Source organism: Xanthomonas sp. WHRI 1810A (assembly GCF_040202885.1).
In the GTDB taxonomy this organism is placed as follows: Bacteria; Pseudomonadota; Gammaproteobacteria; order Pseudomonadales; family Pseudomonadaceae; genus Aquipseudomonas.
In genome coordinates this window covers 57,672-113,569 of sequence record NZ_JBEGED010000017.1, presented here as the reverse complement: position 1 = coordinate 113,569, position 55,898 = coordinate 57,672, and the positions used below count along the sequence as shown (strand labels likewise).

Annotated in this window: 55 protein-coding genes, 1 other RNA gene and 1 pseudogene (2 of these 57 cut by a window edge); 28 read left to right on the top strand and 29 right to left on the bottom strand. The window is 59.1% G+C overall.

Annotated elements, in window-relative coordinates; all coding sequences use genetic code 11:
• Positions 1-245, top strand: the 3' portion of a protein-coding gene (locus ABQX22_RS22120) for a YMGG-like glycine zipper-containing protein (protein WP_349801998.1). The gene continues 232 nt to the left of window position 1, outside the view; only the last 245 of its 477 coding nucleotides appear in the window; its start codon lies off the left edge, out of view; the stop codon is at positions 243-245.
• 148 nt (positions 246-393) lie between these two features.
• Here the strand turns inward: ABQX22_RS22120 and ABQX22_RS22115 are convergent, their stop codons facing one another.
• Positions 394-2,322 (bottom strand): RecQ family ATP-dependent DNA helicase, encoded by a 1,929-nt coding sequence (locus tag ABQX22_RS22115; RefSeq protein ID WP_349801997.1) that lies wholly within the window; start codon positions 2,320-2,322, stop codon positions 394-396.
• 158 nt (positions 2,323-2,480) lie between these two features.
• Here ABQX22_RS22115 and ABQX22_RS22110 point away from each other — a divergent pair, with 158 nt between their 5' ends.
• Positions 2,481-3,608, top strand: coding sequence for a hypothetical protein (locus tag ABQX22_RS22110; RefSeq protein WP_349801996.1), 1,128 nt, complete (start codon positions 2,481-2,483; stop codon positions 3,606-3,608).
• Positions 3,609-3,736: 128 nt separating this feature from the next.
• Here the strand turns inward: ABQX22_RS22110 and ABQX22_RS22105 are convergent, their stop codons facing one another.
• From ABQX22_RS22105 to hslO, 8 genes are all read right to left on the bottom strand, one after another.
• Positions 3,737-4,075 carry a hypothetical protein gene (locus tag ABQX22_RS22105; protein ID WP_349801995.1) on the bottom strand — a complete coding sequence of 113 codons (339 nt, stop codon included), beginning with the start codon at positions 4,073-4,075 and terminating at the stop codon, positions 3,737-3,739.
• Positions 4,076-4,132: 57 nt separating this feature from the next.
• Positions 4,133-4,405, bottom strand: a complete 273-nt coding sequence (locus ABQX22_RS22100; RefSeq protein ID WP_349801994.1) for an RNase A-like domain-containing protein — start codon at positions 4,403-4,405, stop codon at positions 4,133-4,135.
• Between the two features lie 89 nt (positions 4,406-4,494).
• A complete protein-coding gene (locus ABQX22_RS22095; RefSeq protein WP_349801993.1) occupies positions 4,495-4,845 on the bottom strand; it encodes a hypothetical protein in 351 nt (116 codons plus the stop codon).
• A gap of 152 nt (positions 4,846-4,997) precedes the next feature.
• The gene (locus tag ABQX22_RS22090) at positions 4,998-5,336 is read right to left on the bottom strand and encodes a hypothetical protein (protein ID WP_349801992.1); all 339 of its coding nucleotides are present in this window, start codon (positions 5,334-5,336) and stop codon (positions 4,998-5,000) included.
• Positions 5,337-5,421: 85 nt separating this feature from the next.
• Positions 5,422-5,772: a hypothetical protein gene (locus ABQX22_RS22085; RefSeq protein ID WP_349801991.1), complete on the bottom strand. Its 351-nt coding sequence runs from the start codon at positions 5,770-5,772 to the stop codon at positions 5,422-5,424.
• Between the two features lie 10 nt (positions 5,773-5,782).
• Positions 5,783-6,619, bottom strand: a complete 837-nt coding sequence (locus ABQX22_RS22080) for an RNase A-like domain-containing protein (RefSeq protein WP_349801990.1) — start codon at positions 6,617-6,619, stop codon at positions 5,783-5,785.
• Positions 6,620-6,830: 211 nt separating this feature from the next.
• On the bottom strand, positions 6,831-8,372 hold the full coding sequence (locus ABQX22_RS22075; protein ID WP_349801989.1) for a phosphoenolpyruvate carboxykinase: 1,542 nt from the start codon (positions 8,370-8,372) through the stop codon (positions 6,831-6,833).
• 193 nt (positions 8,373-8,565) lie between these two features.
• On the bottom strand, positions 8,566-9,468 hold the full coding sequence (hslO, locus tag ABQX22_RS22070) for an Hsp33 family molecular chaperone HslO (RefSeq protein WP_349801988.1): 903 nt from the start codon (positions 9,466-9,468) through the stop codon (positions 8,566-8,568).
• 97 nt (positions 9,469-9,565) lie between these two features.
• Here hslO and ABQX22_RS22065 point away from each other — a divergent pair, with 97 nt between their 5' ends.
• Complete coding sequence (locus ABQX22_RS22065) at positions 9,566-10,372, top strand: phosphatase PAP2 family protein (RefSeq protein WP_349801987.1); 807 nt, start codon at positions 9,566-9,568, stop codon at positions 10,370-10,372.
• Between the two features lie 22 nt (positions 10,373-10,394).
• Here the strand turns inward: ABQX22_RS22065 and ABQX22_RS22060 are convergent, their stop codons facing one another.
• The gene (locus ABQX22_RS22060; RefSeq protein WP_349801986.1) at positions 10,395-10,796 is read right to left on the bottom strand and encodes an RNA-binding S4 domain-containing protein; all 402 of its coding nucleotides are present in this window, start codon (positions 10,794-10,796) and stop codon (positions 10,395-10,397) included.
• 142 nt (positions 10,797-10,938) lie between these two features.
• On the opposite strand from ABQX22_RS22060, the gene rimA reads away from it, so the two are divergent.
• The 3 genes from rimA to rimK are packed head-to-tail and all read left to right on the top strand — an operon-like array spanning position 10,939 to position 13,098.
• Positions 10,939-11,697 carry a S6 modification regulatory phosphodiesterase RimA gene (gene rimA, locus ABQX22_RS22055; RefSeq protein WP_441005317.1) on the top strand — a complete coding sequence of 253 codons (759 nt, stop codon included), beginning with the start codon at positions 10,939-10,941 and terminating at the stop codon, positions 11,695-11,697.
• Between the two features lie 16 nt (positions 11,698-11,713).
• Entirely contained in the window at positions 11,714-12,196 is a 483-nt protein-coding gene (rimB, locus tag ABQX22_RS22050; protein WP_349801985.1) for a retropepsin-like aspartic endopeptidase RimB, read from the top strand.
• The gene (gene rimK / locus ABQX22_RS22045) at positions 12,193-13,098 is read left to right on the top strand and encodes a 30S ribosomal protein S6--L-glutamate ligase (RefSeq protein ID WP_268798963.1); all 906 of its coding nucleotides are present in this window, start codon (positions 12,193-12,195) and stop codon (positions 13,096-13,098) included. Before rimB ends, rimK begins: the two co-directional genes overlap by 4 nt.
• Positions 13,099-13,205: 107 nt before the next feature.
• Here the strand turns inward: rimK and ABQX22_RS22040 are convergent, their stop codons facing one another.
• Positions 13,206-14,519 (bottom strand): ATP-binding protein, encoded by a 1,314-nt coding sequence (locus tag ABQX22_RS22040; RefSeq protein ID WP_349801984.1) that lies wholly within the window; start codon positions 14,517-14,519, stop codon positions 13,206-13,208.
• A 170-nt stretch (positions 14,520-14,689) separates the two neighbouring features.
• Positions 14,690-15,442, bottom strand: coding sequence for an osmolarity response regulator transcription factor OmpR (ompR, locus tag ABQX22_RS22035; protein ID WP_349801983.1), 753 nt, complete (start codon positions 15,440-15,442; stop codon positions 14,690-14,692).
• A gap of 282 nt (positions 15,443-15,724) precedes the next feature.
• Between ompR and ABQX22_RS22030 the strand changes: the two genes are divergently transcribed.
• From ABQX22_RS22030 to gshA, 3 genes are all read left to right on the top strand, one after another.
• Positions 15,725-18,049 carry a Tex family protein gene (locus ABQX22_RS22030; protein ID WP_349801982.1) on the top strand — a complete coding sequence of 775 codons (2,325 nt, stop codon included), beginning with the start codon at positions 15,725-15,727 and terminating at the stop codon, positions 18,047-18,049.
• Positions 18,049-18,432, top strand: coding sequence for a PaaI family thioesterase (locus tag ABQX22_RS22025; RefSeq protein ID WP_349801981.1), 384 nt, complete (start codon positions 18,049-18,051; stop codon positions 18,430-18,432). Before ABQX22_RS22030 ends, ABQX22_RS22025 begins: the two co-directional genes overlap by 1 nt.
• Before the next feature lie 199 nt (positions 18,433-18,631).
• The gene (gshA, locus tag ABQX22_RS22020; RefSeq protein ID WP_349801980.1) at positions 18,632-20,218 is read left to right on the top strand and encodes a glutamate--cysteine ligase; all 1,587 of its coding nucleotides are present in this window, start codon (positions 18,632-18,634) and stop codon (positions 20,216-20,218) included.
• Positions 20,219-20,355: 137 nt separating this feature from the next.
• Here the strand turns inward: gshA and argA are convergent, their stop codons facing one another.
• Together argA and argE are read right to left on the bottom strand one after the other, a co-directional pair.
• Positions 20,356-21,654 (bottom strand): amino-acid N-acetyltransferase, encoded by a 1,299-nt coding sequence (gene argA / locus ABQX22_RS22015; RefSeq protein ID WP_349801979.1) that lies wholly within the window; start codon positions 21,652-21,654, stop codon positions 20,356-20,358.
• Between the two features lie 134 nt (positions 21,655-21,788).
• Complete coding sequence (gene argE, locus ABQX22_RS22010) at positions 21,789-22,940, bottom strand: acetylornithine deacetylase (RefSeq protein ID WP_349801978.1); 1,152 nt, start codon at positions 22,938-22,940, stop codon at positions 21,789-21,791.
• Positions 22,941-23,106: 166 nt separating this feature from the next.
• Between argE and ABQX22_RS22005 the strand changes: the two genes are divergently transcribed.
• Positions 23,107-24,474, top strand: coding sequence for a CYTH domain-containing protein (locus ABQX22_RS22005; RefSeq protein ID WP_349801977.1), 1,368 nt, complete (start codon positions 23,107-23,109; stop codon positions 24,472-24,474).
• Between the two features lie 145 nt (positions 24,475-24,619).
• Here the strand turns inward: ABQX22_RS22005 and ABQX22_RS22000 are convergent, their stop codons facing one another.
• Positions 24,620-25,090: an Lrp/AsnC family transcriptional regulator gene (locus ABQX22_RS22000; RefSeq protein ID WP_349801976.1), complete on the bottom strand. Its 471-nt coding sequence runs from the start codon at positions 25,088-25,090 to the stop codon at positions 24,620-24,622.
• Between the two features lie 154 nt (positions 25,091-25,244).
• Between ABQX22_RS22000 and ABQX22_RS21995 the strand changes: the two genes are divergently transcribed.
• From ABQX22_RS21995 to ABQX22_RS21980, 4 genes are all read left to right on the top strand, one after another.
• Positions 25,245-25,592 (top strand): hypothetical protein, encoded by a 348-nt coding sequence (locus tag ABQX22_RS21995; RefSeq protein ID WP_349801975.1) that lies wholly within the window; start codon positions 25,245-25,247, stop codon positions 25,590-25,592.
• A 122-nt stretch (positions 25,593-25,714) separates the two neighbouring features.
• The gene (locus ABQX22_RS21990) at positions 25,715-27,499 is read left to right on the top strand and encodes a GspE/PulE family protein (RefSeq protein ID WP_349801974.1); all 1,785 of its coding nucleotides are present in this window, start codon (positions 25,715-25,717) and stop codon (positions 27,497-27,499) included.
• A gap of 213 nt (positions 27,500-27,712) precedes the next feature.
• Positions 27,713-28,651: an SPFH domain-containing protein gene (locus ABQX22_RS21985; protein WP_349801973.1), complete on the top strand. Its 939-nt coding sequence runs from the start codon at positions 27,713-27,715 to the stop codon at positions 28,649-28,651.
• A gap of 10 nt (positions 28,652-28,661) precedes the next feature.
• Positions 28,662-29,108, top strand: coding sequence for an NfeD family protein (locus ABQX22_RS21980; RefSeq protein ID WP_349801972.1), 447 nt, complete (start codon positions 28,662-28,664; stop codon positions 29,106-29,108).
• A 21-nt stretch (positions 29,109-29,129) separates the two neighbouring features.
• Here ABQX22_RS21980 and elbB read toward each other — a convergent pair whose 3' ends face one another.
• Together elbB and ABQX22_RS21970 are read right to left on the bottom strand one after the other, a co-directional pair.
• Positions 29,130-29,798 (bottom strand): isoprenoid biosynthesis glyoxalase ElbB, encoded by a 669-nt coding sequence (gene elbB, locus ABQX22_RS21975; protein ID WP_349801971.1) that lies wholly within the window; start codon positions 29,796-29,798, stop codon positions 29,130-29,132.
• Between the two features lie 100 nt (positions 29,799-29,898).
• Complete coding sequence (locus ABQX22_RS21970) at positions 29,899-30,513, bottom strand: DedA family protein (protein ID WP_349801970.1); 615 nt, start codon at positions 30,511-30,513, stop codon at positions 29,899-29,901.
• Between the two features lie 534 nt (positions 30,514-31,047).
• Here ABQX22_RS21970 and ppk1 point away from each other — a divergent pair.
• A complete protein-coding gene (ppk1, locus tag ABQX22_RS21965; RefSeq protein WP_349801969.1) occupies positions 31,048-33,258 on the top strand; it encodes a polyphosphate kinase 1 in 2,211 nt (736 codons plus the stop codon).
• On the opposite strand, the gene ppx is transcribed toward ppk1, so the two are convergent.
• The 5 genes from ppx to ABQX22_RS21940 form a co-directional block, all read right to left on the bottom strand.
• Complete coding sequence (gene ppx / locus ABQX22_RS21960) at positions 33,245-34,747, bottom strand: exopolyphosphatase (RefSeq protein ID WP_349801968.1); 1,503 nt, start codon at positions 34,745-34,747, stop codon at positions 33,245-33,247. The genes ppk1 and ppx overlap by 14 nt on opposite strands.
• Positions 34,748-35,002: 255 nt before the next feature.
• On the bottom strand, positions 35,003-35,734 hold the full coding sequence (locus ABQX22_RS21955; RefSeq protein WP_349801967.1) for an amino acid ABC transporter ATP-binding protein: 732 nt from the start codon (positions 35,732-35,734) through the stop codon (positions 35,003-35,005).
• Positions 35,721-36,371, bottom strand: a complete 651-nt coding sequence (locus ABQX22_RS21950; protein WP_349801966.1) for an amino acid ABC transporter permease — start codon at positions 36,369-36,371, stop codon at positions 35,721-35,723. The genes ABQX22_RS21955 and ABQX22_RS21950 overlap by 14 nt, the downstream gene beginning before the upstream one ends.
• Entirely contained in the window at positions 36,371-37,036 is a 666-nt protein-coding gene (locus ABQX22_RS21945; protein ID WP_349801965.1) for an amino acid ABC transporter permease, read from the bottom strand. Before ABQX22_RS21945 ends, ABQX22_RS21950 begins: the two co-directional genes overlap by 1 nt.
• 39 nt (positions 37,037-37,075) lie before the next feature.
• Positions 37,076-37,861 (bottom strand): transporter substrate-binding domain-containing protein, encoded by a 786-nt coding sequence (locus ABQX22_RS21940; protein ID WP_349801964.1) that lies wholly within the window; start codon positions 37,859-37,861, stop codon positions 37,076-37,078.
• Between the two features lie 383 nt (positions 37,862-38,244).
• Here ABQX22_RS21940 and trxA point away from each other — a divergent pair, with 383 nt between their 5' ends.
• The 6 genes and pseudogenes from trxA to ABQX22_RS21910 all read left to right on the top strand — a co-directional run bounded on the left by trxA (position 38,245) and on the right by ABQX22_RS21910 (position 45,496).
• Positions 38,245-38,574: a thioredoxin TrxA gene (trxA, locus tag ABQX22_RS21935; RefSeq protein ID WP_349801963.1), complete on the top strand. Its 330-nt coding sequence runs from the start codon at positions 38,245-38,247 to the stop codon at positions 38,572-38,574.
• A gap of 232 nt (positions 38,575-38,806) precedes the next feature.
• Positions 38,807-40,063: pseudogene (gene rho, locus ABQX22_RS21930) on the top strand (transcription termination factor Rho); the annotation flags it as partial.
• 102 nt (positions 40,064-40,165) lie between these two features.
• A complete protein-coding gene (locus tag ABQX22_RS21925) occupies positions 40,166-42,121 on the top strand; it encodes an acyltransferase family protein (RefSeq protein WP_349801962.1) in 1,956 nt (651 codons plus the stop codon).
• 82 nt (positions 42,122-42,203) lie between these two features.
• Positions 42,204-43,670: a 4-hydroxy-3-polyprenylbenzoate decarboxylase gene (ubiD, locus tag ABQX22_RS21920; RefSeq protein WP_349801961.1), complete on the top strand. Its 1,467-nt coding sequence runs from the start codon at positions 42,204-42,206 to the stop codon at positions 43,668-43,670.
• On the top strand, positions 43,670-44,638 hold the full coding sequence (locus ABQX22_RS21915; protein ID WP_349801960.1) for a CDP-6-deoxy-delta-3,4-glucoseen reductase: 969 nt from the start codon (positions 43,670-43,672) through the stop codon (positions 44,636-44,638). Before ubiD ends, ABQX22_RS21915 begins: the two co-directional genes overlap by 1 nt.
• 183 nt (positions 44,639-44,821) lie before the next feature.
• Entirely contained in the window at positions 44,822-45,496 is a 675-nt protein-coding gene (locus ABQX22_RS21910) for a gamma-glutamylcyclotransferase (protein WP_349801959.1), read from the top strand.
• A gap of 87 nt (positions 45,497-45,583) precedes the next feature.
• Here the strand turns inward: ABQX22_RS21910 and glpT are convergent, their stop codons facing one another.
• Positions 45,584-46,933 carry a glycerol-3-phosphate transporter gene (gene glpT / locus ABQX22_RS21905; protein ID WP_349801958.1) on the bottom strand — a complete coding sequence of 450 codons (1,350 nt, stop codon included), beginning with the start codon at positions 46,931-46,933 and terminating at the stop codon, positions 45,584-45,586.
• Positions 46,934-47,199: 266 nt separating this feature from the next.
• Between glpT and ABQX22_RS21900 the strand changes: the two genes are divergently transcribed.
• A complete protein-coding gene (locus ABQX22_RS21900; protein ID WP_349801957.1) occupies positions 47,200-47,844 on the top strand; it encodes an energy transducer TonB in 645 nt (214 codons plus the stop codon).
• Positions 47,845-47,911: 67 nt separating this feature from the next.
• Here the strand turns inward: ABQX22_RS21900 and ABQX22_RS21895 are convergent, their stop codons facing one another.
• Positions 47,912-48,892, bottom strand: a complete 981-nt coding sequence (locus ABQX22_RS21895; RefSeq protein WP_349801956.1) for an NADPH:quinone oxidoreductase family protein — start codon at positions 48,890-48,892, stop codon at positions 47,912-47,914.
• Positions 48,893-49,026: 134 nt separating this feature from the next.
• Here ABQX22_RS21895 and ABQX22_RS21890 point away from each other — a divergent pair, with 134 nt between their 5' ends.
• Complete coding sequence (locus ABQX22_RS21890; protein ID WP_349801955.1) at positions 49,027-49,437, top strand: flagellar basal body-associated protein FliL; 411 nt, start codon at positions 49,027-49,029, stop codon at positions 49,435-49,437.
• Positions 49,438-49,463: 26 nt separating this feature from the next.
• Here ABQX22_RS21890 and ABQX22_RS21885 read toward each other — a convergent pair whose 3' ends face one another.
• Positions 49,464-49,913: an EVE domain-containing protein gene (locus tag ABQX22_RS21885; RefSeq protein WP_349801954.1), complete on the bottom strand. Its 450-nt coding sequence runs from the start codon at positions 49,911-49,913 to the stop codon at positions 49,464-49,466.
• A gap of 192 nt (positions 49,914-50,105) precedes the next feature.
• On the opposite strand from ABQX22_RS21885, the gene ABQX22_RS21880 reads away from it, so the two are divergent.
• A complete protein-coding gene (locus tag ABQX22_RS21880) occupies positions 50,106-50,255 on the top strand; it encodes a hypothetical protein (protein ID WP_349801953.1) in 150 nt (49 codons plus the stop codon).
• 21 nt (positions 50,256-50,276) lie between these two features.
• Here ABQX22_RS21880 and ABQX22_RS21875 read toward each other — a convergent pair whose 3' ends face one another.
• The 4 genes from ABQX22_RS21875 to ABQX22_RS21860 form a co-directional block, all read right to left on the bottom strand.
• On the bottom strand, positions 50,277-50,924 hold the full coding sequence (locus tag ABQX22_RS21875; RefSeq protein ID WP_349801952.1) for a 5-formyltetrahydrofolate cyclo-ligase: 648 nt from the start codon (positions 50,922-50,924) through the stop codon (positions 50,277-50,279).
• Positions 50,925-51,036: 112 nt separating this feature from the next.
• A non-coding RNA gene (gene ssrS / locus ABQX22_RS21870) (6S RNA) lies at positions 51,037-51,215 on the bottom strand.
• Between the two features lie 31 nt (positions 51,216-51,246).
• Positions 51,247-51,564 carry a cell division protein ZapA gene (locus ABQX22_RS21865; protein ID WP_349801951.1) on the bottom strand — a complete coding sequence of 106 codons (318 nt, stop codon included), beginning with the start codon at positions 51,562-51,564 and terminating at the stop codon, positions 51,247-51,249.
• Complete coding sequence (locus ABQX22_RS21860; protein WP_331186251.1) at positions 51,561-51,770, bottom strand: TIGR02449 family protein; 210 nt, start codon at positions 51,768-51,770, stop codon at positions 51,561-51,563. Before ABQX22_RS21860 ends, ABQX22_RS21865 begins: the two co-directional genes overlap by 4 nt.
• 162 nt (positions 51,771-51,932) lie before the next feature.
• Between ABQX22_RS21860 and ABQX22_RS21855 the strand changes: the two genes are divergently transcribed.
• The 4 genes from ABQX22_RS21855 to ABQX22_RS21840 all read left to right on the top strand — a co-directional run.
• Positions 51,933-52,487 carry a YecA/YgfB family protein gene (locus ABQX22_RS21855; RefSeq protein ID WP_349801950.1) on the top strand — a complete coding sequence of 185 codons (555 nt, stop codon included), beginning with the start codon at positions 51,933-51,935 and terminating at the stop codon, positions 52,485-52,487.
• Positions 52,488-52,569: 82 nt separating this feature from the next.
• Entirely contained in the window at positions 52,570-53,904 is a 1,335-nt protein-coding gene (pepP, locus tag ABQX22_RS21850; RefSeq protein WP_349802007.1) for a Xaa-Pro aminopeptidase, read from the top strand.
• Positions 53,901-55,088, top strand: coding sequence for a 2-octaprenyl-6-methoxyphenyl hydroxylase (ubiH, locus tag ABQX22_RS21845; protein ID WP_349801949.1), 1,188 nt, complete (start codon positions 53,901-53,903; stop codon positions 55,086-55,088). Before pepP ends, ubiH begins: the two co-directional genes overlap by 4 nt.
• Positions 55,089-55,128: 40 nt before the next feature.
• On the top strand, positions 55,129-55,898 hold the 5' portion of the coding sequence (locus ABQX22_RS21840; protein WP_349801948.1) for a 2-octaprenyl-3-methyl-6-methoxy-1,4-benzoquinol hydroxylase. Its footprint extends 451 nt past the window's final position; 770 of the gene's 1,221 nt are visible here — the first part of the coding sequence; it begins with the start codon at positions 55,129-55,131; its stop codon lies beyond the right edge, outside the window.

Here is a 55,898-nt window from a genome sequence, read left to right as displayed (position 1 = left end):
GCGGCTTGGGCGCCGCAGGCGGTAACGTCATTGGCCGCAGCGTTGGCGGCAACACCGGCAGCCTGATTGGTGCTGCAGCCGGTGGTGGTGCGGGCGGTGCCTTGGGCAACTATATGGGCAACGAAAGCCGCCGCGACGACGATCGCAGCTACCGTGGCGACCGTCGTGACTACCGTAATGGCCATGGTCCACGCGGTCACGCCTACGGTCATCGCAAAAACGAACGCCATTGGCGCCATCGTTAATACCTGACGCTAAAATCATCAAGATGGACGCTGTCCTGCAGGAGCTGACGAGCCCGAGCGAGGCTGCGATGCGGTACACCTGACACACCGCCATCGCAACCTCGCCCCGGGCTCGTCAGGTCCTACAAAAGCGACCCATCGGTTGACGTCAAATCTGCCCCTGCACCCACTCCCGCACAGACGCATATGGATAATCCTCGAGCGCAGCAAAGCCCGGAAGACTCCGCGCCTTTAGCTTGGTGAACAGCGGCACGCTGATCCCGCACAGAAACCGGGTCAGGCATTCGGCACTTGGCTCAAAGCCCTTGGCGGCGCCATGTGTAGCGATGAACCCGGCGCACAGGCCTTGAAAGTTCTGGGCGTCCAATGGGGCCAGTGTTGGCGGATCCGGCAATCGGGCCACGCGTCCTTCGCACACCGAACAATGACCGCAATGCTCTGGCGCTTTCTCATCGCCAAAATACTGTGCAAGCCGGTGGCTCAGGCATTGCTCGCTGCTGAACACCTCCAGCATTGCGTGGATACGCGCGACCTCCGTTGTCTCGTGGTGGGCGAAATAGTCGTGCAGCTCGCTGCTGAGTGCGTCCAGATCAAAGTCCGTATCGAGCAGGCTGTACACCTCGGTCATCTGCTTGCTTTCCAGCTCGATCCAGCCCTTCTCCTGAAAATAATCCAGCGCCGTGACCACGCGTCCGCGATCTGCGTTGTACTGCTGAAACATCGCATCGAAATTCACTGTCGCCCAGGTTCGCGCCTTGCTGGAGGTTTCCATCAGCGCCTGCACAAATTGCCGACGCTCGCCTTCAAAGCGCTGAACGATCTGGTCCGCCGTGAGCAGGAACTTGAAGCGATACTCGGCGAAATAGGAATAGCGCGGCGCGATGATCCCGCGAAGTTCAAGTTGCACCAGCAGCGTCTTCAGCGGCAGCTGGCGGATGTTGCTCATGTCCGACAAGGGCATCAGCAGGAACTCCCACTGCCCGTCGCCCCGCGCGTTGAGCACGTCCTCGAGCACGCGTCGGATGCCCTCGCGCTCCGGCGTGTCGCCGTACACGAAGTTTTCGAGCACGTTCAGGCTGTCTCGGTTGGCCAGGACCAGGCATTCGGAGGGCGCACCGTCGCGCCCTGCACGTCCGATTTCCTGGCTGTAGTTTTCGATGGATTTGGGCAGATCAAAATGCACGACGTTGCGGATATCGCTCTTGTCGATGCCCATGCCGAACGCGATGGTTGCCACGATGCAATTGAGCTTGCCGCCCATGAACTGCCGCTGAATGGACTCGCGCTTATCGTGGACCAGGCCTGCGTGATAGGCATAAGCAGGAATGCCGTTTTCAGAAAGATGCGCCGCAACAAACTCGGCAGTCTTTTGCAACGTCACGTAAACAATGGTCGGCTGATGGGCACGCTCGCCGAGCCACTGCACCAGCCGCCGACGCTTGTCGCGCCCCGGCACTGGCTCAACCAGCAGCGTGAGGTTCGATCGATAGAAGCCCGTGGTCACCACGTCATCCGGCGCGATGGCGAATTTGCTCTCCATGTCAGCGATAACGCCTGGCGTGGCGGTAGCCGTCAGCAGCAAAGCTTGTGGGATGTTGAACTCGCGCTGGTAGTCCGGCAGCTTGAGGTAATCGGGACGGAAGTTATGCCCCCACTCGGAAATGCAGTGGGCTTCGTCTACTACCAGTAACGAAATGGGGATCTGTGCGATGAAATGCCGGAAGCGTTCGTTCTTCAGGCGCTCGACGGAAATCATCAGAATCTTCAGCTCCCCCGAGCGGGCTCGGGACATAACGTCGGCGACCTCATCGCGACTCTGTGCCGAATCGATGCTGGCCGCGGCGATACCGTGACGCTGAAGGAAGGCCAACTGGTCCTGAATCAACGCCAGCAACGGCGACACCACCAGCGTCAGGTGCGGCAATAGCAAGGCAGGCAGTTGATAGCACAGCGACTTGCCTGAACCGGTCGGGAATATGGCCGCTGCCGATCGCCCCGCCAGCACTGCCCCAATCGCGGCCTCTTGTCCTGCGCGGAACTGCTGATAACCGAATACCCGCTCAAGGGTTTGATGCATGGGTGCCACTCCATCGACTGTTGGAAAGGGTTCGCACCTTAAGACATTAACAGGTCAACAAACAAGTTATTCACATTACGTAACAGCATCTAAACGGCAAACTAAGAATAACGTCCTAATCTCTGTTTATTCATTCACCACAACAATGAGATTGCAGTATGAGTACGTTCACTATTTTCTTTTGCGGTACGGGTTCAACACGATACGATACAATTAACCATAATTACTGGAACGGCGAATTAGTTGCCACGCTGGCAAATAATATGCAAAACCGAGAGTTCGCTGACTGGATAGCCATCGATGGACCGGGCAGCGGCAACCTGCAAGCGGATGATCTGTTCACTGAATCCAAGGGGTATGGCTGGACTGGCACCGCCTTTGGCAAAGGCTGGGAAGAAAACGTAAAACATGCCCTGAACATGATCAAAGGCAAAACCAGTTGGCAACGCAAGAAACTGACCGAAGCCGAATACAACCGGCTGAAAGCGGCCGGGCTGCCGATTCACGACGTAGAAGAAAGTGGGTCGTGGCTGTGGCGGCATTATGACTACGGCGATCGCAAGGTCAGCCAGCAGCAACTGCAAGAGCAGATCATCAAGACTTACCGCAAAGGCGGATTGATTCCCAAACAGGTTAACCTGGTGGGCTGGAGCCGGGGTGGCGTCAGCTGCCACATGGTGGCGAATGCCATGCTGGCCGACCCAGCTCTCAAGCACATCGCCGTGAACATTTTCGCCATCGACCCGGTGCCCGGCCCCTTGAACTACCAAACCGAGAAGGTGACGCTGGGTAAAAACGTCAAACAGTACGTCGCGTTTTATGCCCGGGATGAACGATCAAAAGGCTTCTCATGCATTATTCCCAAGACCGATCCAGCCACAAAGACGAGCATTTATCCAATGCCCGGACGACATGCCACACTGGTGGGCAATGCCTCCCTCAGCGGCGGATCGGGAGAAGGCAACTTGATGGAGCCCGGTACGCTGGTGCGGCATTATGCAGAAGTGTGCTTGACGCGATGGGGATCACCGCTCGATAAACGACTGAAACTGACGCCCGTCAAAGTGAAAACTTTGCACCAAGGCATCGTCGTGCATGAAACTGATTTCGTCAAAATGCGGAAAAACTCCTACACCAAACTTACCGAACACGAGAATAACGAACGGTACGTCAGTTATGCAGACAAGGGCACTGCTTTTTCGCTGGTGGCTGGCAAGCACTTCGCGCCAGCGACCGGGTTGTCTGTATTGGCTAAAGATGATGGGCTGTATAAGGATATACACTGAGTCGGAAGAATTTGTAGATGATGGATTTGAGTTTTACTGAGTGCATGCGTTAACCCGGCTGATACCTGCTCAAATCAAGAGCACGCGTGGCCAAGAATTCCAAAAAACCGTCCTATAGGGGCGGTTTTTTATGCTTGGCGGCGAAACAAATGACTGCTGCGAAGCTTGCTTGCTGCATCCAGCAAAGCCAAGACATTTGTCAGAAATACATAAAGATCGCCTTCGAAGTAATCTTCGGCGAATGAAAGCTCTTGATCAAATGGATCGGCATATTCTAAACCGTCAGCCGTCATATTCTTGTCTATATATTTTTTGATATTTCGCTTCAAAAAAAACACACATAGAGTGCTATGAGTATCAACGTATTCCGCAACGATCTCCGGCAGAGTCAAAGGAACGTAACTATCCTTTTCTTCATCCACCAAAAACTCGCCAACTGCAATTCCCACATCGTACATGAATCCCATCAGAAAGCCGTAAGTCGATGGACGTACCTTATAAACCGGAAATGCCGTCAGAACAAATTAAGGCATGTGGTTATACTCAGTCATCTTAAGAACTACCCTGATCTTGGAAAGATGCACTACATCCTCAGGATTTTGCTTGGTGATTCCCCAGCCCACCTCGCGCCCCAGTTCAATATCAAACCGATATTCAGGCCGCATTAGCAGAAATTTTGCTCTGGAATATATTAGAATTTTCAGCCTTTTTTTTTGAAGCGCTTGGCTCACGGCCCACTCAGCGGCCTGCAGATCATAAAACGTAGTTGATTCATTAACTTTATTCGAGGTGAGCATCTTTCTGACTCCTTACATAAGCTAGATGCTGTATAGCCGTTAGTTTTTCTTGAGACAAATAGGACTCATACGACGCATAATACTGTCAGCTACCATAAGAAATAGTTTCGGATCCTGGACTTCCTTTCTGTTTCCAGCAAAGCCAAGACATTTTTCAGGAATACATAAAGATCGCCCTCGAAATAATCTTCAGGGAAGCGCAGTTCTTGGTTGAAGGGCTCGGCATACTCCAAACCGTCTACAGTCATATTCCTTTTTATGTAGCTTTTTATTTGAATTTTTAAGAAGAAGACACTAACCGTCCCATGAGTATCGAAATATTCGCGGACAATGTCAGACAACGAAAGCGGGACATAGGCATCTTTTTCCTCATCAGGCAGAAATTCACCGACGCCATTTCCAACTTCATACATGAATCCCATTAGAACTGTATAAGCCATATTTGCCGCTTCACTTAATTGGAAATGGAGTGACAATAAGATAAGGCACATTATTGAACTGGACTTTCTTCGACGCAAACCGCTTCTGCAGAAAAGCTAACGTTTTCTCGACATGATTGGCATCGTTTGGCCACCACTCATTCCCTTAACGGTCAGGGCTGACCTAAAAAATACTTCCGAAGTCTAGACTTCCTTTCCGCCTCCAGCAATGACAAGACGTTTGTGAGGAATACATGAAGGTCGCCTTCGAAGTAGTCCTCTGCAAATGAAAGTTCTTGATCAAATGGATCTGCATATTCCAAACCGTCAGCCGTCATGTGGTGTTTAATATAGTGCTTTATATTCCTTCGCAAGAAAATTACACAAAGAAAATTTCGTTTATCAATATAATCCTTAACTATTTGAGCCAACGTCATCGGGGTAAACTCGGCTTTTTCTTCGTCTTGCAAAAATTCACCGACGCCGATGCCGACATCAAACATGAAATCCATTAGATATCCGTAAGCCATTTATTAAAAATCTCATAGGGCCGGGAATGAAGCATAGGGCAAATCATTTGGGCTGGGAACCAAGTCATCACCGGAAGAAAAAGGCTTTGATCCGGGCCTTTCGCTCTACTTCCAGCAAGAACAAGACGTTTTTCAGAAAGACATGTAAGTCCCCTTCGAAGTAGTCTTCGGGGAAGGTTAGCTCGTACTCAAATGGGTAGGCATATTCCAAGCCGTCAGCGCTGAGATGATTTTTAATATAACTTTTAATGTTTCTACGCAATAAAAACCTGTCCAAAGGATAGCTTTCATCTACGTACGCTTTGACTATTTCGGCCAATGTCAGCGGGACAAAAACTGCTTTTTCCTCGTCTGTCAAAAACTCCCCGACCCCATTTCCAACATCGTACATGAAACTCATTAAAGAACTGTATTTCATTGGTCGTACCTCATGGAACCGGGAAAGCCGTAACTATATAGTAGGGCATATAATTGTACTCGACGAACGAAATAACGACCCTGACCTTTGACATCTCAACAATTTCCGCTGGCGCGTTTCGGGAAATACCCCACCCGACAATTTTCTTTAGCGAAGTGTCGAACTCATAGCGTCCCTTTTTTTGCAGGAACTTTAGTTTAGAAAGCATCAAAATCTTGAGCCTATTGCGCTGCAGTGCTTGGCTTACCGCCCATTCTGCAGTCGCCAAGTCATGAAAGGTGCTCGCAATTTGAACTTTCTTCGACGCAAACCGCTTTTGCAGGTAAGCCAGCGTCTTCTCGACATGTTTGGCAATCGTATGGCCACCACCCATTCTCTTGGGCGCATGCAAGGGTATTTCACTCGTGACAACGGTCATCCGCCCCGCCCTGACCGAAGACACCCTGAACGCGTTGTACAACGAAGCCGTAGAAAGCGGCACCGCGAACTCCATCGCCAAACCAATGACCTGGCCTGTGCCCTGGGAGGCTCCGACTGATTCAGCGACAGACGTCCCAGCCTTGAAAGCAAAGGAATCCGTCTGCTGTCCAGTAAGAATCTGTGTCGACGCCGCGGACAGTTGATCAGACGCGTGCACCCCCATCGCAACACAGCCGACCTTCGAGATAGGCTCGGGAATCGCGCAAAGAACCCCCGCCCCCGCCAGTTCAATAATGCCGCCAACGAGCCGCAAACTACCGAATATGCGATTTGACCTTATTTCGCCTTCAGATAAGGACTCATGCGATAAAATCGCGGCCATTTGCGGGAAACTGAGCGTTACACGGAAGTCGTCTGTTCTGTACATACGTGAAAGGGCCTGCTACTGAAATGACTTTTATTTTCAGCCGCCAAACTTGCAACGACGGCGGGCAGGCTAAGTCTCAATATCAGTAGCAGCAAGAGTGATACGTTAGTTACAGAAGTTTCATACAACAGAATAAGAGACTTCCTAAACATAAATCCCGGACAACAAAAAACCGCCCCGAGGGGCGGTTTTCTTTTAGCTCATCCGAATATTACGACTTCGGACCCGCTGCCTTGATGGCGTCGCTCACGTCGAACTTCTTGAAGTTCTCGGTGAACAAGGCGGCCAGCGCTTTGGCAGCAGTATCGTAGGCGGCTTTGTCTTCCCAGGTGTTACGTGGGTTGAGCAAACCGGTGTCTACGCCCGGAACCGATTTCGGCACGTCAAGGTTGACTGTGTCCAGGTGCTCGGTTTCGGTGCCGATCAGGGCGCCGCTCTGGATTGCTGCGATCACGCCACGGGTGGTCGGAATGTTGAAGCGCTTGCCGACACCGTAACCGCCGCCGGTCCAACCGGTATTGACCAGATACACCTTGGAGTTGAACCCACGGATGCGCTTGATCAACAGCTCAGCGTACTCACCCGCCGGACGCGGGAAGAATGGCGCGCCGAAGCAGGTAGAGAACGTGGACTTGATACCTGGGCCCGAGCCCATTTCGGTGGAACCAACCAGTGCGGTGTAACCCGACAGGAAGTGATAGGCCGCCTGTTCTTCGCTGAGAATCGACACAGGTGGCAGTACGCCGGTCAGGTCGCAGGTCAGGAAGATCACAGCGTTGGGTTCGCCACCGAGGTTTTTCGGTGCGCGTTTTTCGATCAGCTCACGCGGGTAAGCGGCGCGGCTGTTCTGGGTCAGGCTGTCGTCGGCGTAATCGGCTTTTTTGTCAGCATCAAGTACGACGTTTTCCAGCACGGCGCCGTGCTGGATGGCTTTCCAGATAACGGGTTCGTTCTTCTCGGAGAGATCGATGCACTTGGCATAGCAGCCGCCTTCGATGTTGAAGACCACGCCTTCGCCCCAGCCGTGTTCGTCGTCACCGATCAGGTAACGGCTTTCGTCTGCAGACAACGTGGTTTTACCGGTGCCCGACAGACCGAAGAACAAGGTCACGTCGCCGTTTTCGCCCATGTTGGCCGCGCAGTGCATCGGCAATACGTCGTGGGCCGGGAGCAGGAAGTTCTGCACCGAGAACATGGCTTTCTTCATTTCGCCGGCGTAGCGCATGCCTGCGATCAGCACTTTCTTGGCGGCGAAGTTGATGATCACCGCGCCGTCGGAGTTGGTACCGTCACGCTCAGGCTCGCAAACGAACCCTGCTGCGTTCATGACCTGCCACTCTTGCTTGGCGCCTTCGTTGTACTGTTCAGGATTGATGAACAGGCAACGACCAAACATGTTGTGCCAGGCCGTTTCGGTGCTCATCTTGACCGGCAGGTAGTAAGCCGGATCAGAACCTACATGCACGTGAGAAACGAAATGATCGCGCTCACCCAGGTAGGCCTCGACGCGGTCCCACAAAGCGTCGAACTTGTCGGCCGGAAACTTGCGGTTGATCGGGCCCCAGGCGATAGCGTCCTGAGTGCTCGGCTCTTCAACGATGAAACGGTCGAGCGGTGAACGGCCGGTGCGGTGACCCGTCTTGACGACGAGTGCGCCAGTATCGGCCAGCTCGCCTTCACCGCGATTCAGGGCTTCTTTCACCAGATCATCAATGCTGAGATCGGTATACACGGTGCTATTGGCTTGCGTCATGAATGTCCCCGTCGGCTCAAAGCCGAGTCCTCCAAACGTTTTGTAGTAAAAAAACAACCACTACTACAGCGAAAAGTGGGCCGGATTATGCCAGAAAACCCCAGAAAAGGTAGGGCCCTCCGGTCAGTAACTACATATGGAATTTGCCCGGCCTGATTGGCGTGAAAGCACCCATCCAGCGCGCGGCACTACATCAATGACGCGTGCCTGAGGGTGAATCGACGCCGCCACCTGCGAAGAGCTGCACTACATCTGCCGAATCGAACAAATAGCGCTGATTGCAGAACTGACAATCGATCTCGACCATGCCGTTGTGCTCGATCACCAATTGCTGTGCATCTTCCAGACCAAGACTGACCAGTGCATTGGCAGAACGTTCGCGCGAGCAACTGCATCGGAAGGTCAGGGGCTGAATATCGAACATGCGCAGCGGGTCTTCGTGGAACAAACGGTGCAGCACGGTCTCGTTGTCCAGGCTCAACAACTCTTCGGCGGTCAGCGTGCTGGCAAGGGTGGTCACGTGTTGCCAGCTGGCTTCGCGCTCTTGTGGGTCAGTCAGGCGGGCGGCGGGCAGTTGTTGGAGCAACAAACCCCGTGCGCGCTTGCCATCTGCATTGAGCCAGAAGCGAGTCGGCAGTTGCTCGGACATCACAAAGTAGGTGGACAGGCACTCGGACAGGTCCGCGCCTTCCAGACCGACGATGCCTTGGTAGCGTTTGCCCTGACGTGGATCCATGGTCATGGTCAGGTCACCCTCCGGCATCAGCGTCTGCAGTGTGGCGCCTGGCTCGATCAGGGCTTCATCGTATCGGGCGATGCCGCGTATCTCACGCTCGCTGGAGCATTCGACCATCAGCAACGATACCGGCCCGAGTGAGCGTGCCTGCAATACCAGCAGCCCATCGAACTTCAGGGTCCCGACAAGCAAGGCTGCAGCGGCGAGCATTTCGCCCAGCAGTTGCGCAACAGGCTCTGGATAGGCGTGCTTGGCAAGCACTTCGGCGTAGCTGCGCTCCAGCGCAACGGTTTCGCCGCGGACGTCGCTCTCATCAAAAATGAAGCGCTGGGTGTAATCGGTGTCAGCAATATCATGCATAGGGAAGGTATCTGAAGTAATGACAAAATGATGACGGACGCTTATAAAGCGCGGTTTAGCACCACGCGGTGCACTGTCATGCCGATGGAGGCATTTTATGGACTATCCCGCGCTGTTCCAACCGAAGTGGAACGTCAGGCGTCTTGTACTCTGCAATCTGGTAGCGCTGGCGCTGCTGCTTGTGTGGATCTGGCCAACGGCACATGCCGCATTCACTCAGTTCGATGAGTGGTTTTTTCATCTGCTCAATCGCCCGCTGGCGAGCAGCACAGTGTGGCTTTACATCTGGACCGTCGCCAGTATGCGTCCATTCGACATCGTGGTCGGGATCATCCTGCTGGTGCTGCTGATCAAAGGCGACTGGGTATTCAAGGCCGCGCAGACTCGCTCGGCCGCGATCGGGTTCATCGTGACCCTGATCGTCCTGCTGATCATTCGCGCCGTATTCTCCAAGATCATCGACCACTCCTCGCTGCAACACGACAGCGCGTCGATGGTGATTCCTGACGCAATCAAGCTCAGTGACATCTTTCCCGTGCTCGAGAAAAAGTGGGAGCTCAAGGACCGCTCCAGCCAGAGCTTTCCCGGCGACCATGCGTCCGTGCTGTTGATCTGGGCAATGTTCATGACCGTGTTCAGCCGCACGGTCGGTCAACGGGTGATCATTTGGGGACTGGCGCTGCTGTTCATGATGCCGCGCCTGGTGGCCGGGGCCCACTGGGGCCAGGATGACTACATTGGCGGCGTGATGATGGCGCTTCTTGCGCTGGGCTGGAGCTGCTACACACCGTTCGCCGCCAAATCCACTGACCTTTTACTGAGGGCAACCGCTCCCGTTTTCAAGCTGATGGGCCGGATGCCGTTGCTGAACAGCTTAAGCGTTGTGCGGGGCGGCTCGCGGTAGCGCGACGGATGTTGGCAGGGACTCAATCATCGGCCGTATGAAAATGAAATAACTGCCTGCGCTGTTTCTTGGTCGGCTTGCCGTCAGTGGTCACACCGAGGCTGCCGGCCTTGCGTTGGGCGGCGGCATTTTCGCGTTTGGCGATGCTTTCCGGTGTCTCGGTATAGAGCAGTTGCGCTTCCGGGGCACCACGCCGCACGATGGACAACGCCTGCACCACAACGCTGCGCTCGTCGAAGCCGGCACGAATCTGAAACTCATCACCGACGCGCGGTTCCTTGCCAGGCTTGCATCGCTCGCCGCGACAATGCACCTTGCCGCTTTCGATGGCAGCTTTGGCCAACGCCCGTGTTTTGAAAAAACGTGCCGCCCAGAGCCATTTGTCCAAACGGACTTTATCGTCGTCATCTGACTTTTGTGCCATCTGAATTCCTCGATCAGGTAATAGTCAGAAACTGTACTACGTAATACCGGATATCCACCAATCCCCACCCTTGATTAGAATGCACGCCAAGACCAATGGCGCCTTACTTATGGAGCGCGACGTGACTGATTTCCCGACCTCTTTGACGTCGCCCAGCGGCTGCCAGGCGTGCAAGACCAGCGAAGCACTGGGTTTTGATATTGCCTTCGCTTATCAACCGATCGTGGACCTGCGTGATCGGTCTGTTTTTGCCCATGAAGCCCTGGTGCGCGGCGTCGGCGGCGAGGGGGCTTTGTCGGTACTGAACCGGGTGAACGACCAGAACCGCTATCGATTCGATCAGCTGTGTCGTACCCGGGCGATCGCTACCGCCGCGCAACTTGGCATGACGGAGCATCTGTCGATCAACTTTCTGCCGAACGCGGTATACCGTCCCGAGTTGTGCATCCGCAGTACGTTACAGGCGGCACGCGAGCACAACTTTCCGCTCGACCGGCTGATATTCGAAACCGTGGAAAGTGAGCACCTGGAAAACAGTAATCACCTCGCTCATATCCTGCGTGAGTACCGTGAGTTCGGTTTCAAGACCGCCATCGACGATTTTGGCGCCGGGTATTCGGGCCTCACTCTGCTGGCGGATTTTCAACCCGACCTGATCAAACTGGACATGGCGCTGATACGCGATATTCACCGGGATCGCGCGCGTCAGGCTATTGTGCGCGGGGTTGTCACAATGTGTACCGAGTTAGGCGTTACAGTCATCGCCGAAGGCATCGAGCATGCCGAGGAGCGGGACTTTCTCGCCGACTGCGGGATTTATCTGATGCAGGGCTACTGGTTCGCCAAGCCCGCATTCAAAGCCTTGGCCCAGATTGATTCAGGTGCCTGGCAGACCGCTTAAAACGTACGGAATTGTATTGAAAACTTTTGATCATCTGACAGTCATTGGCCTTCGCGAATGGGTGGCGCTTCCTGACTTGGGGGTCGCTGGCCTGCGAGCGAAAATCGATACCGGCGCGAGCACTTCAAGCCTGCACGCCACCGAAATCGAACCTTTCGAGCGCGACGGAGAGAAATGGGTGCGCTTCAACGCTCACCTCGGCACGATCGTACAGCTGCGCCATCGCCGATGTGAAGCGCAACTGGTGGCCATGAAGACCATAAAAAGCTCCAACGGCCATGCGCAGGTGCGCTACGTGATTCGGACCACGCTTGCGCTGGGCGATCGGGTCTGGCCGGTGGAATTCACGCTGGCCTGTCGCAAAGCCATGCGTTATCGGCTGCTACTGGGTTCCAACGCCCTGATTGACGGCCAACTGGTGGTCAATCCGGGCATTACATACGTTCAGGACAAGCCGGCATTCCCGGCCTCTAATTCCTCTGCCACAGGTGCTGCATGAAGATCGCTGTGCTTTCGCGAAACCCGCGTCTGTATTCAACCCGTCGTCTGGTCGAGGCTGGCATTGCGCGCGGCCACGAGGTGGTGGTGATCGATACCCTGCGTGCCTATATGAATATCGCCAGTCATAAGCCGCAGATTCATTATCGAGGAAAGCCACTGGAAGGCTTTGACGCGGTTATCCCGCGCATTGGTGCTTCCGTCACGTTCTACGGCTGCGCCGTACTGCGTCAATTTGAAATGATGGGCGTGTTTCCGCTCAACGAATCCGTGGCCATTGCCCGCTCGCGGGACAAACTGCGCTCGTTGCAACTGTTATCTCGTCGCGGGATCGGCCTTCCGGTCACAGGCTTTGCTCACTCACCGGACGACATCCCTGACCTGATCCAGATGGTCAATGGCGCGCCGCTGGTGATCAAGGTGCTGGAAGGTACGCAAGGGATCGGCGTGGTGCTGTGCGAAACCGCGACGGCCGCAGAGTCGGTGATCGAGGCATTCATGGGTCTGAAGCAAGACATCATGGTGCAGGAGTACATCAAGGAAGCCGGCGGCGCGGATATCCGTTGCTTCGTGGTGGGCGACAAGGTGATTGCGTCGATGATGCGCCAGGCCAAGCCCGGCGAGTTTCGTTCGAACCTGCACCGTGGCGGCACTGCCAGCCTGATCAAGATCACGCCCGAAGAGCGCATGACCGCCATTCGCGCAGCCAAGGTCATGGGTTTGAGCGTGGCGGGTGTGGATATCCTGCGTTCCAACCATGGACCGCTGGTGATGGAGGTCAATTCATCCCCAGGCCTTGAAGGGATCGAGACGACCACTGGCAAGGACGTGGCCGGGATGATCATTCAGTACATCGAAAAGAATGGTGGTCCGCACATGACCAGGACCAAAGGGAAAGGCTAAGCAACACATATTGTAGGAGCTCGCTTGCCCGCGAAAGGGCTATGTCAGCGACCAATTGGGCGACTGTCTCACGCAATCCCGGGCAAGCGCGCTCCTACAAGATCAAACTAATCCGCATCCCGAGGCAGCATCAGCCCCAACGGTAATCTCACCCGCGCTTCAAGCCCACCCCCTGACCGGTTGCGCAATTCGACGTTACCACCGTGCATCGCAGCAATCCGTTTGACGATCGCCAGCCCTAATCCCGTGCCTTTCCCGCTACGGGCGCGGTCGCCACGAATGAACGGATTGAAAATGCCCTCAAGCTCGGACTCATCAATACCGGCGCCACGGTCCAGCACGCTGAGCACCACGTAGGGCGCGCCGCTGTCGCCGGACACATAGGCCGCCACTTCGACCCCATTACCGGCGTGATGCATCGCGTTGCCGATCAGATTGGCCAGCAACCGTTTCAAGGAAATACGTCGCAGCGGGAACGCTGGAATGGGCTCCAGGCACAACCGAATCTGTTCCTCAGGGCTGTTGTAGGGCGCCACCACCTCGCGCACCAGTTGGCCGAGATCGACCTCTTCGATTTCCTCGTCACGCCCGTCGCGAATGAACGCCAGGAACTGATCGAGAATGGCGTCCATGTCCTCGATGTCGCGCACCATGCCCAGGGTCAGATCGTTGTCACCCGGCATCAGCTCCAGGGAAAGCCGCAACCGAGTCAACGGCGTGCGCAAATCGTGGGACACCCCCGCCAGCATCAACTCCCGCTCCTGTCCTGCCTGCTCGACGTCTTCGGCCATCTGGTTGAAGGCGCGGTAGACCTCGGTCATCTCGCTGGGCGTATCACTGACCGGCAAGCGCACGCTGCGCCCCTGACCCAGTTGCCGTGCGGCAAACACCAGGCGCTTGAGCGGCTGGTTGAGTTGACTGACGAAAATCCATGCCGACGCGGTGGATAACAACCCGATGGCAAGGAACCAGCCCAGCACGCTCCAGATCTTCTGCCCCCTCAGCGGGTGCGGGTAGAGCGGCACCTTGAGCCAGCCATCCCCCAGGCTCGGGGCGCGCACCCACAGCGCTGGCGGCGCATGCACCCGCAGCCGCACCTCGGTGTCCGCGCCCAGTTCGGCCTGCATCTGACGCTGATAGATTTCGGAATAGGGCCAATGCTGTTCCCCTTCCGGGACGCCGCCGCCCACGACCCGGATCAAACCTGCGGCATCGGCGATGCTCTCGCGGTCGCTTTCATCGGCCGCCCAGTACGCCCGCAGCGTCAACGCCACGCCATGGCTGTATTGCCTGTCGACCAGAACATCTTCGTTCATCAACAGATAAACCAGCGTCAACGCCTTGGAAAACAGCACGACGATGAGCACCAGCCAGAGGGTGCGGGAGAAGAAGCTTTGCGGGAACCACAGGGGTGTCTTCATAACAGCAGCTACACACTTTGCAGGAGCGAGTCAGGCTCGGATGTTTGCGGACAGGGGGCGAGCGGGACGCCAAAACCAGCCACACCAAAGCCCCCTGTTCAAGAGGAAATCAGTGCGACTGGAGGATGTGTCGGGCGTGTTTATCACCCCGACAGGCGACCGTTCAGTAGTTATTTGCCAGCATTGGCATCGCTGTTGCCGTCCGGCACGAACACGTAACCCACGCCCCAGACGGTCTGGATGTACCGCGGCTTGGCGGCGTCCGGCTCGATCAGGCGACGCAGACGGGAAATCTGCACGTCGATGGAGCGTTCCAGCGCGTCCCACTCGCGGCCACGGGCCAGGTTCATCAGCTTGTCACGGGTCAACGGCTCCCGCGCATGCATGACCAGCGCCTTGAGTACCGCAAACTCGCCGGTGGTGAGCATGTGGACTTCGTTGCCGCGCTTCAACTCGCGCGTGGCCAGTGAAAGCTCGTATTCGCCAAACGTAACGGACTCGTCTTCCGTGCCCGGTGCGCCCGGGACAGGAACCGACTGACGACGCAGGACCGCTTTGACGCGGGCCATGAGTTCATCAGGGTTGAAGGGTTTGGCCAGGTAATCGTCAGCGCCAAGCTCAAGGCCCTTGATCCGGCTCAATTCATCGCCTTTGGCGGTGAGCATGATGATCGGCACCTGGTTGTTCGCTGCACGCAGACGACGGCAGGCAGAAAGGCCGTCTTCCCCCGGCAGCATCAGATCCAGCACCACAAGGTGGAAAACCTCGCGAGCCAACAAGCGATCCATTTGCTCTACGTTGGCCACCGCACGGGCGCGATAGCCCTTGCTGGTGAAAAAGCGCTCTAACAGGCTGCTAAGGCCCGGGTCATCATCAACAATGAGGATTTTCTCGCCTTCAACCGGTTGTGCGGTGCTGCTCATAGAATGCTCCTTTGATCTCGGCGCGCATTATGGCGTAGCTGCTGTGATGCGCACCGTGTGCATTGTTAGCAGATTTTTCCTGACCTGCCACTGACGGTCTTGCATGGCGGTTTGCGAAGGATGATCGAGGCTCCACCGGTGCGCTTTTTCGACGGGTCGTCGGCGGGTCCCCTATTCAGGGTGGGGTGGGTATAATGCGCCGCCTTCAAGGTGAGGCAACGCGTAATCAAGGCCGTTCGCCAGTAGCTGGATTTTTAGCATTTACATTTGCCAGGTGGTTTTATGGACAGCATCAACAGCCGCATCGCCGAGGAACTCGGCGTCCGCCCGCAACAGGTCGAAGCGGCCGTCGCGCTACTGGATGAAGGCTCGACCGTACCCTTCATTTCTCGCTACCGTAAAGAAGTGACTGGCAGCCTCGATGACACGCAGCTGCGTCATCTGGAAGAGCGCCTGCGCTATCTGCGTGAACTGGATGAGCGTCGCATCAGCATCCTTGCCAGCATCGAAGAGCAAGGCAAGCTGACGCCGGAACTGGCGCGCGACATCAAGCTGGCCGACACCAAAACCCGCCTGGAAGACTTGTACCTCCCGTACAAACAGAAACGCCGCACCAAAGGCCAGATCGCGCTGGAAGCAGGTCTGGGCGAGCTGGCTGACGGTCTGTTCAACGACCCCACTCTGACGCCAGACACCGAAGCCGCGCGCTTCGTCAACGCCGAAAAAGGCGTGTCCGACGTCAAGGCCGCGCTGGAAGGCGCCAAGTACATCCTCATGGAGCGCTTCGCCGAAGACGCCACACTGCTGGAAAAACTGCGCAGCTTCCTCAAGCAGGAAGCCGTGATCAGCGCTCGCGTGGTGGCTGGCAAGGAAGAAGAAGGCGCTAAGTTCCGTGACTACTTCGAACACGACGAACCCCTGAAAAGCATGCCGTCGCACCGTGCGCTGGCGATTTTCCGTGGCCGCAACGAGGGCATTCTCAGCGCCGCACTCAAGGTCGGCGAAGATCTGCCGGGCACCTTGCACCCGTGCGAGATGATGATCAGCGAGCGTTTCGGCCTGCAGAACCAGAACCGCGCGGCAGACAAATGGCTGGCTGAAGTGGTGCGCTGGACCTGGAAAGTAAAACTCTATTCGCACCTGGAAACCGATCTGTTCGGTGAACTGCGCGAAGGCGCGGAAGCCGAGGCGATCAACGTATTTGCCCACAACCTGCATGACTTGCTGCTGGCCGCACCGGCCGGTCCCCGGGCTACGCTAGGGCTGGACCCCGGTTTGCGCACCGGCTGCAAGGTGGCCGTGGTCGACTCCACCGGCAAGCTGCTGGACTACGCCACGGTTTACCCGCATGTTCCGAAAAACCAGTGGGACCAGACCATCGCCGTGCTGGCCGCCCTCTGCGCCAAGCATGCCGTTGACCTGATCGCCATCGGCAATGGCACCGCCAGCCGCGAAACCGACAAGCTGGCCGCCGACCTGATCAAAAAATACCCAGGTCTGAAAATGACCAAAGTCATGGTGTCCGAAGCCGGCGCATCGGTTTACTCGGCGTCGGAACTGGCTGCCAAGGAATTCCCGGAGCTGGACGTGTCGATCCGTGGCGCGGTTTCCATCGCCCGCCGATTGCAGGATCCGCTGGCCGAGTTGGTGAAGATCGATCCGAAATCCATCGGTGTCGGCCAATACCAGCACGACGTGTCCCAGCTCAAGCTGGCACGTGGCCTGGACGCTGTGGTCGAGGATTGCGTGAACGCCGTGGGCGTGGACGTGAACACCGCATCGGTGGCTTTGCTGGCTCGCATTTCCGGCCTCAATACCACGCTGGCGCAGAATATCGTGGCGCACCGTGACGAAAACGGCGCCTTCAAGACCCGCGCGTCGTTGAAGAAAGTCGCGCGCCTGGGCGAGAAAACGTTTGAGCAAGCCGCAGGCTTCCTGCGCGTCATGAACGGCGACAACCCGCTGGATTCCTCAGCCGTTCACCCGGAAGCCTATCCGCTGGTGCAGCGTATCGCCGCCGAGACCGACCGCGACATTCGCTCGCTGGTCGGGGACGCCAGCTTTCTCAAGCGCCTGGACCCGAAGAAATTCACCGACGAAACCTTCGGCCTGCCGACGGTGACGGACATTTTGCAGGAACTTGAAAAACCCGGCCGCGACCCGCGCCCCGAGTTCAAGACCGCTGAATTCCAGGACGGCGTCGAGGATCTCAAGGATCTGGAACTGGGCATGATCCTCGAAGGCGTCGTCACCAACGTCACCAACTTCGGTGCTTTCGTCGACATCGGCGTGCATCAGGATGGTCTGGTGCACATCTCCGCGCTGTCCGAGAAGTTCATCAAGGACCCGCGCGAAGCGGTCAAGGCTGGCGACGTGGTGAAAGTGAAAGTCATGGAAGTCGATATCCCGCGCAAACGCGTCGGCCTGTCGATGCGCATGAGCGATACGCCGGGCGAGAAAGTCGACGGCGCGCGCGGCGCACGTCCGGGCTCGGCGCCTCGTCAGCAGCAACAAGGTTCACCGCGCAAGGAAACCGCCACCGCAGCCCCGGCCAACAACCCCATGGCCTCGCTGTTCGCCAACGCCAAACAACTGAAGAAGCGCTGATGGATATCCCTGACGAACTGACGCAAAGCGCGTACTTCAAAACCCTCGGCTGCCGCGTCGTGCGCTTGGGCGAGGGTGTGGCAGAGGTCGCGCTGGCGCTTGAGCCGCACCTGCGCAACCGCGGCAACGTGATGCACGGCGGGGCGATTTTCAGCCTGGTCGACATCGCCATGGGGCTGGCGTGTTCCAGCTCCCACGGTTTTGACCAGCGCAGCGTGACGATCGAATGCAAGATCAACTACGTGCGCGGCGTATCCGACGGTGAAGTGACCTGCATCAGCACGGTCCTGCACACCGGGAGGCGCACGTTGGTGGTCGAAGCCGAGGTGCGCCAGGACGACAAACTTGTCGCAAAAGCGCAGGGCACGTTCGCTGTCGTCTAGCTGTCGGACATGGTTATGGGGTAATTTCGGCACTGTGTAACAGTGGCGAAATACCCTGAATCGATGTTCGATCATGATCGGTAACTGGAAACCGGGCGTTCAGACCCAAACGAGGCGTCAACGCCAGTTTTTTCCTCTCCCTTGTAGACCGTCATAACGATCCCCATATAGGGCCGACTGATGCGTGAAGGAATTCAACTTGAGCGAAATTCTCAACCGCCGCCTGGCTCTGCTTAGCGAGCGCACTAACCTCTCCTTGCTGGAGCAGTGCTTGCACGGCATCGAGCGTGAATGCCTGCGTGTAACGGCCGATGCCCGTCTGGCCCAGACGCCGCATCCCGAGGCGCTCGGCGCGGCGCTGACCAACGAACAGATCACCACAGACTATTCCGAGTCGTTGCTGGAGTTCATCACGCCTGCGCTGAAGAACCCGGTCGATACCCTGGCGAGCCTGGACCAGATACACCGCTTCGCTTACAGCAAGTTGGGCAGCGAGTTCCTCTGGAGCCCGTCGATGCCCTGCCCGCTGCCTGCAGAGGAAGATATTCCGATTGCCTACTTCGGCACCTCGAATATCGGCCAGCTCAAGTACGTCTACCGCAAGGGTCTGGCCCTACGGTATGGCAAAACGATGCAATGCATTGCGGGCATTCATTACAACTTCTCCTTGCCTGAGGCCATTTGGCCGTTGCTCAAGCAAACCGAGGAGTTCAAAGGCGATGACCGCGATTATCAATCCCACAGCTACATCGGGTTGATCCGCAACTTCCGCCGTTACAGCTGGCTGTTGATGTACCTGTTCGGTGCCTCCCCGGCGCTGGACGCCAGCTTCCTGCGAGGCCGGTCGCATCAGCTCGAGCAACTGGACGCGGACACGCTGTACCTGCCGTACGCCACCAGCCTGCGCATGAGCGACCTGGGTTATCAAAGTAACGCTCAAGCCGATTTGACGCCGTGCTACCACGATCTGATCAGCTACACCGACAGCCTGCGCAAAGCCGTTGCCACGCCGTATCCGCCGTATGTCGAGATCGGCACGCACAAGGATGGCGAGTGGATTCAGCTCAACACCAACGTGCTGCAGATCGAAAACGAGTACTACTCCACCATTCGCCCGAAACGCGTGACATATTCCGGCGAGCGTCCGATTCAGGCGCTGGTGGCGCGTGGCGTGCAGTACGTAGAGGTCCGTTGCCTGGACATCAACCCGTTCCTGCCAACGGGCATCGATCTGCAGCAGTCGCGCTTCATTGACGCCTTCATTCTGTTTTGTGCCTTGCAAGAAAGCCCGCAGCTGGCAGAAAACGAATGCAATAACGCTGCGTCGAACTTCCTGACCGTGGTCAAGGAAGGCCGTCGTCCTGGTTTGGAACTGAGCCGCAACGACACCACCATTGACCTGAAAGTCTGGGCCGATGAGTTGCTGGACAAGATCGAGCCGATCATCAAGTTGCTGGACGAGAGTCAGAACCTGGATGAGCACGCCAAGTCGCTGGCCGTGCAGCGCGCGAAGGTGGCCGATGCTTCACTGACGCCGTCGGCTCAGGTGCTGGCGAGCATGGCTGAGCATAAGGAAGGCTTCACCGCGTTCTCGTTCCGTCAGAGCCAGGCGCATGCCGAGCACTTCCGCAGCCAGCCGTTGAGCGTTGAGGAGCAGTCGAACTTCGAGACCCTGGCCCGCAACTCCATCGCGCAGCAGGCAGAACTGGAGCAAACCGAAGAAGTGGTCGATTTCGACACCTTCGTTGGCGCGTATCAGGCGAGCATTCTGGCGATCAGTAATTGATCAAAGGGCGCTGACACAACGCGATCAGAACTGTAGGAGCGCGCTTGCCCGCGATGGCGGTGTGTCAGCGACATATCAATCGACTGACCTGATGCATTCGCGGGCAAGCGCGCTCCTACAATAGGGCGGTGCCTTGTTTACAACGCCTTCTCAAAAATCTTCGAATTACGCTGGTAGTTGTAGAGCGAAGCCCGGGCACTGGGCAGACGGTCGACGCTGCTAGGCTCGAAACCGCGTTCGCGGAACCAGTGGGCGGTACGCGTGGTGAGGACGAACAGGGTCTTCAGCCCCAATTCCCGCGCGCGCTCTTCGATGCGCTCCAGCAACTCATCCCCGCGCCCGCCGTGGCGGTAATCCGGGTTGACCGCCAGACACGCCAGCTCCCCCGCCTCAGAATCGGCAATCGGATACAGCGCCGCGCAGGCAATGATCAAACCCTCACGTTCCACAACGCTGAACTGCTCGACTTCGCGCTCCAGCACTTCGCGGGAACGACGCACCAGAATGCCCTGCTCCTCCAGCGGCGTGATCAGTTGCATCAAACCGCCCACATCACCGATCCCCGCCTCGCGCACGAACTCGAATTGCTCCTGCGCCACCAGCGTGCCGCCACCGGCCCGGGTGAACAGTTCCGACAGCAGCGCGCCGTCTTCGGCGTAACTGACGATGTGGCTGCGCGCCACGCCGCCGCGACAGGCTTCGGCAGCGGCGTCCAGCAATTCGGCCTGATAGTTATTGCCCAGGCGCTGCAGGTGAGCTGGCACTTGCTGCGGCCGCAACTCGCGCACCAACTTGCCTTGTGCATCAAGCAAACCGGGTTCGGCGCCGAACAGCAGCAGCTTGTCGGCGGCCAGATCCACGGCCGCGCGGGTGGCGACGTCTTCACACGCCAGGTTAAAGATCTCTCCGGTGGGCGAATACCCCACAGGCGATAGCAGCACGATGGAGCGTTCATCCAGCAGGCGATTGATGCCCTTGCGGTCGATCCGGCGCACTTCGCCGGTGTGCTGATAGTCGACGCCTTCGAGCACGCCAATGGGCCGCGCCGTCACCAGGTTGCCGCTGGTCACACGTAACCGTGAGCCCTGCATTGGCGAGGCGGCCATGTCCATGGACAGGCGCGCTTCGATGGCCAGACGCAACGCGCCGACGGCATCAATCACACACTCCAGGGTCGCAGCATCGGTGATGCGCATGTCGCGATGGAAATGCGGCGTCAGCCCGCGTGCCTGCATCCGGCTTTCGATCTGCGGGCGAGAACCGTGCACCAGCACCAGCCGCACGCCGAGGCTGTGCAACAGCACCAGGTCGTGAACGATGTTGCCGAAGTTGGGATGATCAATGCCGTCGCCAGGGAGCATGACGACGAACGTACGATCACGGTGTGCGTTGATGTAGGGCGATGCGTGACGAAGCCAGTTTACGTAATCGGGCATAACCGAAAGAGCCTGTAAAAAAGAGGGACGAGGGGGTGGGGAAAACTCACAGCGCTATGAGCTTTATCGTCGGAACAGGCTTGGCGACACGCGCGATCTCCTTCTGGGCAGTACCCGACTCATCCAACCGCAACTCATCGGGCCGGTGTCAGGCAGTAATATTCGATCAACTGGCGTAACAGACGCACTGTAGGCGCCAAGCGTGACATTTCCAGGTACTCGCCGGGTTGATGGGCGCAGGCAATGTCGCCTGGGCCCAAGACAATGGTCTCGCAGCCGAGGCGCTGAAGATAAGGCGCTTCGGTGCCAAATGCCACCGCTTCGGCAGTATGACCGGTCAGACGCTCGGCAACGCGCACCAGTTCCGCATCGGCGCTCTGTTCGAACGGCGACACTTCCGAAAACAGTGGCGCGTAATTGATCTGCACCTGATGCAGTTCGGCCAGCGGCTGCAGTTTCTGGCGGATGGCCGCGCGCAGCATCTCAGGATCCATGCCTGGCAACGGCCGCAGGTCGAACTCCAGGGAGCACTGCCCGCAGATTCGATTGGGGTTGTCGCCGCCATGGATGCAGCCGAAATTCATCGTCGGCTGCGGCACGCTGAACTGCGGGTTGCGAAACTGCGTTTGCCACTGGGTACGCAACCCCTTGAGTTCGCCGATGGCGTCGTACATCGCTTCAAGGGCGCTGTGCCCCAGGCTTGGGTCAGAGGAATGGCCGCTGCGCCCGAGAATCTCGATGCGCTCCATCATCACGCCTTTGTGCAGGCGGATCGGCTTCAAGCCCGTAGGCTCGCCAATCACCGCCGCCCGACCCAACGGCTTGCCGGCTTCGGCCAAGGCCTTGGCGCCCGACATCGAGCTTTCTTCATCGCAGGTCGCAAGGATGATCAGCGGCTGCTTGAACGGCTGGTCCAGCAGCTCGCGCACGGCTTCAATAATGAGTGCGAAAAAGCCCTTCATGTCGCAGCTGCCCAGGCCTACCCAACTGCCGTCGACTTCGGTCAATTTCAGTGGATCGGTCTTCCACAGCGCGTCGTCATACGGAACGGTATCGCTGTGTCCGGCCAACACCAGGCCGCCGGGGCCTGTGCCATAGGTGGCCAGCAGGTTGAACTTGCCTGGCAGCACTTGCTGGATGTCACAGACGAACCCCATGTCTCCCAGCCACTCGGCGAGCAAATGGATGACCGGGCCATTGGATTGATCCAGCGCGGGCTGAGTGCAGCTTACTGACGGCGCGGCGATCAGGGCCGCGAACTGCTCTTTCATGGACGGCAACGGCATAAGTGGCTCCTGGGCGGGTGGCAACACGCGGACCATCATAGGGTGATTGGCGTGCGCGAATAAACTGTCACGGGTGATGTCCTGTACACTGCACGACCCTCGCAGCTGTGTCTAACCCGGCTGCGTCCCCCCGTTTATCAGCGATCAGCGCTTGGATTCTCCGGCCATGCAGAAAGAAACCGAAATCAAACTCCGCGTCAGCCGCGAAACCCTCATCGCCTTGCGCGATCACCCGTTGCTCAAAAAACGCAACAAAAGTGGCTGGGAGCGGCTTGAGCTGTTCAACCAGTATTTCGACACTCCAGAGCGCGAGCTCGCCCACGCCAAGGTCGCGCTGCGCCTGCGTCGTGACGGCGATGCAGTGATCCAGACGTTGAAGACCCGCGGCCAGAGCATTGCCGGCCTGTCGGAGCGCAACGAATACAACTGGGATCTGGCCAAGGCCAAGCTGGACCTGAAGAAACTCGACGGCGAATGCTGGCCGGAGCAACTGGCGGACCTGGACAAGAAAACCATCAAGCCCGTGTTCACGACCGACTTTGTACGGGAGAAGGCCGAAATCGCCTGGGGCCGTGGCAAAACCAAAGTCGTCATCGAAGCCGCGCTGGACCTGGGCAAGGTCATCGTGGGCAAGCAGGAAGAAGAAATCTGCGAGCTGGAACTCGAATTGCGCGAAGGCGACCCGGCGGCATTGCTGGAACTGGCGGCTGAACTGGCTGAGAAGCTCGCCCTGATGCCGTGCGACATCAGCAAAGCCGAACGCGGCTATCGCCTGTCAGACGCCAGCAGCTATGCAGTGAAACTGCCTACGCCGCAAATCCCTGCCGAGCTGTCGCTGGACGAAGCCTTTAGCGCCATCGCCTGGTATTTGCTGGGCAGCAGCCAGCGACTGGCCGAGCAGTACCGTTTCAATGGTCACTGGAGCTTGCTGCAGGACTGGGTCGAGATGCTGGCTGAACTGCGTGCCTTGGCGGGCAGCCTGGGCCAGGCGGCGCCGCGTTCGACCACGCACAACCTGCGCGCTGCGCTGGACGCGTTGCTGGAAGACTGGCGCACGCTGGTGCTCGCAGGCCAGGAAGACGCCGATATCCGCGCGGCCGCCCACGAGCAGTTCATCGAAGAACTGGAAGACCCGCGCTGGGGGCAGTTCTCGCTGAACACCTCGCGCTGGTTGATGGCCCGCAGCTGGACCGTCGAGCGCAACAACCGCGGCAACCGTCAGGGCGCCGCCATGGTTGAAAGCTGGGTCGCGCGCTTCCTCGCTGACGAAGCCGTTGCCGTGAACCTTGCGCGCTACCAACAACAGCCTGAAGACCTGGCCGAGCAACTGCCGCGCATCGAGCGCATTCAGGTCTGGCTGCATTACGCACGCGCAGCCCTGGATCTGCCTGAGCTGGATCGCTTGTACGGTGAGCTGAACAAGCTGGTGCAACTGGCGCACCTGGACATCACCGATGAAGTGCTGGATGCCCGCATGCAACAGACCATCGTCGTGCTGCAAAGCCGTTCGTGGAAAGTGCTGTTGAAGATGTAATTCCGCAAGACTACGGCGCGTACCTAGAACGCATCGCGAGCAAGCTCCCTCCCACAGTACGTCGGCGGATGGAATTCTCCGCCAGCCATAAATCCTGTGGGAGGGAGCTTGCTCGCGATGTCAGTGAAGCGATGGGGCGCTACGCCTACCGATCAATCGGCAAGCTGGTCGTCGACTTGATTTCCGACAGCGCCACCGTCGAATTCACCTCCTGAATCCCCGGCACCAGCGACAGCTTTTCGAAAAAGAACCGCTCGTACGCCTCAATATCCGGGGTGACGATTCTCAGCAAGAAATCCACTGACCCCATCAGCACATAACACTCCAGCACCTCCGGGAACCCGCGAATCGCTTCGGTGAATTCGGTGAAGTTCGAGCGCCCGTGCGCGTTGAGTTTCACCTCGGCGAAGATCTGCGTGTTCAGGCCGATTTTCTTGCGGTCCAGCAGCGTCACCTGACGCCGGATCACGCCTTCGTCCTTCAAACGCTGAATGCGCCGCCAGCAGGGCGACTGGGACAGTCCGACGGCCTCAGCGATTTGCGCACTGGACAGCGAAGCGTCCTCTTGCAGCAGGGCAAGGATCTTGCGGTCATAAGCATCCAGCTCGATTTGCATAGTTGAGTCTCGATAGGTTCGCTTCACGCATTAACAAGTCTAAATCAGCGCGAACTCGTCGATTATGGACCAGAAATTTCGGTAGCGGCATGTAAAACTTCTTCTCACTCGATCAATGCCCGGTCAACAGCCGCGTCGAAAAGGAACGCCCCACATGCCCCCTCTCGAAGCCGTCCATAACACGCCACTGCGCCCGGATGCCTGGGCCGCCAGCAATGCTCACTGCCGTGCGCGTTATCAGGTGCTGGCCGATGCCGAACCTGATTTGCTGTGCCGCGTCCTCAACCTGTTCGCCATGCAGTACCTAATCCCGCAAAAGGTCAGCGTTTTGCAGCAGGACGGCCAGTTGATGATCGAGGCCGAAGTGGGCGAGCTGACGTGGCATCGCGCTCAGGTCATTGGTGAAAAAATGCGCAGCCTGATCAGTGTGTGCTCGGTCGATCTGCAGTCGATCACCGATCTGCATGTGCTGCCGACGTCCTTGTCGTCTGCTGCGGGTTAAGCGGCCAGACGGATTCGGAAAAAAAATTGGCAACGGTTATTCGCGCGCAGAAACGCAACAACTGGCACGCTTGGGACTACTCTTGCTTTCCGAAGTAAGCCGTCTCGTCCCAAGGAGCCCGCATGTCCGTCCTCGCCTCATCATCTCAGGACCGCTGGCTGGACCTGAACGACCTGTTGCGCGATCTGGTTGCGCAAGGATTTCTGGATCAGGACAGCGCCGAACACGCGCTGACCGCTCGGCGCAGTGCACAAAATGCGCAAACCCATCCGCTGGAATTTCTGGCTGGCCAGCAGTTCGATAACGGCAAGCGGCCCGGCAAAAAGCTCGACCTGGAAACCCTGACTGCCTGGATCGCGGAACAGGCCGGTCAGCCCTACCTGCGCATCGATCCGCTGAAGATCAACGTCGCTGCCGTCACGCCCCTGATGTCTTACGCTTTTGCCCAGCGTCACAAGATCCTGGCCGTCGGGGTTGATCGCGAGTCGGTGACCATCGCCAGCGCGCAGCCCTTTGTTTCTGCCTGGGAAGCCGACCTGGCCCACGTGCTCAAGCTGCCAATCAAGCGCGTCGTCTCCAGCCCTGTGGACATTCAGCGCCTGGCGGTCGAGTTCTACCGGCTGGCCAAGTCCGTCAGCGGCGCCAACACAACTGATCAGAAACTGAGCAACCTGGGTAACTTCGAGCAGTTGCTCAAGCTCGGCGCCAGCGATCAGGAGCCGGACGCCAACGATGCGCACATCGTCAACATTGTCGATTGGCTGTTTCAGTACGCCTTCCAGCAACGGGCCAGTGATATCCACATCGAGCCGCGTCGCGATCAGGGCACGGTGCGCTTTCGCATCGACGGCGTGCTGCACAACGTTTATCAATTCCCCTCGCAAGTGAACATGGCCATCGTCAGTCGCCTGAAAAGCCTGGGCCGGATGAACGTGGCGGAAAAACGCAAACCCCAGGACGGACGGGTCAAGACCACGACACCCGATGGCGGCGAGGTTGAACTGCGCCTGTCCACGCTGCCGACGGCGTTCGGCGAAAAGATGGTGATGCGGATTTTCGACCCGGAGGTGCTGCTCAAGGACTTCGACCAGTTGGGCTTTTCCAACGACGACCTGCGCCGCTGGCAAGACATGACCGGCCAGCCCAACGGCATCATTCTGGTCACCGGACCCACTGGTTCCGGCAAAACCACCACGCTGTACACCACCCTCAAGAAGCTGGCGACGTCCGAGGTCAACCTGTGCACCATCGAAGACCCGATCGAGATGGTCGAGCCGGCCTTCAACCAGATGCAGGTGCAGCACAACATTGACCTGACCTTTGCCAGTGGTGTGCGCGCGCTGATGCGACAAGACCCGGACATCATCATGATTGGTGAGATCCGCGACCTGGAGACCGCCGAAATGGCGATCCAGGCAGCGTTGACCGGGCACTTGGTACTGTCGACGCTGCACACCAACGACGCGCCCAGCGCGATCAGCCGACTGCTGGAGCTGGGTGTGCCGCATTACCTGCTCAAGGCGACGATTCTGGGGGTCATGGCGCAACGGCTGGTGCGTACGCTGTGTCCGCATTGCAAGGCGCCCATCGAGCTGGACGAAGTCGATTGGCAAACCCTGACACGCCCGTGGCAGGCGCCGGTGCCGACAGGCGCGCATCGGGCGGTGGGTTGCGTGGAATGCCGTGACACGGGCTACCGGGGCCGCGCCGGTGTGTACGAGATCATGGTGCTGTCGGATGCGGTAAAGTCGCAGATCGTGGCGGACCTGGACCTCACCGGTCTGCGGCGCCAGGCCTTCAAGGAAGGCATGCGCAGCCTGCGATTGTCCGGCGCGCAAAAAGTCGCGGCCGGGTTGACTACGCTTGAAGAAGTACTGCGCGTGACGCCGCAGAGCGAGCAACGGTGAGGCTTCGATTATTCCTGTAGGAGCGCGCTTGCCCGCGAAAGGTTTTACTCGCGAAACAGATGTCTACTGACACACCGCCTTCGCGGGCAAGCGCGCTCCTGCAATGATGGCGCTCCGTCAGGCGTGCGCCGTTTCGCGAATGAATTCGCTCCTACAGAAAATCATTACAGCGCTCGCAGAGACGTACCACCCAACAACCCACAGGGAAAGGTTATGCAAATCGGTAGTGTGGTTTTACTGTTTGTCGCGCTGGCGATCGCCATCGTGTTCATGGGCTTCAAGGTGGTGCCGCAGGGTTATCAATGGACGGTCGAACGATTTGGTCGGTACACCAACACCCTCAAGCCGGGCCTGAACATCATCGTGCCCGTGATGGACCGCATCGGGCGCAAGATCAACGTCATGGAGAGCGTGCTCGACATCCCGCCGCAGGAAGTCATCACCGCCGATAACGCCACCGTGCAGATCGACGCCGTGTGCTTCTTCCAGGTGGTGAACACCGCCCAGGCCGCCTACGAGATTAACAACCTGGAACACGCGCTGCGCAACCTGCTGCAGACCAATATCCGGACCGTGCTCGGCTCCATGGAACTGGACGCCATGCTCAGCCAGCGTGACAACATCAATGAAAAGCTGCTGCGCACCGTCGATGAAGCGACCGCGCCATGGGGCATCAAGATCACCCGGATCGAGATCAAGGACATCAGCCCGCCCGCAGATTTGATGGCAGCCATGTCCGGCCAGATGAAAGCCGAGCGGATAAAGCGCGCGCAAATTCTGGAAGCCGAGGGCCTGCGGGCATCGGCCATCCTCACCGCTGAGGGCAAGAAACAGGCGCAGATTCTGGAAGCGGAAGGGGGTCGTCAGGCCGCGTTCCTTGAATCCGAAGCCCGCGAGCGCCAGGCCGAAGCAGAAGCCCGGGCGACCCAGGTGGTGTCCGAAGCTATCGCGACAGGCAACGTCCAGGCCATCAATTATTTCGTCGCACAGAAATACATCGATGCATTGGGCCAGCTGGCTTCGGCCAACAACAGCAAAGTGATCCTCATGCCGCTGGAAGCCAGTCAGGTCATCGGCGCGGTGGGCGGCATCGGCGAGATTGTAAAAGCCACCTTCGGCACGGCGCCACCCGCGCCGACCTCGAAAACCTGAGGGGACGGCGATGCTCGATTACTTGCAAACCCTGTCGTTCTGGGACTGGCTGGCGCTGGGCACGGTGCTGCTGATTCTCGAAGTGTTCGGCGCAGGCGGTTATCTGTTGTGGATCGGCGTCGCTGCGGCGGCCGTCGGCATCCTCACGTACATCGTTCCGGGCATGCCGTGGGAGCTGCAGTTTCTGCTGTTCGCGGTGCTGTCAGTCATGACCGCCGTGTATTGGTGGCGCAGGCAACGGGTGGTGATCCGCCAGTCGGACCAGCCGGGCTTGAACATGCGCGGCCAGGAACTGATCGGCCGCACCTTTACTGTTCAAGATGCGATCACCGCCGGGCGCGGCAAGATCAAGGTCAATGACGGGGTATGGATGGTGATCGGCCCGGACGCACCGGTGGGCAGTCAGGTACGGGTGGTGAGTCAGGATGGCGCCATCCTGAAGGTGGAAGCGGTTTAAGCGCGACGTGAGGCCGGTCGCTCAGGCGTCGTTCTCTTGCGCCAGCTCAAGCACACGATCCACCAGCTTGTTAATCCCGGACGCTGCTTCGCTGATGGAGGTAGCGACCATGTAAGCCGGGGTGCTGACCAGTTTGCGGGCTTTGTCTTCGACGATGTCGGTGACTTCGCAGTCTTCATGCTGGCCGCCCATCCGAGTGATCTTGGCGGCAGTATCGGGATCGTTGCCGATGGTGCAGATAACACCGGGGCCGTAGATCTTTGCGGCCAGTGCCGGCGACACACAAATCAGGCCGATCGGCTTGCCCGCTTCGGCGAAAGCTTCGGCCATGGCCAGCACCTCTGCCTGGACTTTGCAGCTCGCCCCCTCGACAGCAAAGTTGGACAGGTTCTTGGCCGCGCCAAAACCGCCGGGGATGATCAACGCATCAAATTCAGTAATGTCGGCTTCGCGAATGTCTTCGATGGCGCCCCGCACGATGCGCGCCGACTCGGTGAGTACGTTTCGCGTCTCGGGCATCTCTTGGCCATTGAGGTGATTGATGACGTGAAGCTGGGGGATGTTGGGCGCAAAGCACTTTACGTGCGCGCCGCGTTGATCGAGTCGCAACAGGGTAAGCACGCTTTCCTGGATTTCCGCGCCGTCGTAGACACCACAGCCGGAAAGAATGACAGCCACTTTCTGGGTCATGCTGCGTACTCCCTTCGTTAATACGCCACCGTCAGGTCGGGCGCTCCGGGTCAGTATGGCGCGTTCTGCGCAGTCGGTGCGCGAGGGCGCGGGACGGTTGTTACTCGTCTGGACGGTGTTTGACTTCGACGGGGGCCGGAGCGGCCAGCCGGGCTTGTCGGGCGATACGCGCATTCTTCAAGCGACGGCGCACCCACAGGCCGACACCCAGCACCAGCAAGGCGCCGAGCACCCACAGTTCGTATTTTTTGACGTTGCCCAGCAAACCTTCAAGCACGGCGCCGAAGTGATAGGCGGCAGCGCCCAGCGCAGACGCCCAGACCGCCGCGCCAATACCGTTGAGCAACAAATAGCGTCCCGGCGGGTAGCCCGACAGCCCGATGGCGACTGGCATCACCGTTCGCAAGCCGTAGACAAACCGAAAGCTCAGCACCCAGATATCCGGATGGCGACGAATGTGCTCCAGCGCCCGATCACCCATCAACTGCCATCGCGGTTTGCGCGCCAGCAGCTTGCGGCCGTGCTTGCGGCCCATGAAGTACCACAGCTGATCGCCGGCGTAGCTGCCGAAGAAGGCGACGACCACCACCAGGTTGATGTCCATGTATCCGCGGAACGCAAGGAAGCCGGCAAGCACCAGAATGGTCTCACCTTCAAAGAAGGTCCCGAGGAAGAGGGCGAAGTAGCCAAATTCTTGTAGAAAATGCTGGAGCATCATATGGGTGCTGGCGAAATGAACGCGCAGCCTAACTCGCCCAAGACATTCAGGAAAGTGTGGAAATGTGTCTCGGCGTTAAGATTCCTACAAGGTCGATGGATAATTCCTCCAGAAGCCGTCACTGCCCGTCGGCGCGCCCCGCAAAACACGAACTGTCACACGTTGTTCATAATGGCAGCCTATAACTGTCGCGCTTGTCCGCCCGCACAGGTTTACAGTACGTCGGCTGCTGTCCGCGACCGCACGGCCGGGGTCGGTAACCGGTCAGGCGCGTGACTCCGCACGTGCCGCGTGACTGTCGCCCCTGCCCTGGCGTCTTCATCGTTAAGGCCGATCAAAACACCGATCGTCGCGAACCGATCAGCGGTGCACAAACGAAGTACAGGGCCGCGAATCAGAATGGGTGGCTCAGTGAGGGCACTTTTCATCAAGTCCTCACCACTTCGAACGCGCTGGCACGGACGGCGTCTCAGTTATATCGCCGCACGCGCAGCCCAACTGTCAAAGAGCACTTGCCTCACAGGATCATTCATGAATACCGAAGGACTCACCGAAGTCACCGTCGAGATCGACGCTCAGGAGATAGCGCCCGTGGTCGAACCGACGATTGAAATCGTACCGGCCCTGGAGCCCCATCATCCGGTCGTCCCGGCCATCATCATTCCCAACCTGGATGACAGCAGCCTTTACATTCACCGCGAGCTGTCCCAGCTGCAGTTCAACATCCGGGTGCTGGAGCAGGCGCTGGATGAATCCTACCCCTTGCTGGAACGCTTGAAGTTCCTGCTGATCTTCTCCAGTAACCTGGATGAGTTTTTCGAAATTCGTGTGGCCGGTCTCAAGAAGCAGATCACGTTTGCCCGCGAACAGGCAGGCGCCGACGGCCTGCAACCGCATCAGGCCTTGGCCCGCATCAGCGAATTGGTGCACGGTCACGTCGACCGGCAGTACGCCATCCTCAACGACATCCTGCTGCCGGAACTGGAAAAACATCAGGTCCGCTTCATTCGTCGTCGTAACTGGAACGCCAAGATCAAAGCCTGGGTCCGCCGTTATTTCAGGGACGAGATCGCGCCGATCATCACCCCGATCGGCCTGGACCCGACGCACCCCTTCCCGTTGCTGGTGAACAAGAGCCTGAACTTCATCGTTGAACTCGAGGGCATCGACGCCTTCGGTCGCGATTCGGGCCTGGCGATCATTCCGGCGCCACGCCTGCTGCCGCGAATCATCAAGGTGCCCGAAGACGTGGGCGGTCCTGGCGACAACTATGTGTTCCTGTCCTCGATGATCCACGCCCACGCGGATGATCTGTTCCAGGGCATGAAGGTCAAGGGCTGCTACCAGTTCCGCCTGACGCGTAACGCTGACCTGGCGCTGGACTCCGAAGACGTCGAAGACCTGGCCCGCGCGCTGCGTGGCGAACTGTTCTCCCGTCGTTACGGCGATGCGGTGCGCCTGGAAGTGGCCGATACCTGCCCCAAACAGCTGTCGGACTACCTGCTCAAGCAGTTCAACCTGAGCGAGACCGAGCTGTATCAGGTCAATGGCCCGGTGAACCTGACCCGTCTGTTCAGCATCACCGGTCTGGACAGCCACCCCGAGCTGCAATACCTGCCCTTCACGCCGGCTATTCCCAAGCTGCTGCAGAACAGCGAAAACATTTTCACGGTGATCAGCCGCCAGGACATCCTGCTGCTGCACCCGTATGAATCGTTCACGCCTGTGGTGGATCTGTTGCGCCAGGCGGCGAAAGACCCGCACGTGTTGGCCGTCCGTCAAACGCTGTATCGCAGCGGTGCCAACTCGGAAATCGTCGACGCGCTGGTGGATGCCGCGCGCAACGGTAAAGAAGTCACGGTGGTCATCGAGCTGCGTGCGCGCTTCGACGAAGAGTCCAACCTGCAACTGGCCAGCCGCCTGCAAGCGGCCGGTGCCGTGGTAATTTACGGTGTGGTGGGGTTCAAGACGCACGCCAAGATGATGCTGATCCTGCGGCGCGAGGCCGGCGAAATCGTTCGTTACGCCCACTTGGGCACGGGCAACTACCACGCCGGCAACGCGCGTCTGTACACCGACTACAGCCTGCTGACCTCTGACGACGCACTGTGCGAAGACGTCGGCAAACTGTTCAGCCAGCTGATCGGCATGGGCAAGACATTGCGCATGAAGAAGCTGCTGCACGCGCCGTTCACGCTGAAAAAGGGCATGCTCGACATGATTGCCCGGGAGACGCAGTTTTCCCTGGAAGGCAAGCCGGCGCACATCATCGCCAAATTCAACTCGCTGACCGATCCGAAGATCATCCGCGCGCTGTACAAGGCCAGTCAGTCCGGCGTGAAGATCGACCTGATCGTGCGCGGCATGTGCTGCCTGCGCCCCGGCATTGCGGGCGTTTCCCACAACATCCATGTGCGCTCGATCATCGGCCGCTTCCTGGAACACACGCGGGTGTTCTACTTCCTCAACGGCGGCGACGAACAGATGTTCCTGTCCAGCGCCGACTGGATGGAGCGCAACCTGGACAAGCGGGTCGAGGCCTGCTTCCCGGTCGAGGGCAAGAAATTGATTCTGCGGGTCAAGAAGGAGCTGGAGGTGTATCTGACGGACAACACCCACAGCTGGTTGCTGCAGGCTGACGGCCGCTACGTGCGCAGCACGCCGACCGGCAACCAGAACGCTCGAAGCGCCCAGGACACCCTGCTGGAGCGCCTGAGCAATCCGGTCCTCAGCGTAAAGTAAGGGTGATGCCGACTCGGGTCAGCCAATCGGCTTCCTGCCCGAAGTCGGCTTGAGTCAGCTGGTTGTTCTCCAGCCAGCCATCCGGGAACAGCACGTCCAGGCTGTTGCCATTGGCGGTCAGCACAGGCTGCGGCATCTCTTGGGTGCCGCGGATGTGATGGAACAGGATCGCGAAGCGCAACAGTACGCACAGTCGAATCAGTTTCACGCCTTCATCGCCGAACTCTGCGAACTTGTCCTTGGGGATGTTTCGACGATGACCGCGCACCAGCAGCGCGAGCATTTGCTGGTCTTCACGAGAGAAACCCGCCAGATCAGAGTGCTCGATCAGGTACGCGCCGTGCTTGTGGTAGTGGTAGTGCGCGATGTCCAGCCCGACCTCGTGAACCTTCGCCGCCCAACTCAGCAGCTCGCGGTAGCTGTCGTCTTCCAGATCCCAGGCCTTGGCGACCTGCTCCAGCGCATGCAACGCTTTGGTTTCAACGCGAGCGGCTTGCTCCAGGTCAACGTGGTAGCGATCCATCAGCGAGCTCAACGTCCGCTCGCGGACGTCTTCGTGATGATGACGGCCCAGCAGGTCGTACAGCACACCCTCACGCAGCGCGCCTTCGCAGTGATCCATGCGCTGTAATTCGAGGGCATCGAAGATGGCTTCGAGGATCGCCAGGCCCGCGGGAAAGATGGCGCGACGGTCGGGTTTCAGGCCATCGAAATCGATCTTGTCCACATCACCCAGCTTGAACAGTTTGCGCTTGAGCCAGGCCAGGCCTTCGGCGTTGACCTCGCCGGCCCCGTGGCCGTTGGCCTTGAGTGCCAGACCAATGGCGCGGATGGTGCCGGACGAGCCGATGGCTTCATCCCACGTCAGCCGGTGCAGCGCGTGCTCAATGCTCATGATCTCCAGCCGCGCGGCGGTGTAGGCCTGGGCGTAGCGCGCCGGTGTGATCTTGCCGTCCTTGAAGTAGCGCTGAGTGAAACTGACGCAGCCCATCTGCAGGCTTTCGCGCAGCAGCGGCTCAAAGCGCTGGCCGATGATGAATTCAGTGCTGCCGCCGCCGATGTCGGCCACCAGGCGCTTGCCAGGGGCGTCGGCCAGGGTGTGGGAGACGCCGAGGTAGATCAGGCGCGCTTCTTCACGACCGGAAATGACTTCAACGGGGTGGCCGAGGATTTCTTCGGCCCGGCGGATGAATTCGCCACGGTTGCGCGCTTCACGCAGGGCGTTGGTGCCAACGATCCGCACGGCGCCCAGTGGCAGGCCGTTGATCAGTTGGGCAAAGCGCTTGAGGCAATCAAGCCCGCGCTGCATGGACTCTTCGCTGAGCTGGCGCTCGTCGTCGATCCCGGCGGCCAGCTGCACTTTCTCCCCCGACCGCTCAAGAATGCGGATTTCGCCCTGATTGGCTTTTGCCACCACCATGTGAAAACTGTTGGAGCCCAAGTCGATCGCAGCGATCAGCGAGAGGTTTTTGGCTGTAGGTTGCGGCATGGAAAAAAGGCCTCGGTCGATAACCCCGACATCGTGCCACGATCCAGCACTGCCGCCAAACCGCTTGTTGCAGGGCCGGCTTCTGCCGAAGGCGTGGGAGTCCGGCTTGCCGACGATTTGCCGCGAAGCGGCAGCAAATCCGGGCACCGTGATACGACTGTCACACCGCACTTGCCGCATTTACGACGGCTGCGCAGTCGATCGCCTGCAAGCAAGGCTCCCACGCCCTCCGGGCAGAATCAAAAGCGCTGACTGCTAAACCTCCACCGACCCAATGAAATTCGCCAGCTCAGGCGTTCTAGGATTGGCCATCAACTCCTTCGGATCACCGACCTCATGCACCTTGCCTTCGTGCATGAACACCAGCTTGTCGCCCACCTCGCGGGCAAAGCGCATTTCGTGGGTCACCATGATCAGCGTCATGCCGTCCTTGGCCAGTTGGCGCACCACGCTGAGCACTTCATTGACCAGCTCCGGGTCCAGGGCTGAAGTGATCTCGTCGCACAGCAGTACTTTCGGTGACATGGCCAACGCGCGGGCAATGGCCACGCGCTGTTGCTGCCCGCCCGACAGCCGATCCGGGAAGGCGTCGAACTTCTCGCCCAGCCCCACGCGCTCCAGCATGGCCTTGGCCAGCCTGACCGCTTCGGCCTTGGGCACCTTCTTGACCACCTGCGGGGCGAGCATCACGTTTTCGCCAACCGTCAGGTGCGGGAACAGGTTGAACTGCTGGAACACCATGCCGACTTTCTGCCGCAACGAACGCAGGTCAGCCCGCGCTGCATCAAGGTATTCGCCGTCGACTTCAATCACGCCGTCGTTGATCGACTCCAGACCATTGAGCGTGCGCAGTAACGTACTTTTGCCCGAACCGCTGCGGCCGATGATGGCCACAACCTGGCCTTCTTCAACGGTCAGGTCGATGCCTTTGAGAACGTGATGGTCGCCGTAATATTTATGCAGCGCGGAAATTCTAAGCAGAGGCATGCAGTCTCCTTTCCAGGTAGCGGGCACTGAGCGACAAGGGGTAGCAAAGCAGGAAGTAGCCCAGGGCAACGAAGCCATAGACCATGAACGGCTGAAAGGTGGCGTTGGCGAGCATGCCCCCGGTCTTGGTCAGCTCGGTAAAACCGATGATCGAGGTCACCGCAGTACCTTTGACCACCTGGACTGAAAAGCCCACCGTGGGCGCGACGGCAATGCGCAGCGCCTGGGGCAGGATCACATGGCGCAGTTGCTCAAGGGGCGTGAGCGCCAGACTCGCCGAAGCCTCCCACTGACCGTGGGAAATGGACTGGACGCAGCCGCGCCAGATTTCCGCAAGGTATGCGCTGGTGAACAGCGTCAATGCCAGCGCGGCCGCCAGCCACGGCGAGATATCCGCGCCCATGAGCGCAACACCGAAAAACACCAGAAAAAGCTGCATCAACAGCGGCGTGCCCTGGAACAGCTCGATGTAACACCGGGCAAGTGTGCGAAACGCGGACTTCTCCGAGATCCGCATCGTCATCACCACCATGCCGATGATGCCGCCGCCGATGAAAGCAACCAGCGATAACGCCAGCGTCCATTGCAGCCCGGTAAGCAGGTTGCGCACGATGTCCCACAGCGTGAAATCCGACATCAGCGGCTCCTTGCGATGTAGCGACGGCCAAACCAGGCCAGCAACTGACGGATCAACAACGCCATGCACAGGTAGATCAGCGTGGTGACGATGTACGTCTCGAAGGCGCGGAAGTTGCGCGACTGAATGAAGTTGGCGGCAAAGCTCAATTCCTCAGTGGCGATCTGCGAACAGACCGCCGAGCCCAGCATGACGATGATGATCTGGCTGCTCAGCGCCGGCCACACCTTGCCCAGCGCGGGGACCAGCACCACATGGCGAAAGGTTTCAAAACGGGTCATTGCCAGCGCGGCTGAGGCTTCCATCTGGCCACGGGAAATGGCCTGGATCCCGGCGCGAATGATTTCCGTGGAGTAGGCCCCCAGGTTGATCACCATCGCCAAGACCGCGGCCTGCCATTCGGAAATCTGAATGCCGAGTGAGGGCAGGCCGAAGAAGATGAAAAACAGCTGCACCAGAAACGGCGTATTGCGGATCAGCTCGACATACACCCCGAAAATCGCCGAGAACGGCTGAATCTTCCAGGCGCGAACGATGGCGCCGACGATGCCCAGACTGACCCCCAGCAACGTGCCGATGGCCGTCAGTTCCAGCGTGAACACGGCTCCGCGCAGTAACAGATCGGCGTTCTGCAGCACCGGTATGAAGTCGAAGTGATAAGCCATTTAGAAGCCCCGGATCAGACAGTAACTAAAGCGCAGCGATCAAAGATCGGCAGGCAGGGGTTGTTTGAGCCAGGTCTGGGAGTTCTTTTCCAGCGCGCCGTCTTTCTTGCCCGCTTCGATGATCTCGTTCACTTTGGCCAGCAACTCAGGCTCACCTTTGTTCACGCCGACATACACCGGCGAGTCCTTGAGCTTCACTTTCAGGGCCGGGATGCGCTTGGGGTTTTTCTCGCTGATCGCGACCATCACCACGTTGCCGCTGGCGATCAGGTCAGTCTGACCTGCCAGATAAGCCGCGATGGTTGAGTTGTTGTCTTCGAAGCGCTTGATGGTCACTTCTGGCGGCGCGACCTTGGTCAGCTCGATGTCTTCGATGGCGCCACGGGTGACGCTGACGGTCTTGCCTTTGAGGTCGTCCAGGCTGGTGATCGCCGCGTCAGGTGGACCGAACACCGCCAGATAGAACGGCGCGTAGGCATTCGAGAAATCGATGACTTTTTCCCGATCCGGGTTTTTACCCAGGCTGGAAATCACCAGGTCCACCTTGCCGGTGGTCAGAAACGGAATGCGGTTCGTGCTGTTGACGGGTGTGAGTTCAAGCTTGACCTTCAGCCGGTCGGCGATGAGCTGCGCGGTATCAATGTCCAGCCCGCGTGGCTTCATGTCCGGGCCCACCGAACCAAATGGCGGGAAGTCCTGCGGTACTGCGACTTTCAAGGTGCCGCGCGTGGTCACGTCCTCCAGGCCGTTGGCGTGGGCGGGGGCCTGAATCAGTACCAGGCTGGCAAACAGGGCGGCAAACAGAGCGCTGTAACGCTGGGTCATGGGACGTCTCCGAGTCGATCGAAAGGTAGTGCTGAACCAGCAGTGCACAGCCCATGCCATTGAACGCAGTGCACGAGGGATGCCGGGCGGCATGGAGCATTCAGTCGCGCGTGTCCGACAGTGAGCGGCCGAGACGCCCTGATTTGGCGCACGGCAAAGCCCCCGGTGCACGCGGTTGTGGTTTATGAACCACAACGGCGCACAGGTAGATTTTCCCGGTTTCAGACCCGTGGATTGTGTTCGTCGCATCCCAACTGAAGTTTCTTCAATTACCTGACTGATGCGCGGTCATAGCAAGAGACAATCAACGCCGACTTCCTGTCGCGCCGTGGTGCCGCTATGATGGACCACGTTTTTTTGCCTACGACCTCGGAGAAGCTCTCATGAGTAACGACCTAATCAAACACGTCAGTGACGCAAGCTTCGAAGCCGATGTCCTGAAGGCTAGCGGTCCCGTGTTGGTGGATTACTGGGCTGAGTGGTGTGGTCCCTGCAAGATGATTGCACCGGTTCTGGACGATATCGCCACCACCTACGAAGGCAAGCTGACCATCGCCAAGCTGAACATCGATGAAAACCAGGCAACACCTGCCAAGCACGGCGTTCGCGGGATTCCAACCCTGATGCTGTTCAAGGACGGCGAAGTCGCAGCGACCAAGGTCGGCGCACTCTCCAAGTCCCAGTTGCAAGCATTCCTCGACGCCAACATCTGATGGCGTAAAAGCCCCGCAAACAGCGGGGTTTTTTTTGGGCGACGCACTAGACGCTTGGAAAATCAGGTGGTACATTCGGCCCCGCAACGGCTTCTCCGTTGCCCCCTGCTAGCCGTCGCCGACGCTCTCCTTTCGATTTACTACGCGATCCTGTCGCCTTCTCTGCGGCGCGGCCTCATTAAGCCAAAAGCTTAATTTCCCCCTCCATACATGATTACGTCATTCCTATATGAACCTGACTGAACTCAAGCAAAAGCCTATTACCGATCTGCTCGAAATGGCCGAACAGATGGGCATAGAAAATATGGCCCGTTCGCGCAAGCAGGATGTGATCTTCTCCCTGCTGAAAAAGCACGCTAAAAGCGGCGAGGAAATCTCTGGTGACGGCGTGCTGGAGATTCTCCAGGACGGCTTCGGATTCCTGCGTTCGGCTGATGCCTCGTATCTTGCAGGCCCCGATGACATCTATGTCTCGCCCAGCCAGATCCGCCGCTTCAACCTGCGTACCGGCGACACCATCGTCGGCAAGATTCGCCCTCCGAAGGAAGGCGAACGTTATTTCGCACTACTCAAGGTCGACACGATCAACTACGACCGTCCGGAAAACGCGAAGAACAAGATTCTTTTCGAAAACCTGACGCCGTTGTTCCCGACCATCCGCATGAAGATGGAAGCCGGTAACGGTTCCACCGAAGACCTCACCGGCCGTGTCATCGACCTGTGTGCGCCGATCGGTAAAGGTCAGCGCGGTCTGATCGTTGCTCCGCCGAAAGCGGGCAAGACCATCATGCTGCAGAACATCGCGTCGAACATCACGCGTAACAACCCGGAAGTGCACCTGATCGTTCTGCTGATCGATGAGCGTCCGGAAGAAGTGACCGAAATGCAGCGCACCGTGCGCGGCGAAGTGGTTGCCTCGACGTTCGATGAGCCGCCAACCCGTCACGTGCAAGTCGCCGAAATGGTGATCGAGAAGGCCAAGCGCCTGGTCGAGCACAAGAAAGACGTGGTCATCCTGCTCGACTCCATCACCCGTCTGGCCCGTGCCTACAACACCGTCATCCCGAGCTCCGGCAAGGTACTGACCGGTGGTGTCGATGCACACGCCCTGGAGAAACCGAAACGTTTCTTCGGCGCCGCGCGGAACATCGAAGAAGGCGGCTCGCTGACCATCATCGCCACCGCGCTGGTTGAAACCGGCTCGAAGATGGACGAAGTGATCTACGAAGAATTCAAAGGCACCGGCAACATGGAACTGCCTCTGGATCGCAAGATCGCTGAAAAGCGGGTCTTCCCGGCCATCAACATCAACCGCTCCGGCACACGCCGCGAAGAGTTGCTGACAGCCGACGACGAGCTGCAACGCATGTGGATTCTGCGCAAGCTGCTGCATCCCATGGATGAAGTCGCTGCCATCGAGTTCTTGATCGACAAGCTGAAACAGACCAAGACCAACGATGAGTTCTTCCTGTCGATGAAGCGCAAGTAACACGCGCGAATAAACCGGCTGAACTGCTAAAAATGAATGGTGTCCTTCTGGACACCATTTTTTTGATCTGCGCTTTAAGAGACAAGCGCGACAAGGAGCGTCATGCACACGTTCGGAAACCGCCGCGACATCGACGGCCTTCGCGCACTGGCCGTGATCCCGGTCGTTCTTTTTCACTTCGGCCTGGGTGGCGTCAGCGGCGGCTTTGTCGGTGTCGACGTCTTTTTCGTGATTTCCGGCTTTCTGATCACCTCGATCATCTTCCGCGAAATCAGCGCGGGCCGTTTCAGCTTCGTCGACTTCTGGGCCCGTCGGGCCCGACGCATCATTCCCGCCTTGAGTGTTGTCCTGCTGGCCGCGCTGGCGGTGGGCTGGATCCTCATGCCGCCCAGCGACTACTCGCAACTGGGCCGGGCGGTGCGTTACCAGGCGACGTTCATGTCCAACATCCTGTTCATGCGTCAGGACGGGTACTTCAACCCGGCGTCTGATTTCAAACCCCTGCTGCACACCTGGTCGCTCTCGGTCGAAGAGCAGTACTACATCTTCTTTCCGATGCTGATGGTGTTGCTGACTCGCTATTTGCGCCACTGGCGGCTGATGCTGCTTGCTCTGCTGCTGGTGTCATTCGGTCTGAACGTGTGGATGATCAAGCGTGAGCCGGACGCGGCATTCTTCCTGCTGCCGATGCGTGCGTGGGAATTGCTGTGCGGCGCGATGCTCGCCGTGCTGCCCGTGACCGAGCGCAAATTGGCGCCTGCGGTGTATCAAGCCGTCAGTCTCGCGGGCCTGGCTGCGGTGCTGGTCGCGATCTTTGCGTTCACCCCGTCTACGCCGTTCCCGGGCTGGCCCGCGTTGTTGCCGGTGCTGGGCGCGACGGCCATGATCTGGGCCAACGGTCAGACACCCACGTGGGTGGGCCGGCTGTTGAGCGCCCGCTTGCTGGTGGGCGTCGGCCTGATTTCCTACTCGCTGTACCTGTGGCACTGGCCGGTCTTCGTCTACGCCAACGCAGCATCGATTGACGGCATGCAGCCCAGGGAGGCGTTGATGTGGGTCGCCCTCAGCGTGGCGCTCGGGTGGCTGAGCTGGCGTTTCGTTGAACGGCCGTTTCGGGAAAAACGCTGGCTGGCCGGTCGCAAACCGGTGCTGGTGGGCGGCCTGGTTGCCATGCTGATGGTCGCAGGCGCGGGGCAGGTGATTCGCGAGGCCGACGGAGTGCCTGGCCGGCTGTCCGGGCAGGCCATGCAATACGCTCAGGCGCGGGACTGGAAAATGGGCCAGATGGATTGCCTGCTGCAACGTGGAAGCCCGGACTTGAGCAAAGTCTGCCGTTTCGGCACAGACGAGAACACGCCCCCGGTTCAACTGGTGTGGGGCGACAGCCATGCTGCCGCCTTGCTGCCAGCCATCAAAGCCGACGCTCAACGCTTCGCAATCCCTGTATGGCTGGCGAGCCTGTCGGGCTGCCTGCCGATTCTCGGCCACGAAGTGCGTCAGCAGTGCCAGGACTTCAATGCACTGACGCTGGAAACCGTGCGACAGCAGCACATCCGCGATGTGGTGCTGGCCGTTCGTTGGAGCCTGTACCTGTACGGCGAAGAAGACGGCGACATGCAGCACGTGCTTTATCGCAACGACTCACGGGCCGTCGCGGAGCAGAAAGTGGCGAAAGAATTGACTGACATGATCGCCAGCCTGCGGGCTGCAGGCGCGCGGGTGTGGATTTTCAAGGAGGTCCCGTTGCAACGCCAAGGCACTGTCGCGCGACTGAGCAGCCTGGCGATGATTGGTCGCAACGCCGCGGACGTCGGGCGTCCGATCGCCGACCATCGAGCGCGCCAGCGGTTTCTCGATGGCCTGTTTGAGCGTTTGAGCGGCAGCGATCCGCAGGTCCGCGTGGTCGATCCTGCGTCGCTGATGTGCAGCGGGGGAATTTGTCACGCCGAGTTCGACGGCTTTTCCCAATACATGGATGAAAACCACCTCTCCGACCAGGGTGGGGAACGCATGAAGCCGCTGCTGGCACCGATTTTCCTCAGCGAAAACGCCAGATAAGGCGAGCAATCGAGCGTTCGAAAGCTGCTGTTACACGCCAGAGCAGGTAGGATGTGCGTCTATTTGTTAAGTGGCCGGGTTAATGAAATTCAAGGATCTACGGGATTTCGTGCAGCAGCTTGAGCAGCGCGGAGAGTTGAAACGCATCCAGGTACCGATTTCCCCTGTCCTGGAAATGACCGAAATCTGCGATCGCACCCTGCGCGCCAAAGGCCCTGCCCTGTTGTTCGAAAAACCCACCGGCTATGACATTCCGGTGCTGGGCAACCTGTTCGGCACACCCGAGCGCGTGGCGATGGGCATGGGCGCGGAGTCTGTGAGCGAGCTGCGGGAAATCGGCAAGCTGCTGGCCTTTCTTAAAGAGCCCGAGCCGCCGAAGGGCCTGAAGGACGCCTGGTCGAAACTGCCTATCTTCCGCAAAGTCATCGCCATGGCGCCGAAGGTGGTCAAGGACGCGCCCTGCCAGGAGATCGTGATCGAGGGCGACGACGTCGACCTTGGCATGCTTCCCGTACAGACCTGCTGGCCTGGCGACGTTGGTCCGCTGATCACCTGGGGCCTGACCGTGACGCGCGGCCCCAATAAAGAACGCCAGAACCTGGGCATCTATCGCCAGCAGGTGATTGGCCGCAACAAAGTGATCATGCGCTGGCTCAGCCATCGCGGCGGCGCGCTGGATTTCAAAGACTGGTGCGACAAGCACCCGGGCGAGCCCTTCCCGGTGTCCGTCGCCCTCGGTGCGGACCCTGCGACCATTCTGGGCGCCGTGACGCCGGTCCCGGACAGCCTTTCCGAATACGCTTTCGCCGGCCTGTTGCGTGGCAATCGCACGGAGCTGATCAAGTGCCGTGGCAATAATCTGCAAGTCCCGGCCAGCGCGGAGATCGTGCTTGAGGGCGTGATCCATCCCGGCGAAATGGCTGATGAAGGCCCGTACGGCGATCACACCGGTTATTACAACGAGGTCGACAGCTTCCCGGTGTTCACCGTCGAGCGCATCACCCATCGCATCAAGCCGATCTACCACAGCACCTACACCGGCCGTCCGCCGGATGAGCCGGCGATTCTGGGTGTGGCATTGAACGAAGTGTTCGTGCCGATCCTCCAAAAGCAGTTCCCGGAGATCACTGATTTCTACCTGCCGCCGGAAGGTTGCTCGTATCGCATGGCGATCGTGACCATCAAAAAGCAGTACCCGGGCCACGCCAAGCGCGTCATGTTGGGCGTCTGGTCGTTCCTGCGGCAGTTCATGTACACCAAGTTCGTGATAGTCACCGATGACGACATCAACGCCCGGGACTGGAACGACGTGATCTGGGCGATCACCACGCGCATGGACCCCAAGCGCGATACGGTGATGATCGACAACACGCCGATCGACTATCTGGACTTCGCCTCGCCGGTCAGCGGGCTGGGTTCGAAGATGGGGCTGGATGCAACGCACAAATGGCCGGGCGAAACTACGCGGGAGTGGGGGCGTGCCATCGTCAAGGATGAGGCCGTCACTCGCCGGATCGATGACATCTGGAATCAGTTGGGAATAGATTGATGCGTGTAACCTTGCAGCCGTCGGGTGCAGTGCTTGAGACGTTGCCCGGTGAGCGAATCCTCGACGCCGCGCAGCGCCTGGGCCATGAGTGCCCGAACAGCTGCCGCAACGGCAATTGTCATATCTGTTCGGCGTTACTGGTCGAAGGCAGCGTCACGCAGGACGGCGTGGTGCATGACCACGGCGAAATTTACGCCTGTCTTGCGGTGCCGGTCGAAGATTGTGTGGTGATGTGGGATGGCGTGCTCGCCCTTGGAGAACTTCCGGTGCGTAAACTCGCGTGTCAGGTCGTCGAATGCGCGGACGTCGGCGGCGATGTGTTTCGCGTGACACTGCGCGCGCCGGCCGGCAAGCCACCGCGCTACCACGCCGGTCAGTATTTGATGATTGAGCGCGACGACGGCGAGAAGTCCGCGTTCTCCATGGCGTCAGCACCGGAAGCGGGCCGCGAGCTGGAAATGCATGTCCTGGCCCGCGAAAGCAGTGCGCAAAACCTTGTGGCCCAGCTACAACGTGACGGCATGGCGCGTGTGGAATTGCCGTTTGGCGATACCCACCTGGCCGAGCTTCCTGACGGGCCGCTGGTCCTGATCGCCGCCGGCACCGGCATGGCGCAGATGCACAGCCTGATCGAGCACTGCCGAGCCAGGGGTTTTGCGCACCCGGTGCATCTGTATTGGGGCGTGCGTCGTCCCGAAGATTTCTACGAGATCAAGCATTGGGATGAGTGGCAGCAGCTGGCAAACCTGCAGTTGCATAAGGTCGTCAGCGACCTGTGTGGCTGGGAAGGACGCTGCGGCCTGCTGCACGAAGCCGTGTGCGAAGACATCAATGACCTGAAGTCCATTTACGTCTACGCCAGCGGTTCTCCGAACATGGTGTATGCCACGCTCGACGCCTTGGTCGACGCGGGAATGGATGCCCATCAAATGCGCGCCGACGTCTTCGCCTACGCGCCGCGCGGTTGAACCCGACTGTCGGTGTGGCTGACGGATTACAAATTGCATCGTTTACAGTCGTCGACTTTGCGGTGACAGATTACCGTTGAGCTTTTTGCATCGCCGGAGCGCTTCTCCGGTGGCAATCGCCTGAGGCGGCCCAATGCGATACCGGGCCGCCGCAACTGACAGCCTGGCTGTCAGGGGGAATAGATGGGGAATCAAATCAAGGGGTTGGTCGCAGCCGTCCATGACGGTCTCGGGCTCGCTTACCCGCCGGTGATCGACCTGGGCCCGCAACTGACCCGCGAACAACTGATGGCATCCATGCACGCCACCATGACCCGCCACCGTGGCGGCCCGGTCTGGCTGTTCGCTTACGGTTCGCTGATCTGGCGACCGGAATGCACTGCAATCGAGCGGCAACGCGGTCGCGTGCATGGCTACCACCGCGGCTTGTACCTCTGGTCCCACGAACACCGCGGTACGCCGGAACAGCCAGGACTGGTATTCGGCCTCGATCGCGGTGGCTCTTGCAGCGGTTTCGCCTACCGTCTGCCGGAAGAAAACCTCGAGCAATCACTGCTCGCGCTGTGGCAACGGGAAATGCCCTTCCCCTCCTATCGCCCGCACTGGCTCAACTGCCGCCTGGCCGACGGCACGAAAGTCCAGGCCCTGGGCTTTGTCCTCGAACGGCACCTGCCCAGCTACGCCGGCAACCTGCCCGACAGCGTCCTTACGCAAGTACTCGCCAGCGCCAGCGGCCGCTACGGCACCACCCGCGACTACGTCGAACAAACCGCCCACGCACTGCGCACCCACGCCATGCCGGATCTGAACCTAGAGGCCAGATTGAAACGGTGCGCGGTGACCGACCACATCCTGTAGCAGCGAACTTGTTCGCGAAGCAGTGTTTCAGGCAATAGAGCTCCGACGCCTGACACACCACTTCGCAAATGAATTCGCTCCTACAAGTTACGCCGTGGCTTCGCGCGTGGTGCTTGCAACGCGGGTATGCCACAGCGTCGGGGCCAGGAAGACCATGGCCAGCACGCAGGCGATGATCAGCAGAATAAAGCCGCCATCCCAACCGAAGTGGTCCACGGTGTAGCCCATCAGCGCACTGGCTGCGACCGAACCGCCCAGATAACCGAACAGCCCCGTAAAGCCTGCCGCCGTACCCGCTGCTTTCTTCGGCGCCAATTCCAGCGCTTGCAGGCCGATCAACATCACCGGGCCATAGATCAGAAAGCCGATGGACACCAGTGCGATCAGGTCAATCGTTGGGTTCCCCGGCGGGTTGAGCCAATAGACCAGGGTTGCGATGGTCACCAGGAACATGAAGACCATGCCTGTCAGGCCGCGGTTGCCACGGAAAATCTTGTCTGACATCCAGCCGCACAGCAGCGTCCCCGGAATGCCCGCCCACTCATAAAAGAAGTACGCCCACGACGTGGTGTCGACGGTGAAGTGCTTGGCTTCTTTCAGGTAGGTCGGCGCCCAGTCCAACACGCCGTAACGCAGCAGGTAGACGAACACGTTGGCCATGGCGATGTACCACAGCATCTTGTTGCGCAGCACGTATTTGACGAAGATTTCCTTGGCGCTGAATTCCTCCTCGTGGCTCGCGTCGTAGCCTTCCGGGTAATCGTTTTTATAGTCTTCAATCGGCGGCAAACCCACCGACTGCGGGGTGTCGCGCATGGCCACGAACGCAAACACCGCCACCAGCAATGCCACGGCAGCAGGGACGTAGAACGCCGCGTGCCAGTCATTGGTCCAGCCCAGACCCAGCAAAAACAACGGTCCGATCAAACCACCGCCCACGTTGTGCGCCACGTTCCACACCGACACCACGCCGCCGCGTTCTTTCTGCGACCACCAGTGCACCATCGTCCGCCCGCTCGGCGGCCAGCCCATGCCCTGCGCCCAACCGTTGATGAACAGCAGAATGAACATGATCGTCACGCTGGACGTCGCCCAGGACGAAAACCCGAACACGAACATCACGGCCGCCGACACCAGCAATCCGAAGGGCAAGAAGTAACGGGGGTTGGAGCGGTCCGACACAATGCCCATCAGGAATTTCGACAGCCCGTAGGCAATGGCGATGGCGGAGATCGCCACACCCAACTGGCCACGCGTGTAGCCCTCGTCGATCAAATAGGGCATCGCCAGCGAGAAGTTTTTGCGTAGCAGGTAATAACCGGCGTAACCAAAAAAGATGCCAGCGAAGATCTGCCAGCGCAGTCGTCGATAGGTACTGTCGACGCGCTCCTCTGGCAAGGGCGCCTGGTGTGCGGCAGGACGGAAGAAGGCGAACATCGTGATTCTCCATTTTTTGTAGTTATGCGAATCCGAATATTACATTTTCATTACAGAAAATAGGAAGGCTTCTCATCGGATAATGTGCAACGGGAGCGGGGCCATTGCTGTGTTGGAATACGAACATGGTGCGGATGTGTAACTGAACACGACGCACTTGGGATTCGTCCTACACGAGAACGGGAACCGACAACCTTATTCCTGCTTACTCGACGCCCTACCATCCGGCCCCTCAATTCGAGAGCACGTCAGAAGGAGAAACCGGGATGAGGTTGGGTGCGTTTATGGGACTAATGCTCTGTTCGGTTAAAGCACTGGCTGCTGAACCGTTGTTGATTCCGGTACAGACCGGCAAGCCGGAATTCCCCAGGCCACTGATCGACGCCCGTCACACTGGCAAAGTCCGCGTCCAGCTCACCGTCGCCGCACACGGCGGCATTCAGGCGGCACGGATTGTCGAAAGCAGTCACCCGCAGTTTGCCGAAGCCACCCAGCGGGCGGTGACTCAGTGGCGCTTCCAGCCATGGGAAGTCGCGAACGGCGCCCCTTCCAGCCTGATGATCACCGTCCCCATCCTCTTCGGCGCACGCGGCATCGAACCCTTCTCACCCGAGATCACCGTCGGCCTGCGCAACACCCTGTGCGCGTACCTCAGCTACGAAGTGAAAACCAGCCTGCGCAACTTCGCCGACGAGCCGCTCAACAAGGTGGATGTGTTTTGGTACACGCGGGAGTTTCTGAGCGGTACCTATGTAGCCCAGCACATCCCAGACCCAGGGAACCGCAGCGCGCTTATCGTCCAAATGGAAAATGCCATTCCGGAGATGGTTAAACGCTGCGAGCGCAATCCTGATCATCCATTTGCGAATTACTTGCCTCAAGAGGTTCGGGATGTGTTGGTGGGCTTGTAACGGACTAACCGTCGGATCCCTTCAAGCTAAGGCAGGCATAACTCCCCTCTTACACTGGAGGGGTGACCTATCCCCTGACCCCAACCACCACCTTCCCCACCGCCCTCCTCTGCCCCAATGCATCAATCGCCTCCCCCGCCTCTTCCAACGGGTAAACCCTGGACACCAGCGGCTGCAGCTTTCCTTCCGCGAACCACTTGAACAGCTGTGCGAAGTTCGCCGCGTTGTCCTGTGGTTGCCGCTGGGCGAAGGCGCCCCAGAACACGCCCACCACGGAGGCGCCTTTGAGCAGGGCGAGGTTCACGGGGAGTTCGGGGATGCGACCGCTCGCGAAGCCGACCACCAGCAAGCGGCCGTTCCAGGCGATGGAGCGTACGGCGAGGTCGAAGAGGTCGCCACCGACCGGGTCGTAGATGACGTCGACGCCGTTGCCGTCGGTGAGGCGCTTGAGTTCGTCCTTGAGGTTGGTCTCGGTGTAGTTGATCAGTACGTCGGCGCCGGCATTTTTGGCGACGTCGAGTTTTTCGGCGCTGCTGGCGGCGGCGATGACGCGGGCGCCCATGGCTTTGCCGATTTCTACAGCGGCCAGGCCAACGCCGCCCGAGGCGCCGAGCACGAGCAGGGTTTCGCCCGGTTGCAGCTGGGCGCGTTGTTTGAGGGCGTGCATCGAGGTGCCGTAGGTCATGCTGAAGGCGGCGGCGGTGGTGAAGTCCATGCCGTCCGGGATTGGCAGCACGTTGTAGCCTGGCACCGCGACGTGTTCGGCGAAGCTGCCCCAGCCCGTCAGCGCCATGACCCGGTCACCCACGTTTAAATGCGTGATCTTTTCGCCCACGGCGGCGATGACGCCCGCCGCTTCTCCACCCGGTGAAAAAGGAAACGGCGGTTTGAACTGGTATTTACCTTCAATGATCAGCGTGTCCGGAAAGTTGACCCCGGCCGCATGCACGTCCAGCAGGATTTCATTCTTCTTCGCGACCGGGCTTGCGATGTCTTCCAGCACCAGGTTTGCGGCGGGCCCGAAGGCTTTGCACAGCACGGCTTTCATCGGGGCTATTCCTTTTCAAGGCATGGCCGATAAGTGTAGGTAGAGGGGTTGCGTGGTCAATGAGCATGGCCGGGCCTGATAAGCGTGCATAAGCTGACGTAAGCTGTGGCGCAAACCGCATTGAGGAGTGAATTGTGAAAGCGTGGATCCTGATGGTGTTGGCCCTGTCGATGCCGGTCGTAGTACTGGCTGAAGAAGGCGGCAAGGAAGAAGACGCGAACAAAGTGGCATATGTCGCCCTGACACCCCCGTTCGTGGGCAATTACTCGCTGGACGGTGGTCCGAAGCTGCACGTCTATAAAGCGGACGTCGCGCTGCGCGTGACCGGTGCGGAAGCGCAGAAGGCGGTGAAAAAGAACGAGCCGTTGATACGCAATCAGCTGGTCGCGCTGTTCACGCAGCAGACCGTGGACAGCATGAGCAACGTCGACGCCAAGGAGAAGTTGCGTCAGGAAGCCCTGAAACAGGTTCAGCAGGTGATGAATGACGAAGAGGGCAAGCCGGTGGTTGAGGACTTACTGTTCAATAACTTTATCGCGCAGTGATGGCGTCGCGGGATCGATAAAACCCGTTACTTGAGCGCCAGCACCGCGGCCCATTGCTCGTCAGTCACGGGCATGACGGACAGCCGGCTGCCCTTCTTAACCAACGGCATCTCCTCGAGCGCGGTTTGCTCTTTGAGAAAGCCCAGGCTCAGCACTGTCGGGAATATCTCGACGAAGGCCACGTTAATGGCGCTCCAGGGGTTTTTGTCTTTGGTGGCTTTGACGTCGAAGTAGTGGCTCTTGTTGTCCAGCGCGGTGGGGTCGGGATAGGCCGCTTCCACGATCTTGCCGATGCCGGCAATGCCAGGCTCAGGGCAGCTTGAATGATAGAAAAAGAACGCATCGCCGACCGCCATGGTCCGCAGGAAGTTACGCGCCTGATAGTTGCGAACGCCATCCCAGCGAGCCTCGCCGAGCTTTTTGAGGTCGGCAATCGAGAACTCGTCAGGCTCGGATTTCATCAACCAGTAGGCCATTTTCTTCTCCTGAAGAGTGATTGGGCAGTTTGTCCTACGCTTTTGTGAATAAGCGACGGTCGGTTGGCGCCAGCATTTGCGTGTGCGGTCACGTTGTCGCAGAATGCGCGGATTTTAAGGGTATACGGTTGCTCGGCCTAAGGAATAAAGCCGGGAACGTTAAGTCTTTATGCGCCAAAAGGGAGTCAGTCATTGAAACGCAAGCCGGATTTACTGTGGATATTGGTTATTTTGTTCGGTTTGGGCATCGTGACGACAGGCTACGCGCAGAGTTTGTGGGCCGCCAAGCCGGACGCCCCGGTCGAGATCACCCAGCAGCAACCCAAGCAAGGCCATCGTTGATTTAATGCCCGCACGCAGAACTCACCCCTTCTGCGCCAGATACCATCGCTTGTCTGACACTGTTCCCTGCAGAGGCACATCCCAACTGGCTTGAGCCAGTCGCACGACCTTCTGACACTCATGCGCCATCCCGAGCAGCACCGGCTTTTGCCACGACTTTCTGCGCGCAATGTACGCCAGGCTGCGGTCATAAAACCCGCCGCCCATTCCCAGCCTTCCGCCTTCATCATCGAACCCCACCAGCGGCATCAGAATCAGATCCAGCGCCCAGATCTTGCGTTGCCGGCCTGCATTGATACGCGGCTCAGGGATACGAAAGCGATTGGGCCGAAACTTCTCGCCCGGTCGCACACGCTGAAACACCATCTTGGTCCCTGGCCACGCGCTCAGCACCGGCAGATACGTCGCCTTGCCGCGACGCTGTGCCTCACGCAATAACAGGCGCGGATCGATCTCCCCGTCCATCGGCAGGTACAGCGAGACATGCCGCGCTCGACGAAACAACGGATGTTGCGCCAGCTGGCGATACAAACCCAGGGCGGCTGCACGCTGTTCGGCGCGAGAGAGCGCACGACGGGCCTTTCGCAACTGGCGACGCAGCTGTGGTCGTGAGGGAGGATCAGAGAGTAACGCGGGATCAGTCGGGAGCGCAGAGCCGGAAGAGGTCATGCTGGCCGGTCCATGTGGAATGAGATGAGCGAATGGAAGGGCTGGTGCGAGGCGTGACACGCTCGCGAATCCCACCGCCAGACGGGGTGTCTGGCCATGGGCAGATATTCGAAGACTCCCCGACGAACCGCTGTCGGTGTAGCCCTTGAACCCGAAAGTTCAAGGTGGAGATTGCAGGAGGTTTTAAGGCTTTCCGTCGAGCGGACATGCACACCAACCCCAACTTGCAACCCCCGTGGTTGTGCGTATCGGCTCAGGGACATGACCGACTGGCAAGCACTCCAGGGAGCGGTCGCCAGTATACCCAAACATCTGGCAAGTATCAGCCTTGCGGTTTTTCCGGATCCGTGGCAAGGACCAGGTCTACCCGATCCAGCAGATCCTTGACCTGCTCTCGCGTGGAACCGTTGGTCTGCAATTGAGGGACATCCTGTTTATGCAGCAAATCGTGAGTGATGTTCAAGGCCGCCATCACCGCGATGCGATCAGCACCGATGACTTTTCCGCTGCTACGGATCTCACGCATTTTGCCGTCCAGGTAACGCGCTGCGCTGACCAGATTGGTACGCTCTTCCTGGGGGCAAATGATCGAATATTCTTTGTCGAGGATCTGAACGGTGATGCTGTTGCCATTGCTCATGTGTCTTGCTCCAGGGCCTTGAGGCGCGAAATCATTGACTCGACCTTTTGCCGGGCGATTTCGTTTTTTTCAATGAGGTGAGCGCGTTCCTCGCGCCAGGACTTTTCCTGAGCTAATAGGAGTCCGTTCTGGCTTTTTAGTTGCTCGACACGATTGATCAATAACTCCAGTCGAGCCATCAGCGCTTGCAGGTCGGTGTCTTCCATTGTTTTCCACTGAATACTTTCAGATGAGCGGCGCAAAAGCTGGATCGAAGCTCGCCTCGACGCGGGTGGGCAAAACGCACCCGGATAGCTAGGGCGTGTCTGCCGGTGCTAGGATACAAGGCCTCCATTCTAGTCATTGCGCCGCTTGGCGCCTAGTTGCCCATGCCTAAACAGAATTCCCCGTATAACGCGTTCGCGACCCTGCTCAATGGCAGCGGTCATCCTGTGTCTCCCGCCGAACTGCATGGCCTGTTACTCGGTCGCAGTTGTGCCGGCTCGGGCTTTGAAGCCGAGGGCTGGTTTGCCGACGCTTCCATGCTGCTGGAAAAGGAGCCTGAAGATAACGTGCGCCAGGCCCTGATCGGCCTTCAAGAAATGGTCAAAGGCGAATTGACCAGCGACGACATGACCGTCGTGTTGCTGTTGCCCGGTGACGATGAGCCATTGCCTGAGCGTGCCGCCGCGCTGGGCCAGTGGTGTCAGGGTTTCCTCGCAGGCTTCGGTCTGGCGGGCGGCAACAACTCCCTGAGCCCGGAAGCTTCCGAAGTGCTGCAGGACCTGGCCGCCATCGCGCAGGTGCAGGACGCCCTGGAAGAATCCGAAGACGGCGAAAGCGACTACATGGAAGTCATGGAATACCTGCGCGTCGCTCCGCTGCTGCTGTTCACCGAATTCAACAAGAAAACGGCGGACGAAGCCAAACCGTCTCTGCATTGATTGCCCATCGTCGCCCATTCGCTTCTCGATGCGTTCGCGCGCCGAGAAGCGAAGCGGCCATCCTAAGGGACCGCTCTTGTCCATGATTCACATCCCCAAAGCCGAATACACCCGTCGCCGCAAAGCCCTGATGGCTCAGATGGAGCCCAACAGCATCGCCATTCTGCCGGCGGCTGCGGTCGCGATTCGTAACCGGGATGTCGAACACGTCTACCGTCAGGACAGTGACTTCCAGTACCTGAGTGGTTTCCCTGAGCCTGAAGCGGTGATCGTACTGATCCCGGGCCGCGAATACGGCGAATACGTGTTGTTCTGCCGCGAGCGCAACCCGGAGCGCGAACTGTGGGATGGCCTGCGTGCCGGGCAGGACGGGGCCATTCGGGACTTCGGTGCCGACGATGCGTTTCCGATTGCCGACATCGACGACATTTTGCCGGGCCTGATCGAAGGCCGCGACCGGGTGTACTCATCCATGGGCAGCAACCCCGAATTCGACCGGCACGTGATGGAGTGGATCAACGTGATCCGTTCCAAGGCCCACCTTGGCGCGCAGCCGCCCAAAGAGTTTGTAGCGCTGGATCATCTGCTGCACGACATGCGTCTGTACAAATCGGCCGCTGAAGTAAAGGTGATGCGCAATGCTGCCGACATTTCCGCCCGCGCTCATGTCCGCGCCATGCAGGCCAGCCGTGCCGGTTTGTATGAGTTCAGCCTGGAAGCCGAGCTCGATTACGAGTTCCGCAAAGGCGGCGCGAAGATGCCGGCCTACGGTTCCATCGTCGCCTCGGGTCGCAACGCGTGCATCCTGCATTATCAGGAGAACGACGCGGTGCTCAAGGACGGCGATCTGGTGCTCATCGACGCCGGGTGCGAGATCGACTGCTACGCCAGCGACATCACCCGCACGTTCCCGGTCAGCGGCAAATTTTCGGCTGAGCAGAAAGCGATTTATGAGTTGGTGCTCAAATCCCAGGAAGCGGCCTTCCGGGCCATCGGGCCGGGCAAGCACTGGAATCAGGCCCACGAAGCCACCGTTCAAGTGATCACTCAAGGCCTGGTCGAGCTGGGCCTGCTGCAGGGCGATGTCAGTGAACTGATCGCCAGTGAAGCGTACAAAGCCTTTTACATGCACCGCGCCGGCCATTGGCTGGGCATGGACGTGCATGACGTCGGCGATTACCGGGTGGGCGGGGAATGGCGCGTGCTGGAACCGGGGATGGCGCTGACCGTGGAACCCGGCATCTATATATCGCCGGACAATCAACAGGTCGCGAAGAAATGGCGCGGCATTGGCGTTCGAATCGAGGACGATGTGGTGGTGACTAAAACCGGCTGTGACATCCTGACCAGCGGCGTCCCCAAGTCGGTCGCTGACATCGAGGCCTTGATGGCCGCTGCCCGTACGCAAGCCGCATGAGCCGGTTCAATCTGGCGATTATCGGCGGCGGTCTGGTCGGCGCCAGCCTGGCGCTCGCGTTGCAGGCCGGGGCGAAAGCACGCGGCTGGAAAATCGTCATGATCGAGCCCTTCGCGCCCGGCGATACCTACCAGCCGAGCTACGACGCACGGTCTTCGGCGCTGTCATTCGGCGCCCGGCAGATTTACGAACGCCTGGGCTTGTGGCAGGAAATAAGCCGTCGTGCGCAGCCCATCTCGCAGATTCAAGTCTCGGACAAAGGCCGTATCGGTTCGGCGAACCTGTCGGCAATCCAGGAAGGCGTGCCGGCCTTGGGTTACGTGGTTGAAAACGCCTGGCTGGGACAGTGTCTCTGGCGGGGGCTCGACAAAGAGGTGATCAGCTGGCGAGTGCCGGCGGAGGTCACGCAAATGCAGGCACTGCCGGATGGCTATCGCCTGACGCTGAACGATGAAACCCAGATTGATTGCGACCTGGCCGTGCTGGCCGATGGCGGTCGTTCGAACCTGCGTGAACAATTGGGCATCGGCATTCGTACGCAGCCCTATGACCAGACCGCGCTGATCGCCAACATCACACCGGGCGACGCTCATGGCGGCCAGGCGTTTGAACGGTTTACCGAACAGGGCCCCATGGCGCTGCTGCCGCTGCCGGAAAACCGCTGCGCGCTGGTCTGGACCCGAAAAGGCAATGACACCCAGCGGCTGCTGGAGCTGGACGACCGCGCGTTTCTGGCAGAACTGCAAAGCGTGTTCGGCTATCGTCTGGGCGCTCTGAAGCAAGTCGGCGTACGGCACGTCTACCCGCTGAACCTCATCGAAGCGGAGGAACAAGTCCGCTCGCATCTGGCGGTGCTGGGCAACGCGGCGCACAGCCTGCACCCCATCGCCGGGCAGGGTTTCAACCTGTCATTGCGCGACGCAGCGTCGCTGGCGGAAACGCTGTTGACCAGCGATGAACTGCCGGGTGATCTGGCGACGTTGCAGGCCTATGCGCAGCGTCAGCGTCTGGATCAGAGCCTCACCGTCGGCTTCTCCGATCAGGTCACGCGCCTGTTTGGCAGCGATCAGCCACTGATCACTGCCGGGCGCAATATCGGCTTGCTGGGCCTGGACCTGCTGCCTTCGGCCAAGCGCTGGTTCGCCCGTCAGGCCATGGGCCTGGGGACTCGCGTCGATGTCTAATTTTTCCTGGCCCCGGCCACAAGCGAGAACGGTTTAAAGCATGGAAACGCGCGCAGATCTGCTGATTGTCGGGGCTGGAATGGTCGGTAGCGCCCTGGCGCTGGCGTTGCAGAACAGTGGGCTGGATGTCGTGCTGATCGACGGCAGCCCGTTGACTGTCGAGCCCTTTGACCACAACGCCCCCTTCGAACCGCGCGTCAGCGCCCTGTCTGCCGCCAGCCAGCGGATCCTGCAGCGCTTGAATGCCTGGGACGGCATTGTTTCGCGCCGCGCCAGCCCCTACGGCGACATGGAGGTCTGGGACGGCAGCGGCACCGGGCAGGTGCATTTTTCAGCAGCCAGCGTGCATGCCGAGGTGTTGGGGCACATCGTTGAGAACCGGGTGATTCAGGATGCGCTGGTCGAACGGCTTCACGCGTGCGACGTCACCCTGATGGCCAACGCGCGCCTGGAACAAATGCGTCGCTCCGGCGATGACTGGCTGCTGACGCTGGCGGACGGGCGAACGCTGCGTACGCCGGTTGTCGTGGCGGCGGATGGTGCCAACTCGGCGGTCAGGCGATTGACCGGTACCGAGACCCGGGAATGGGACTACCTGCACCACGCCATCGTGACCAGCGTGCGCACGACACACTCCCACAAAAAAACCGCCTGGCAGCGCTTCACCGACGACGGCCCGCTGGCCTTTTTGCCGCTGGAACGTGACGGGGAGCATTGGTGCTCCATCGTCTGGTCGGTCACGCCCAAAGAAGGTGAGCGGTTGATGGCGTTGCCGGATGAGGGATTCTGCCGTGAACTGGAAAGCGCCTT

What these genes read in the sequence shown, in the direction of transcription:
- ABQX22_RS22080 (WP_349801990.1), bottom strand. Translation starts at nt 6,619, where the DNA reads ATGTACAGAACAGACGACTTCCGTGTAACGCTCAGTTTCCCGCAAATG.
- ABQX22_RS22090 (WP_349801992.1), bottom strand. Translation starts at nt 5,336, where the DNA reads ATGGATTTCATGTTTGATGTCGGCATCGGCGTCGGTGAATTTTTGCAA.
- elbB (WP_349801971.1), bottom strand. Translation starts at nt 29,798, where the DNA reads ATGACCCAGAAAGTGGCTGTCATTCTTTCCGGCTGTGGTGTCTACGAC.
- ABQX22_RS21970 (WP_349801970.1), bottom strand. Translation starts at nt 30,513, where the DNA reads ATGCTCCAGCATTTTCTACAAGAATTTGGCTACTTCGCCCTCTTCCTC.
- ABQX22_RS21980 (WP_349801972.1), top strand. Translation starts at nt 28,662, where the DNA reads ATGCTCGATTACTTGCAAACCCTGTCGTTCTGGGACTGGCTGGCGCTG.
- trxA (WP_349801963.1), top strand. Translation starts at nt 38,245, where the DNA reads ATGAGTAACGACCTAATCAAACACGTCAGTGACGCAAGCTTCGAAGCC.
- ubiH (WP_349801949.1), top strand. Translation starts at nt 53,901, where the DNA reads ATGAGCCGGTTCAATCTGGCGATTATCGGCGGCGGTCTGGTCGGCGCC.
- ABQX22_RS22040 (WP_349801984.1), bottom strand. Translation starts at nt 14,519, where the DNA reads ATGAAGACACCCCTGTGGTTCCCGCAAAGCTTCTTCTCCCGCACCCTC.
- ABQX22_RS22110 (WP_349801996.1), top strand. Translation starts at nt 2,481, where the DNA reads ATGAGTACGTTCACTATTTTCTTTTGCGGTACGGGTTCAACACGATAC.
- ABQX22_RS21900 (WP_349801957.1), top strand. Translation starts at nt 47,200, where the DNA reads ATGAGGTTGGGTGCGTTTATGGGACTAATGCTCTGTTCGGTTAAAGCA.
- ABQX22_RS21985 (WP_349801973.1), top strand. Translation starts at nt 27,713, where the DNA reads ATGCAAATCGGTAGTGTGGTTTTACTGTTTGTCGCGCTGGCGATCGCC.
- ubiD (WP_349801961.1), top strand. Translation starts at nt 42,204, where the DNA reads ATGAAATTCAAGGATCTACGGGATTTCGTGCAGCAGCTTGAGCAGCGC.
- argA (WP_349801979.1), bottom strand. Translation starts at nt 21,654, where the DNA reads ATGCCCGATTACGTAAACTGGCTTCGTCACGCATCGCCCTACATCAAC.
- ABQX22_RS22075 (WP_349801989.1), bottom strand. Translation starts at nt 8,372, where the DNA reads ATGACGCAAGCCAATAGCACCGTGTATACCGATCTCAGCATTGATGAT.
- ompR (WP_349801983.1), bottom strand. Translation starts at nt 15,442, where the DNA reads ATGAGCAGCACCGCACAACCGGTTGAAGGCGAGAAAATCCTCATTGTT.
- ABQX22_RS22000 (WP_349801976.1), bottom strand. Translation starts at nt 25,090, where the DNA reads ATGCAAATCGAGCTGGATGCTTATGACCGCAAGATCCTTGCCCTGCTG.
- ABQX22_RS21945 (WP_349801965.1), bottom strand. Translation starts at nt 37,036, where the DNA reads ATGGCTTATCACTTCGACTTCATACCGGTGCTGCAGAACGCCGATCTG.
- hslO (WP_349801988.1), bottom strand. Translation starts at nt 9,468, where the DNA reads ATGCATGATATTGCTGACACCGATTACACCCAGCGCTTCATTTTTGAT.
- ABQX22_RS22025 (WP_349801981.1), top strand. Translation starts at nt 18,049, where the DNA reads ATGGATATCCCTGACGAACTGACGCAAAGCGCGTACTTCAAAACCCTC.
- ABQX22_RS22030 (WP_349801982.1), top strand. Translation starts at nt 15,725, where the DNA reads ATGGACAGCATCAACAGCCGCATCGCCGAGGAACTCGGCGTCCGCCCG.
- ABQX22_RS22005 (WP_349801977.1), top strand. Translation starts at nt 23,107, where the DNA reads ATGCAGAAAGAAACCGAAATCAAACTCCGCGTCAGCCGCGAAACCCTC.
- ABQX22_RS21950 (WP_349801966.1), bottom strand. Translation starts at nt 36,371, where the DNA reads ATGTCGGATTTCACGCTGTGGGACATCGTGCGCAACCTGCTTACCGGG.
- rimK (WP_268798963.1), top strand. Translation starts at nt 12,193, where the DNA reads ATGAAGATCGCTGTGCTTTCGCGAAACCCGCGTCTGTATTCAACCCGT.
- ABQX22_RS21955 (WP_349801967.1), bottom strand. Translation starts at nt 35,734, where the DNA reads ATGCCTCTGCTTAGAATTTCCGCGCTGCATAAATATTACGGCGACCAT.
- ABQX22_RS21855 (WP_349801950.1), top strand. Translation starts at nt 51,933, where the DNA reads ATGCCTAAACAGAATTCCCCGTATAACGCGTTCGCGACCCTGCTCAAT.
- ABQX22_RS22115 (WP_349801997.1), bottom strand. Translation starts at nt 2,322, where the DNA reads ATGCATCAAACCCTTGAGCGGGTATTCGGTTATCAGCAGTTCCGCGCA.
- ABQX22_RS21895 (WP_349801956.1), bottom strand. Translation starts at nt 48,892, where the DNA reads ATGAAAGCCGTGCTGTGCAAAGCCTTCGGGCCCGCCGCAAACCTGGTG.
- ABQX22_RS21925 (WP_349801962.1), top strand. Translation starts at nt 40,166, where the DNA reads ATGCACACGTTCGGAAACCGCCGCGACATCGACGGCCTTCGCGCACTG.
- ABQX22_RS21860 (WP_331186251.1), bottom strand. Translation starts at nt 51,770, where the DNA reads ATGGAAGACACCGACCTGCAAGCGCTGATGGCTCGACTGGAGTTATTG.
- ABQX22_RS21910 (WP_349801959.1), top strand. Translation starts at nt 44,822, where the DNA reads ATGGGGAATCAAATCAAGGGGTTGGTCGCAGCCGTCCATGACGGTCTC.
- glpT (WP_349801958.1), bottom strand. Translation starts at nt 46,933, where the DNA reads ATGTTCGCCTTCTTCCGTCCTGCCGCACACCAGGCGCCCTTGCCAGAG.
- ABQX22_RS21990 (WP_349801974.1), top strand. Translation starts at nt 25,715, where the DNA reads ATGTCCGTCCTCGCCTCATCATCTCAGGACCGCTGGCTGGACCTGAAC.
- ABQX22_RS21915 (WP_349801960.1), top strand. Translation starts at nt 43,670, where the DNA reads ATGCGTGTAACCTTGCAGCCGTCGGGTGCAGTGCTTGAGACGTTGCCC.
- ABQX22_RS22095 (WP_349801993.1), bottom strand. Translation starts at nt 4,845, where the DNA reads ATGGCTTATACAGTTCTAATGGGATTCATGTATGAAGTTGGAAATGGC.
- ABQX22_RS21885 (WP_349801954.1), bottom strand. Translation starts at nt 49,913, where the DNA reads ATGGCCTACTGGTTGATGAAATCCGAGCCTGACGAGTTCTCGATTGCC.
- ABQX22_RS22060 (WP_349801986.1), bottom strand. Translation starts at nt 10,796, where the DNA reads ATGGCACAAAAGTCAGATGACGACGATAAAGTCCGTTTGGACAAATGG.
- ABQX22_RS22105 (WP_349801995.1), bottom strand. Translation starts at nt 4,075, where the DNA reads ATGGGATTCATGTACGATGTGGGAATTGCAGTTGGCGAGTTTTTGGTG.
- ppx (WP_349801968.1), bottom strand. Translation starts at nt 34,747, where the DNA reads ATGCCGCAACCTACAGCCAAAAACCTCTCGCTGATCGCTGCGATCGAC.
- ABQX22_RS21940 (WP_349801964.1), bottom strand. Translation starts at nt 37,861, where the DNA reads ATGACCCAGCGTTACAGCGCTCTGTTTGCCGCCCTGTTTGCCAGCCTG.
- pepP (WP_349802007.1), top strand. Translation starts at nt 52,570, where the DNA reads ATGATTCACATCCCCAAAGCCGAATACACCCGTCGCCGCAAAGCCCTG.
- ABQX22_RS21865 (WP_349801951.1), bottom strand. Translation starts at nt 51,564, where the DNA reads ATGAGCAATGGCAACAGCATCACCGTTCAGATCCTCGACAAAGAATAT.
- ABQX22_RS21995 (WP_349801975.1), top strand. Translation starts at nt 25,245, where the DNA reads ATGCCCCCTCTCGAAGCCGTCCATAACACGCCACTGCGCCCGGATGCC.
- ABQX22_RS22065 (WP_349801987.1), top strand. Translation starts at nt 9,566, where the DNA reads ATGGACTATCCCGCGCTGTTCCAACCGAAGTGGAACGTCAGGCGTCTT.
- ppk1 (WP_349801969.1), top strand. Translation starts at nt 31,048, where the DNA reads ATGAATACCGAAGGACTCACCGAAGTCACCGTCGAGATCGACGCTCAG.
- ABQX22_RS22085 (WP_349801991.1), bottom strand. Translation starts at nt 5,772, where the DNA reads ATGAAATACAGTTCTTTAATGAGTTTCATGTACGATGTTGGAAATGGG.
- ABQX22_RS21875 (WP_349801952.1), bottom strand. Translation starts at nt 50,924, where the DNA reads ATGACCTCTTCCGGCTCTGCGCTCCCGACTGATCCCGCGTTACTCTCT.
- argE (WP_349801978.1), bottom strand. Translation starts at nt 22,940, where the DNA reads ATGCCGTTGCCGTCCATGAAAGAGCAGTTCGCGGCCCTGATCGCCGCG.
- ABQX22_RS22100 (WP_349801994.1), bottom strand. Translation starts at nt 4,405, where the DNA reads ATGCTCACCTCGAATAAAGTTAATGAATCAACTACGTTTTATGATCTG.